Source organism: uncultured Planktomarina sp. (assembly GCA_943788425.1).
Lineage (GTDB): Bacteria > Pseudomonadota > Alphaproteobacteria > Rhodobacterales > Rhodobacteraceae > Planktomarina.
Genome location: CALSQF010000006.1, coordinates 286,466 through 342,055, shown reverse-complemented (window position 1 = coordinate 342,055; position 55,590 = coordinate 286,466). Strand labels below are relative to the sequence as shown.

The window sequence follows — 55,590 nt, the reverse complement described above, 5'->3', positions numbered from 1 at the left end:
TTTTTTTCTCTAGCGCCACTCAGAGCCAGGCGTATGCCGCGCTTGACTCTGGACGCAAAAGACGTGTAAACGGCAGCAAATTCCGGAAGTCATCGTCTTCCGGTCCTCAGGCTTTTGCCAGGATCGCCATCCGTCAGCGCGTTGCGCCCACGGGTGCTTTTTGGTTTGGGACTTTGGAAATTCTCGCGACCTGCCCCTTTGCAGGATCGTGTGCGGAGCGAAAGGGGCAGACCGATGTTTGAAAATCTATCCGAACGCCTTGGGGGTGTATTTGACCGGCTAACCAAGCAAGGTGCGCTGTCAGAAGAGGATGTGAAAACAGCGCTGCGAGAGGTGCGCGTTGCGCTCTTGGAAGCAGATGTCAGCCTACCCGTTGCCCGTGAGTTCATTAAGAAAGTTCAAAGTAAAGCCACCGGCTCGGCTGTCACAAAATCGGTCACACCAGGCCAGCAAGTGGTCAAGATCGTCCATGACGCTCTGATCGACACCCTGCGCGGTGAAGGCGAACCGGGCGATTTGAAAATCGACAACCCACCTGCCGCGATTTTGATGGTCGGTTTGCAAGGCTCGGGAAAAACCACAACCACCGGGAAACTGGCCAAGCGTTTGGTGGGTCGTGAGGGTAAAAAGGTTCTGATGGCCTCATTGGACATCTACCGTCCCGCCGCGATGGAACAGCTCGCAATCTTGGGTGCACAAGTGGGTGTTGATACCCTGCCGATCGTCGCTGGTGAAAGCGCTGTCCAAATTGCCAAACGTGCCAAGCAGCAGGCCACATTGGGCGGTTATGACGTCTATATGCTCGATACCGCCGGACGTCTGCAAATTGACGAAACGCTTATGCAGGAAGTTCAGGATGTGAGCAATGCGGTCGAGCCGCGCGAAACCCTGCTCGTCGTCGATGGTTTAACGGGTCAAGTGGCCGTGGAAGTGGCCGAAGAATTTGACGGCAAAATCGGAATCTCCGGCGTGGTTCTCACCCGTATGGATGGGGACGGTCGCGGTGGTGCGGCGCTATCAATGCGTGCGGTCACCGGCAAACCGATCAAATTTGTCGGCTCCGGCGAAAAAATGGATGCGTTGGAGACTTTCGAGCCCGAACGCATAGCTGGACGCATTCTAGGAATGGGCGATATTGTCGCTTTGGTTGAGAAGGCGCAAGAAACGCTAGAAGCCGAACAAGCCGAACGGATGATGCGGCGCCTTCAAAAAGGCATGTTTAATATGAACGATCTGCGCAGCCAGCTCGAGCAGATGCAAAAAATGGGTGGTATGCAAGGACTGATGGGCATGATGCCCGGCATGGCAAAAATGAAGGGCAAGATTGATCAAGCCGGCCTCGATGACGGCCTGTTGAAACGCCAAATTGCCTTGATCAATTCCATGACAAAAAAAGAGCGTGCCAATCCCGCTTTGCTCCAGGCCAGCCGTAAAAAGCGGATTGCAGCTGGGGCTGGGCTTGAAGTGAGTGATCTCAATAAATTGCTCAAACAGCATCGGCAGATGTCAGATATGATGAAGAAGATTGGTAAAAAAGGCGGTTTAGGCGCCCTCAAGGGTATGCTCGGCGGCCAAGGCGCCCCAAGTCAAGCAGAGCTGGCCGCAGCGCAAGAGCAAATCACGAGTGGCGCTATGGGCGGCTTGCCCAAAGGCATGAGCCTGCCCAAAGGGATGGGCGGATTGGGCGGCGGTTTGCCAGGTGGCCTAAGCGGATTGGGCAAGAAGAAATGAACCGTTCTAATAGAACACCCGGAGGCCTGTTATGACAGATGATGCAACACGCGCCGCAGAACTTCTGAGATCACATCGCGAAAGCATTGATCGTCTGGATGCAATCTTGGTTTACACGCTGGGCGAGCGTTTTGCTCACACCCAGGCCGTAGGGCAGCTCAAAGCCCAACATGCTCTACCACCATCGGATCCCGCCCGCGAGGCACAACAAATTACCCGTCTGCAAGATCTTGCGCAGCGCGCTGATCTCGACCCCGAATTCGCCAAGAAATTTTTGAGCTTTATTGTTCAAGAAGTCATCCAGAACCACAAAACTTATCAAGAATAGACCGCAATATCTGCTGCCTATTTGCCATTTTCAAGGAGATTAACAATGGCTATGAAAATCCGTTTGGCCCGTGGTGGGTCCAAAAAACGCCCTTTTTACCGTGTTGTCGCAGCTGACGCGCGCATGCCGCGCGATGGTCGCTTTATCGAAAAACTGGGCACATATAACCCACTTTTGCCGAAGGACAGCGAAGAGCGCGTCAAGTTAGACCTTGAGCGCATTCAGCACTGGATCGGTCAAGGCGCACAGCCAACAGACCGTGTATCTCGTATGCTGGAAGCTGCTGGCGTGATCCCGGCAAAAACACGTAACAACCCAATCAAAGCCAAGCCCGGCAAAAAAGCCATTGAGCGCGCTGAAGAAAAAGCTGCGAAGGCAGCCGCTCCAGTGGAAGAAGAGGCCCCAGCAGAAGAAGCTGAAGCGGAAGAATAATCTTCCACGCAGCACCACCTACGCTTTGAAAAATAATTAACCCCGCCTCTTTGGCGGGGTTTTCCATTTTAAGGTTTCGCATTAAGGGTAAAGCATGTTGTTGCGCCCTATTCGCTCTTTGATGCTGATCGGAACATGCTTTTTGGTTGGGTATTTTTACGCCCGCCATCAAGCCAGTGAGATGTGTATCGAGGATGGTGGCAAAATGAAAAACGGCTATTGTTTAGGAGTGACCCAATGACAGCTTTGATCTGTGTTGGCATGATTGCAGGTGCTTATGGAGTGCGCGGCGAATTGCGAGTGAAAAGCTATTGCGCCACTCCAAGCGATATTGAAAACTACGCACCTTTACTCGATGAATCCGGGACTCGCAGCTTTGAGCTGTCGTTGGTCGGCCAAATCAAAAACGGGTTTTCAGCCCGGATCATTGGGGTGGAGACCAAAGAACAAGCCGATATGCTGCGCAGCACACAGCTGTTCGCCCGCCGCGAAGATTTGCCGGCTTTGCCAGATGATGAATATTATTATTCAGATTTGATCGGCCTGCAGGTCTGCGACACCGGTGGGGTTGAAATTGGTCATGTGAAATCCGTGATGAACCACGGCGCCGATGATTTGCTTGAGGTGACAGTTCCCGGTGCGTCAGATACGGCCTTAATCCCCTTTACCAAGGCGATTGTGCCCACTGTAGATCTGGCGGCGCGGCGAATTGTTATTGACCCGCCTGAAGGGCTGCTATGACCGCGCCCAGCAAATCTCATGGGCGCAAGTCGATCCGTGCAACGCTCAAACCCCGGACCCTGGACGGCGAAACGCCAGATTTGGCCGGTGTCTGGCGTGCGGATGTGATCACACTTTTTCCTGATCTATTCCCTGGCGTTCTGGGCGCCTCCCTCACCGGGAAGGGTCTGAAAGAAGACAAGTGGCAATTGCACACCCATGATCTGCGCCCCTATGGCGAGGGCAAGCATCGCAATGTTGATGACACCCCAGCCGGCGGGGGCGCAGGTATGGTCATGCGTGCCGATGTATTGGGTCGCGCCTTGTCGGATATATTGCTGCGTCGCCCGCCCTGCCCAATCATCTACATGTCGCCCCGTGGCCGTCCCTTGACCCAAGCGCGCGCGCAAGCTCTGGCCGATGGGCCGGGCGCTGTGGTCCTATGTGGCCGGTTTGAAGGGATAGATCAAAGGGTGATTGATCACTTCAAAATCGAAGAAATCAGCATTGGGGACTATGTGCTCTCCGGTGGCGAGTTGGCGGCACAGGTGATGCTCGACGCCGCTGTCCGCCTCATTCCGGGCGTGTTGGGCAACCAGGCCAGCACAGAGCAAGAGAGCTTTTCCAACGGCCTGTTGGAACACCCGCAATACACCCGCCCGCCCGTTTGGGAGGGACGTGAAATTCCGCCTGTGTTGCTGTCTGGTGATCATGGCAAGGTGGCACAATGGCAGGCCGAACAATCCGAAGCCCTCACCCAAGACCGCCGGCCAGATCTTTGGGAAAAATATCGGAAATAAGGCGCGCTTGAGCGCCACAGTCCCAATCTATCCTCTTGCTTTGCCCGCAGTCTCGAAATATACGGCGCAGGTCTGGTCCAGAGATGGATTCGGGCGGCTGTGCTATTGCGTTTTCGATTATACGTGCACCCTTTCTTCGGGGCCTGCGGATCAACAAACCCATTCGTACAGCAACAAGCAACGACGACCTGATCTCTAGCGGGCACTGCGGTGGACCCGGAAGAAGACTGAGAGCTCTGAGGTGGTATCAAACTTCGTGGAACAACCACGAGCAACCAAAGGAGCGTCAGATGAATCTGATTGCACAGTTAGAGGCGGAACAAATTGCCGCCCTCGGGAAAGACATTCCCGATTTCAAAGCCGGTGACACCGTGCGTGTTGGTTTTAAAGTAACCGAGGGCACCAGAAGCCGGGTTCAGAACTACGAAGGCGTATGTATCGCACGCAACAATGGCGTCGGCATCGCAGGATCGTTCACTGTTCGTAAGATTTCGTTTGGTGAAGGCGTGGAACGTGTGTTCCCTCTGCATTCCACAAACATCGACAGCATCACCATTGTTCGCCGTGGTCGCGTACGTCGCGCCAAGCTGTATTACCTCCGGGATCGTCGTGGTAAATCCGCACGTATCGCAGAGCAAACCAACTATAAACCCAAGTCTTAAGGAGCGGGACCATGAAAAAAGATACCCATCCAGACTATCACTTCATCAATGTCAAAATGACCAATGGCGACATCGTACAAATGCGCTCCACCTATGGTGCAGATGGCGATCAGCTGTCTTTGGACATCGACCCCTCCGTGCATCCAGCTTGGACCGGTGGCGGCGCGCGCTTGATGGACACTGGCGGCCGTGTGTCAAAGTTCAAAAAGAAATACGAAGGTTTGGGCTTCTAAGCCATTCCCCTTCACGAATTCAAAAGGCCGGCTTCTTGGAGCCGGTCTTTTTTGTTGGCTTTGGTCCATAAATCAAAAAACATCGAAAGGGGCAGAGGTCTTGCGCAAGGTGCTTTCCTTGATCGCGTTGCGCGTCTATATCCGGGGCAAAATACACTAAATTTGTGAGGCATGAGATGGCGCATATTATTGTCGTGGGCAACGAAAAGGGTGGTTCCGGCAAGTCGACCACAACCATGCATCTGGCCACGGCTTTGGCGCGTATGGGTCACCGGGTGGGCGGTCTGGATTTGGACTTACGCCAGAAAACATTCGGCCAATATGTCACCAACCGTATCCGCTATGCAGCCCAAAGCGACATCACGCTCCAATCGCCCAATTACATTGACTTACCTGAAATTGCCGAAGCCGATCTTAACCCAGGTGAGAATCTGGCGGACCGCCGGCTTTCGGCCGCTGTCGAAGCGTTGGAGCCGCAGTCTGATTTCATTGTGATTGATTGTCCTGGCAGTCATACGCGCCTGTCTCAAATGGCCCATGCTATGGCCAATACCCTTATCACACCGCTTAATGACAGCTTCGTCGACTTTGATCTTCTGGCAAAAATTAAGAGTGATGGGATCACGGTAAAAGGCCCATCTGTCTATTCCGAAATGGTGTGGAGCGCGCGGCAACTGCGCGCCAAGGCCGGGTTGGCGCCCTTGGATTGGATCGTGGTGCGCAACCGCCTCGGCACGCAAAACATGATCAACAAACAAAAAATGGGAGATGCCATCGCGCTCCTCGCCAAGCGAATCGGGTTTCGCGTGGCGCCCGGATTTGGCGAAAGGGTGATCTTTCGCGAATTATTTCCCCGTGGTCTCACCCTGCTTGATCTCAAGGATGTGGGGATCAATCAGTTGAGCATATCCAATATCGCCGCAAGGCAAGAGCTGCGCGAATTGGTCAAGGCCCTAAACCTGCCCAATGTGTCGGTTGCTTTTTAAAGCAATTCCGCGCTGCTGGGCGGATCACAGCCTTCACGTCCACAGTTGATCGCAGCCGCTTTGGCAGCCCGGCTCAACAGATCTTGCAGCCCGTCCTGCGTCAGCTCTGACAAGGCGGTTTGCGTGAGCAGATCTGCACCGTTGAGGCCGCTTAATACCGTTCCCATGAAGGTATCCCCAGCGCCAACTGTATCGATCAATTTCCCCACCGGATGAGCCGGCACGATGACCCGGTGACCATTGCAATATCCAAGGGCGCCCTCCGCACCTTTGGTGATGATGGTCAGCTTAGCTGTGGCCTTGGCCAACAAGGCCTCGCAAGCCGCTTCAAATGACAACTCAGGATAAATCCACTCCAGGTCTTCATCACTGAGCTTGATGACATCCGAGTGCCACATCAAATACCAAAGGCGCGCAAGGTAGGACTCACGGTCCTCAATCAGCATTGAGCGCACATTGGGATCCAAAGTGGTGACGATACCCGCTTTGTGTTTCACAACAAAAAATTCAGCCCAAGCCTCCGCATCCGCCCCAGCGATGATTGACAAAGAGGTCAGGTGAAAAGCGCGGCCGTTTTTCGGGAAATGGGCGTTGAGCGAGGGTAAATCCACCTGCCGTTCAGCCGTATCGCCTCGGTAAAATTGATAACTGGGCTGGCCGTTGACCAAAGTTACCACCGCCAATGAAGAGGGTTTTTCCGATCGCGGGCTGAGCAGCGCCACCCCATCAGCCACCATTTTATCCGCCAGAAAATGCCCCAGATTATCCTGCGCTATGGGGGTAATGAAGCCCACGTCTTGCCCCTGCCGCGCCGTCGCGCGGGCCGTGTTATAACCAGAGCCGCCACGGGCACCCGCGAATGAGACCGCAGCATCGTCGCGCGATATCTCGATGAGATCAATTAAATTATCTCCCCCAACAACCAGCATAAGGCCCCCTTTGGAAAACGTTCGCGCCACCCTAGTGATAACCTGGGATGGCGCGAAAATATATTTTTGACTTTTACTAGTGTTTTTTTGCCATTGCGCAATGGGCGATCGCCCTTGCCCAGCCCAGATGTCTCGGTGCTTGAACTCTTACTCGGATTGGACCACTGTTTCACGGGCGCGTCTAATGCGTAGATTTGATCATTGCGAGACAGGTTATGAGTGAGCGTAGGACACAAATTGTCATTATCGGCGGCGGCCCTTCCGGGCTGCTTTTGTCGCAATTGCTGCATAAACGCGGCATTCAATCGGTGGTATTGGAGCGGAAATCTAAAGACTATGTACTCAGCCGTATTCGCGCGGGCGTCTTGGAACGCGGGCTGCTCGGGCTAATGGAGGAGGCCGGAATCGGTGGCCGTATGGCCAAGGAAGGCTTCGCCCATGACGGCACGCTCATCTCCTATGGCAATGAGATGTTTCGCATCGATTTTAAAGAGCTGACTGGGCATTCCGTCATGGTTTATGGGCAAACTGAGGTCACCCGAGATCTTTATGATGCGCGCGAAGCTATAGGCGGTCAGATTGAGTATAATGTGGAAGACGTAGAGATTCACGATCTTGAAAGCGACGCGGCCACTGTCACCTATCGCAAAGATGGGCAAACCCATAAGATCAGCTGTGATTTCGTGGCCGGCTGTGATGGGTATCACGGGGTTAGTCGCAAAACCATTCCGAGCGAGATCCGCAAAGAATATGAGAAAATCTACCCCTTTGGCTGGCTTGGAATTTTGTCGCGCACGCCTCCGGTCAGCCATGAGCTGATCTACGCAAACTCCGAACGTGGATTCGCACTTTGCTCTATGCGCAACGAAAACCTCAGCCGCTACTACATTCAATGCGACCTAACCGACCGACCAGAGGATTGGAGCGATGCGGCCTTTTGGGCCGAATTGAAGCGCCGGCTACCACCAGAGGTCGCGGAAAAAATGGTCACGGGTCCTTCGATAGAGAAAAGCATCGCACCTCTGCGGTCATTTGTCAGCGAGCCAATGCGTTGGGGCCGCTTGTTTCTCTGCGGCGATGCGGCCCATATCGTGCCGCCCACCGGCGCAAAAGGCCTCAATACAGCCGCCTCTGATGTGCATTATCTTTATAATGGCTTGCGGCAGTTTTACGAGACAGGCGATGCGGCGGGGATTGATGGCTACTCCGAGCTGGCCCTGGCCCGGGTTTGGAAGGCCGAACGCTTCAGCTGGTGGTTCTCATCGCTCATGCATCGCTATCCAGACCAAAGCGCCTTTGATTTTAAGATGCAGCTGGCAGAAATAGAATTCTTGCGCAGCAATCGTGCAGCGCAACAAGCTATGGCTGAAAACTATGTTGGCCTACCCTATTGATCGCGCCAGGTGACTAAAGATAATAATAGGTTACCTATAGCTTCAGACCGAGAGGGACTCTCAATGACCGATTTTGCGAAGACCCGACAGATGTTCGATATTCCACCTGGTGTGATCTATCTCAACGGAAATTCCCTTGGACCTATGCCAAAAGCGGCTCCCAATGCGATCAACAGCTTTTTAATGGATGAATGGCGCACGGAATTGGTCCGGGGCTGGAACACGAAAAACTGGTTCATGCAGAGCAATATGCTCGGTGATAGGTTGGGGCGTTTGATCGGTGCCCCTGCGGGCAGTACCGTGGTCGGAGACACGCTCTCGATAAGGGTCTTCCAAGCGGTCGCCGCGGCGCTCGCCTTGGCCCCCAAGCGCCGGGTGATCCTGTCAGACAGCGGCAACTTCCCCACAGATCTTTACATGGTTGAAGGGCTCATGGGTTTGCGTGATGTGGGCTACGAACTGCGCACCCCTGCACCTGAGGATGTGTTGGATCATATCACCGAAGAGGTGGCCACCGTCATGGTCACAGAGGTTGATTACCGCAGCGGCCGCAAACATGACATGCAGGCCATTATCAAAAAAGCACACAGCGTTGGTGCAACGGTGGTTTGGGACTTGGCCCATTCTATCGGTGCTATTCCTGTTGATATGTATGGCACAAATGCCGATTTTGCAGTCGGATGTACCTATAAATTCCTAAATTCTGGCCCCGGCGGGCCGGCGTTTATCTATGTCGCTCCCCACTTGATTGATCAGGTGGAGCCCGTGCTCTCAGGCTGGTTTGCGCATGAGGCACCTTTTGCTTTTGATCTTAACTTCCGTCCGATGCCAGGAAAAATTGATCGCATGCGGATCGGCACCCCTTCAATTGCGGCCTTCTCTTTGCTTGGGGCCGCATTGGATATTTGGGATGAGGTAGATATGTTGGATTTGCGGATCCGGTCAATTGAGCTTTCAGAGGCCCTGATTTCCGGCGTTGAAGCCAAATGCCCCGGCTTAACCCTCGCCAGCCCCCGCGATCCCGAGCAACGCGGCAGCCATGTGGCCTTTGAGTTTGAACATGGCTATGCCTGTATGCAAGCTCTGATTGCGCAAGGGGTCATCGGAGATTTTAGAGCGCCTAATATTATGCGCTTTGGCATCACACCCTTATTCACCAGCTTGGAAGATATCACCCAAGCAGTTGATATTTTGGCCAATATATTAACTGAAAAAACTTGGCAGAACCCAGAATTTCAAAATAAAGCCTTGGTGACCTAAAGCGGCCAGGCGCAGCGGTCGCTTGTTTTGGCCCAATTGGCCCCTCATAGGTTTATTGGAAGCACGAAAACCTCTTTCAGTTAAAATGAAAGAGGTTTCCAGAGCTTGGAATAGCAAGCCACGCGGTGTTCGGCCTGGGTTTGGTGGCAGAACTAAATGACCGCTACAGCGATCTCGTTACCCCAGGTTCTAGAATAACTAATAGCGGATAATTTTCCTGTTACATGTTAAATTCCCGATATTCGGGACTCGACCTCAGGCGGGCAAAGTATGGCCGCAAAATGGGTCAAATTTACCTTAGTAGGCATTTATTATGTGGAATAAGAATGTGATATAAATTAAATCTTTTTGCTTTTTTGTATGATGAAAATTTAATCATATGATTTTATTGCTTCGCGATTTTCACTTTATGATCACATTTGAACCCAATGAAAATTCCAAAGCTGGAGCCACTATATCAGATATTATATCATATAAATGAGATAATGATCTCTCTATATATATGGTACTTAAATTTTTATCAGATATTCTGTTATGTTGAGGAACTCCCTGAAAATGTGTATGATTATTTTATAAGCGAAGCAGGGTAGTGCAAATGACGAGTGCCGCGACAACGGTCGGATCTTCGGTTTATTTGAAGTTTAAATCCGACATTATCGCCGGCGCTCTAACGCCGGGGAAAAGCTGAAATTAGACACCTTAAAAATGCAGTACTCAGTTAGTGTTTAAACCTTAAGAGAAACACTTAACCGGCTGGCTAGTGATGGTTTTGTGGACGCGCCCAAGCAACGCGGTTTTTTGGTTCGTACAATGTTCAACGGGGACCTGATTGAGCTGTCCAATCTCCGCGTATTACTGCAATGCGCTGCTCTCAAAGCCTCCTTGGCTTTTGGTGATGAAAATTGGGAGGGCAATCTGGTATCTGCCCACCACAAATTGGCCATGATTGGCAAGAAAATTATAGCCGGCGAGGACGTTTGTCTAGAACGCCAACTGCACTATGATTGGGAGTTTCATTTTGCCTTGGTGCGGGCCTGCAACTCTCGGCATATGATCGCAGTCTTCCAAAATATTTACGAAAAATACATTGGCTACCAACTGGTGCTGCGCAACTATCGTTGGGCCAAAGCCCTCGAAGAACAGCAACTGATTTTTTGAAGCCGCACTCGCACGCGACTCCGAGACGGCGATAGACCTATTGAATTCACATTTGCGCAAAAGCCTCTCTTTCTCGCTCGCTGCGAATTAACGCGCTTCGCCATTGTGTTTTTGCCCACGCTTCCTATGTTGAAATACGAAGACATTGGAGACTAAAATGCCCTACACCCCTCCCAAAATTTGGACATGGGACGCCGAAAATGGCGGTAAATTTGGCAAAATCAACCGCCCAATTGCCGGACCCACCTTCGAGAAAGAATTGCCCCTTGGCCAGCATCCTTTGCAGCTATATTCTCAAGGCACGCCCAATGGCGTGAAAGTCACAGCAATGTTCGAAGAGCTGCTCGCACTTGGACATGAAGGTGCGGAATATGATGCCTGGCTGATCCCCATCGGTGAAGGTGCACAATTTGGCAGCGGCTTTGTTAGTCTCAATCCCAATTCCAAGATTCCAGCCATGCTGGATCAAGAAACCGGGCTTCGGATCTTCGAAAGTGGATCAATTTTAATGTATCTGGCCGAAAAATTTGGTGAATTTCTTCCCAAGGATATCGCCCAGCGTGCCGAGACCTTGAACTGGCTATTTTGGCTTCAAGGGTCTGCCCCGTACTTAGGCGGCGGTTTTGGTCATTTTTACGCCTATGCGCCAGAGAAATTCGAATATTCCATCAATCGCTTCTCAATGGAGGCAAAACGCCAGCTCGACGTGCTCGACCGCAACCTAGCAGAGCGGCAATTTTTGGCAGGAGACAGCTATACCATCGCAGATATTGCGACCGCGCCATGGTACGGTGCCTTGGTTAAAGGTCTGCTCTATGATGCGGCAGAGTTCCTGGACGTCACCAGCTACAAAAACGTCATGCGCTGGGCTGATGAGATCTTTGCCCGCCCTGCCTTTCAGCGCGGCCGCATGGTCAACCGCGCCCATGGGCCGGCAGCTGAACGCCTGGCGGAGCGCCACAGCGCAGGCGATTTTGACGACCTGCAGAAGGCATAAACACCGCACCCGTGCCAATTTGCGCACAACAGTGCGATCAAACTTGCTAATCTGAGCGACATGCCGGCATGATACGCGCAGCTTCATTGGAGAGATCTCATGTTCAAAACCGCATTAATCACAGGCGGCAACGGCAATCTGGGCCGTTTGGTGGCACAGCACTTGGAAGCCATAGGTACCAAGGTTGTAAGCTTTGACCTGCCCGGCAGCGAAGGCCCCCATTGTGAGCAACGGTATGCCGTCGTCTTGGGCGATATGCAAGATCAGAGTCTCTTGGAGGACACGCTCACGGCATACAAGCCCGACGTGGTGATCCACCTGGCGTCCATGCTTTCGGGCAGCTCAGAAGCCAATCCCCAATTGGCTTGGGAAGTGAATGCCACCAGTTCCATTCGCCTAATGCGCCTATGTTTAAACCAAAATATCGGACCTTTTTTCTTCGCCAGTACCACAGCAACCTATGGTCCTGACCTTGAGAGTCCCGTTGCATTGAACACGCCCCAATGGCCCGAAAACATTTATGGTGCAACTAAAGTCGCGGTTGAGCGCATGGGGGTGTACCTCAAATTGAAACAGGGGTTTGATTTTCGCTGTCTGAGGTTCCCTATGGTTTTATCCCCCTCAGCCCCAGCTGGTGCCATGACAGCCTATCCAAGCCACGCCATCGCCGCTGCGGCCAGAGGTGACAACTTCGTTATGCCAGTTGCCCCGGACACTGGCATGTCGACGCTTTATCTCAATGATGTTACACGCAGCATAATTGAAATTTGCTCTGCGCAGCGGGCTGCATTAACCCAACATGCCTACAATCTGCACAGCTACGTATTCACGGCTCAAGATCTGGTCGAGGCAATCCAGAGCCGTTTTCCTTATTTTACCTGCAACTTCACCCCGGACAGCCCGACCGATGACCTCGTCCGGCGCTGGCCTGATGTCTTTGATGATCGCGCCGCGCGGGCAGATTGGGGCTGGGAGCCGCATTATGACTTTGACGCCACTGTTGAGGCGCTGGTGCAATTCGCGAAGTCCCAAAGTTAAGGGCCCTGATATGAACACCTATGACACATTGTTAATCTCCAGACCTGCCAGCCATGTCATACAAATCACTTTGAATCGCCCTGATTTTGCCAATGCATTCAACACGCAAATGGCATTGGATCTGGTGGATATTTTTGAGTCTCTGTCCATGGACCCAAGCGAAACGCGCGCGATAATTCTCACCGGATCGGGCACCCACGCCTTTTGTGCGGGCGGGGATTTGAAAGAACGACATGGAATGAGCAACGCTGCATGGTCGAAGCAACACTTGATCTATGAGCGCATGGCCCGCGCGGTGATTACCTGCCCAATTCCCGTGATTGGGGCCATAAATGGTGCAGCTTACGGGGGCGGGTGCGAGTTGGCCGCAGCTGTCGATTTTGCCTATGTGGCCCATGGCGCGCGTTTTGCGCAGACCGAAGTTAAAATCGGCATCATTCCTGGCGCAGGCGGCACGCAGACCCTTGCGCGCGCAATCGGGGAGCGACGGGCCAAGGAATTGATCCTCACCGGTGAGGTCTTTACGGCCGAGCAGGCTCTAGACTGGGGTCTCGCCAATGCCATCTATCCGATTGAAGAGCTGCTCCCCGCAGCGCTCAAGACTGCCACCGCCATAGCGACCAACGCGCCAATTGCAGTGCGGCAAGCCAAGCTGGCGATTGGGCGTGGCGGCGGCTTGGGGCTGGCGGATGGGTTGGTTATGGAAATTGAAGCCTATAATCGCACCATTCCCACCGAAGACCGCCGCGAAGGAGTGGCGGCGTTTAATGAAAGACGCGCACCGGTGTTTCGCGGCCAGTGACCCCAAGCGGAGCACTGCTCAGCTGCCGGTGGAGGCCCTCCGTGTGGCTAAGATACGCATCAAAGCTGCATCGCGTTCTTGCTCCAATTGCGCAATGGATTTTCCCTGGGCCTCTACCTCGACCCCTTCGATCAGCGCAGCCCGCAGCTCTGGCGTCAGTTGCGGGGTGCCAAGCGTGCGCCAACGCCCCTCCTGACTGTCACCGAGATGCTCAAGGTAATGGGCCATGCCACCCGAGCCGCCGCCCAGATGGTAGGTCATATGTGCACCCATAACCGCCCAGCGCAGCCCCGGCCCATTCACCAGCGCAAGGTCCACCGCCTCCACATCTGCGATGCCTTCAGCGACAATGTGAACCGCTTCGCGCCAGAGTGCGGAGGCCAGCCGATTGGCCAAATGACCCACCGCCTCACGTTTCATCCGCACAGGCACCCGGCCAATGCGACGGTAAATCTCTTCGGCGCGGGCCAAAGTCGCGTCCACATTGCAAAATAGCTCAACCAAGGGCACGAGATGGGGCGGGTTATAGGGGTGCGCATTCAGCAGACGCTCCGGCCTGTCCATCTGCGCGCTAAGTTGTGACCACGGCAGACCAGACGCGCTGGAGGCAATCAGAGCGTCAGCCTCGGCGTGTAGTTCAAAACTGCGGTATAGATCGTGCTTCACATCCAAGCGCTCAGGTGCATTCTCTTGCACGAATATCGCGCGCGACAAGACCTCTGTAAGCTCGGAATTGACTGTCAAACGCCCTGGCCGATCTGCGCCATCACCCAATTGCCGCAATTGCGCTATGGGCGCTTTGAGCCGTTCCTGAAGCATATCGCGCGCTTCGGGATCACGATCCCAAGCTTGCACATCGAAGCCATAATGCAAAAACAATGCTGTCCAGCTGACGCCGATCAACCCGGTTCCAAGAATTGCGACTGGGCGCTCTGTATCGGGCATCAGAAGGATTTACCGCGGCGCCATACGAATCGCGCCATCCAAACGGATGACTTCGCCGTTCAACATTTGATTGTCGATAATATGTCCAACCAGATTGGCATATTCCGCCCCCTGACCCAAGCGCCGCGGGAAGGGCACCTGTGCGCCGAGCGCGTCTTGAACCTCTTGCGGCATTCCGTCCACCATGGGGGTGGCGAAAATGCCCGGCGCAATGGCGCATACGCGAATGCCTTTATCGGCCAAATCCCGCGCCATTGGCAGCGTCATCCCCACGATTCCACCCTTGGATGCGGAATAAGCAACCTGGCCAATTTGCCCATCATAGGCCGCCACGGAAGCTGTGTTGACAATCACACCCCGCGCCCCATCGGGCCCGCATGGATCTGCGGCCGCCATTAAACAGGCGGCTTGAGAGGCGCAGTTGAAACTGCCGATCAGATTAACTTGTACAGCTTTGGCAAATATCGCGGGATCATGCACTGCGCCGCGTGATACGGTTTTAATTGCCGGGGCAATTCCTGCGCAGTTAACCATTATGCGCGGCGTGCCGAGAGTTGCGAGCACAGCTTCAAACCCTGCGGCAACACTGGCAGGATCGGCCACGTCAGCATGTTGAAACAGTCCGCCAAGCTCCTGTGCGACGGCCTCACCGGCTTGAGTATTGAGATCAAAAACTACAACCCGTGCACCCATTTCGGAGAGCTTTCGCGCGGTGGCCGCGCCTAAACCAGAGGCACCGCCGGACACAACGGCAACAGCAGAATTTTCAAATATCATAAGCATTCCCCAAATGTGACCGTAGAATTACAGATAATCGTGGGGCCATGGTATTGCAACCAGCGGTGAGGTCAAACCGCATGATGAGTGTGAATCCTTAGGTGCCGGCGAGGCTGAACACCTTTCTCGCGCATTTTTTGCCGAATATGCGCAGGATTTTCACATCAAAAACCGTAAAACAGTCACAGATGGCAACTGCCAGCCGCACTTAGATACGGTCAAAAGCAAGCGACTCGGCGACGATATCAACCCGATCTTGCAAAGTATTAGGAAAAAGTCGGGCATAGCGTTCGGTCATAGAGATATTATAATGCCCCAGCAATTGCTGAACCTCGTAAATGCTGGCTCCGTTATTAATCAACAGGCTGGCATAAGTGTGGCGCAAATCATGCATCCGAACGGAGCTTAAGCCCGCACTGTCTCGCGCTGTAAAAAACGCGATGTGCAAGCTAGTGTAGAGTTGACCCGTGCGCGGGTTGGCAAAAACCCAGCTGTCTCGAGTGATCGGCAGGCCCAGAGCCTTCGAGCGCAATTTCATCTGTTCAAGAGCGGCCAGGGCTTTTTTGCTCAAAACCACTGTGCGGCTGCGGCCACTTTTACTGACGGCAACAAAAAGCTCGCCTTTTTGCAAATCAATACAGGTCCATTTGGCCCGGCGCAGCTCGCTCTTTCGAGCCCCAGTGAGCAAGAGCAGTTTAACGAAGGAATGCAAGAAGGGATGTGTACTGCGCTTACAGACGCTCAGCAAACTTTTGATTTCCGAATGAGCAAGGCAACGATATCTCTGCCTCCGACGCTCTGATCTCTTTGACAAATGCCGATTCCGGCATCCACTATGGTGACACAAAACATGCTGTTCAAAATGCATGGTCATCTGTTGGCTCCATGGACAAAGATGCATTCCGCGCAGCAGACGGCGAAATGGTGATCCGTGCCGACATGACCCTTGGTGGCGCAAAAATCAGCGTCTCTTTGGGTGACGACACAAATCTTGCCACTCCAGGTAACGAAACAGATTACATCTCGCTCGGCGTTACAGGCACTGCAGGCGCACTCACCTATGCACTGGCCACTCAAAACGCAAACACCGCTTGGCTGGACAATGACTACAACTCAGCAGCGTCACAGCAATCCAAAACCGGTGTGAGTGTGAGCACAACTTGGGGCAGTGCAACTGTTGCATTGGGTCATGCCACTAACGACAATGGCGGTTTAACCGGTGTTGAAGTCAGCTACCCAACGGGCGTGTTTACCACAACAGCGTCTTATGTTGCAGAAAGCGCAACTGGCGCGGAAAACAACTGGGATGTTAAAGTTGTCTATGCCGAAGGTGCAATGAGTCTGACTGTTGCGACGGACGAAAGCGATGACTGGAATGTTAACGTGTCCTACGAAATGGGCAACGGCATGAACCTCTTCATCGGTGCAGATGACGGCAGTGAAGATACATATGCTGGTCTGAGCTGTGACCTCGGAGGCGATGCACCGCTCTTGGCATCTTACGCAGATGACAGCAACAACGATGATAGCAACGACTAAGTTAGTGCAAAAGACTACAAAGAAGGCATGACCTTCCAGCGTCTTTCGCATTCTAAGTCGATTGAAATTGAAGTTACAGAAGGCGGCCCCAAGGGGTCACCTTTTTGTTTTTTGGGGGGTGATTTTTCGGCATGGATCCCTCGGAGCTCTGGAAACCTGAGACAAAGCAGCCTATGACTAACGGCGGGCACTCAATCTGGGTTTAGCCCATGAATATATAGACGAGGCAGATCCCATGAGCAGCTATTCCCCCGCCGAAATCGAAGCCAAATGGCAAGAGGCTTGGGCCGAAGCCGAGACCTTCAAAGCCGTGGCGACTGCCGATCGTCCGAAATACTATGTCCTGGAAATGTTTCCCTATCCATCGGGCCGCATTCACATGGGCCATGTACGCAATTACACCATGGGCGATGTGATTGCGCGCTACAAGCTGTCTACCGGACATAATGTTTTGCATCCAATGGGTTGGGACGCCTTTGGCATGCCAGCTGAAAATGCCGCGATGGCTATAGGTGGGCATCCAAAAGAATGGACCTATGACAACATCGCAACGATGCGCACACAGATGAAACCCTTGGGCCTGTCGATCGATTGGTCGCGCGAATTTGCCACCTGTGATCCTGAATATTACGGACAACAACAGGCCTTGTTTCTCGATATGCTTGCCAATGGATTGGTCTATCGCAAGAATGCGATGGTCAATTGGGATCCGGTCGATATGACAGTGCTGGCCAATGAGCAGGTGATTGATGGCAAAGGTTGGCGTTCCAATGCCGAGGTTGAACGCCGCGAGCTCACACAATGGTTCTTCAACATCTCATCCATGTCAGGTGAATTGCTGAGCGCCTTAGACGGGTTGGACAATTGGCCCGCCAAAGTCCGCTTGATGCAGGAAAATTGGATTGGCCAATCGCGCGGGTTGGAAATGACCTTCCCGCTGACCACACCGCAATATGGTCATGAGGGCGTGACCGTTTACACCACCCGTCCCGATACTTTGGTCGGTGCCTCGTTCATTGGCCTGGCCGCAAACCACCCGCTGACCCAAAGCCTGGCGGTGCACAACCCCGCCTTGGCAGAGTTCTGCGCCGAATGTAAGAAAATGGACACCACAGAAGCGGCGATGGAAAAGGCTGAAAAGAAAGGCTTTGATACCGGTATCACCGTGCAAAACCCACTTGGCGGCGCGCCATTGCCTGTTTGGGTCGCCAATTTTGTGATGATGGATTACGGTACGGGCGCAATTTTCGCCTGTCCCGCCCATGACCAGCGCGACCTCGATTTTGCGCGTAAATACGATCTGCCAGTGATTGATACCTTCTTTGCGCTCAACGAGGATACTCCCGTGTCAGATGTGGCTTTTGTACCGGCCAAAACTGAAACGGTTCGCTGGGTCGATCAACCTGCAGGCCTGCAAGAGGCCACGGGGCAAGAGGCGATTGACGCCACCATCGATTGGGCCGAAGCGCAGGGCCTTGGCATAGGCAAAACGCAGTATCGTCTGCGCGATTGGGGATTGAGCCGGCAGCGCTATTGGGGATGTCCGATACCAGTGGTGCATTGTGGCAGCTGCGGCGTGGTCCCGGAGAAGACGGAAAACCTACCGATCCGCCTGCCTGATGATGTGACATTTGACGTTCCTGGGAACCCGCTGGATCGCCACCCCACCTGGCGCAACTGCGCCTGCCCAGCTTGCGGCAAGGAGGCCCACCGCGAGACCGACACAATGGATACTTTTGTGGATTCCTCTTGGTATTATGCGCGCTTCACGGCCCCAAATGCCACCACACCGACGGATATGGCGGAGGCCAGCTATTGGATGAACGTCGATCAATATATCGGTGGTGTAGAACATGCGATTTTGCATCTGCTCTATTCGCGCTTCTTTGCCCGCGCGATGCAAATTTGTGGCCATTTGCCGCCGTCTGCGATTGAACCGTTTGACGCGCTGTTCACCCAAGGCATGGTCACCCATGCAATCTATAAATCAGAGGGCAAGGATGGCCGCCCTATCTATCACTACCCCGAAGAGGTGGCGCTGCGCGATGGCAAGGTCTTCTTGCTTGAGGGAGGCGCTGAGGTCACAATTGTGCCCTCAGCAAAGATGTCGAAATCGAAAAATAACGTTGTTGATCCAATCAGCATCATCAGCAGCTATGGCGCCGATACGGCGCGGTGGTTTGTTCTGTCCGATAGCCCGCCCGAGCGCGATGTCGAATGGACGGCCTCTGGTGCGGAAGCGGCGTTTAAGCATTTGAACCGCGTCTGGCAGCTTTGTGATAAAATCGCCAATATGGACAAAAATCAAATTGGCGATTGCGACAAAGAACTCCTGCGAACGCTGCATAAAACCATTGAGGACGTCACTTCGGGCGTGGAGAGTTTTGGTTTCAATGCAGCGATTGCCAAGCTCTATGGCTTTACCGCGACCTTGGCCAAATCCAAGGCTGGATATGCCGCGCAGCATGAGGCGATCATGACCTTGGCGCAATTGATGGCTCCGATGACGCCGCATTTGGCAGAGGATATTTGGGCTCATCAAGGCGGGCAGGGCCTGATTGCCGATGCTCCCTGGCCAAAAGCAGATCCGGCGCTTTTGGTTGAAGATGAGGTGACCTTACCGATCCAAATAAACGGCAAGCGCCGTGATGAAATCACTGTGGCCAAAGACATGGGCAAAGAAGAGTTGGAAGCCTTGGTATTGCAGAATAACGCTGTGATAAAAGCGCTAGATGGTGCTACACCTAAGAAGCTAATCATTGTACCCGGACGTATCGTAAATGTGGTTATCTAGCCGACGCGGATTTCTAAGTGCGGCCCTTGTCCTGGCGGGCTGTGGGCTAACGCCGGTCATGGATCCCAGTTCGCAACGGCTTTACAATCAGATACTGATCCAAGCGCCCGTTAATCGGGCAGAATATGAGCTGGTCCGAAATTTAGAAGCGCAGCTTGGAACCGCAAAGAGCGCACGTTTTGCTTTGCATTATGAGTTGAAAGTCACAGAGGACAATATCGTTGTCTCTGCGGCCCAAGAGATCAGCCGCTATAGCCTTGTCGGCGAGCTGGAATATTCCTTGCTGGACAAGGATGGCGCTTTTCTGGCACGCCAAACTGCAAAATCTTTTACAGGATATTCCGCTACAGGCACTACCGTGGCCACCCAGCGGGCCCAGAGAGACGCCTATGACCGCTTAATGGCCATTCTAGCAGGGCAAGTAGCCTCAGCACTTTTGACCTTGGACCTCCCATGAAGCTATCCACCCGCGACGCATTGGCAGCTTTTGCAAAGCCCGATCTCAACAAGACTGGGGTTTTGATCTATGGCGCCAATGCGATGCGCGTCGCGCTGAAGCGACAGCAATTGATCAAAAGGCTGATCGGCCCACAGGGCGAGGAAGAAATGCGCCTCACGCGCCTGCAAGGCGGCGAGTTACGACGCGACGGGGTCGCGCTGAATGATGCCATTAAAGCAGTCGGGTTTTTCCCCGGTACGCGGGTAGTCCTTGTAGAAGACGCCAATGAAAATTGCGCCGAAGCAATTCTGGCAGGGCTTCGCGATTGGCAGGTCGGTGATGCGCAGATGGTTATCATCGGTGGTGCCTTAAAGCCAACATCAAAGATCCGCAAAGCTTTTGAAGCCCATCCCAATGCCTGGTCCATCGCCATTTTTGATGAACCACCCACCCGCGCAGAAGTGGAAGCCGCATTGGCAAAAGTCGGCATGGGCGAGGTTGATGCCGCGGCCAGCACGGCCATTACAGATCTTTCCAAAGCCATAGACCCTGGTGATTTCAGTCAATTCTTGGAAAAATTGGCTCTATATTGCATGTCCCAAGCCGGACCCGTCACCCTGAGTGATGTTGAGGTGTGCGCGCCACAATCCACCGAAGCGGCGCTCGATGATGTCATTGGTTTGGTGGCGGATTTAAGAACAAATGAGATTGCCCCGGTGTTGCACCGCGTGATCGCTCAGGGCGGGACCGCCACCGGACTTTGCATTGCCGCCCTGCGCCATTTTCGCCTTCTGCACGCCGCAGCCTCTGATCCAGCTGGCGCACCGCAAGCCATGGCAAAGCTTCGGCCGCCGGTCTATGGGCCACGGCGAGATCGGATCCAACGGCAGGTCGGCACTTGGGGCCGGGACCGGCTTGAGCAGGTGATTTCGCTCTTGCTCGACACGGATTTGCAGCTCCGATCCGCAGGGCAAACCGCGCCACAGATGGCACAGGTTGAAAGATGTTTCGTCCGAATTTCAATGATGGGGAGAAGGTAGATGTATAAGGTATTGGGGTCGACAAAAAATCGAACTTTACGAGTAATTTGGACACTTGAGGAATTGGGCTTGCCCTATGAGCAAGTCAAAGGCGACCCCGGCTCAGCTGAGGTCAAAGCGATCAACCCCAGCGGCAAAGTGCCATCCCTGGTGGTCGATGGAAAGGTTCTTCCCGATAGCGTCGCGATCATGAGTTTTTTATCTGACCGTCACAACGCCCTAACCTTCTCAGCAGGGTCTATTGAACGTTTGCGTCTGGATGGACATATTCACTTCCTGCTGGAAGAATTTGACAGCCTGCTTTGGGTCGCGGCAAAAAACTCTTTCGTTAATCCACCTGAACACCGTTCTGCCGATGTGAAATCTGTTTTGAAATGGGAATTTGAGCGCAGTTTAAAACGGCTCGAACACCGGCTTGAGGGCGTGTTTCTCATGGGAGAGCATTTCACAATCGCTGATATTTTGGCTGTGCATTGCCTCAACTGGGCCTATACGGCAAAATTTCCTGACGCCAGCACTGTCTTGAAAGACTATGCCAAACGCTGCCGAGCGCGTCCGGCCTATGCAAGGGCTTTGGCGGAGAGATAATCGGCAGCCGCGCGCCCAGCCCAACGGCCAGTTGCAAGACAGGCGGTGATCAAATATCCGCCTGTCGGTGCATCCCAGTCCAACATTTCACCGGCGCAGAATACGCCTGGTATATCCTTGAGCATCAGTGCAGGTGTCAAAGCCTCCCAAGAGAGGCCACCCGCTGTCGAGATGGCCTCGTCTATAGGGCGTGATCCCGACAACGGCAGCGGCGCAGCCTTGATGGCAGCCACAAGCCCGTCGGTATCGCGGGGCATTGGCCGGGTTAGCTCAAACAGCAAGGCTCGTTTTGTGGCATCTAGCTTGACAGATTTCCGCAAGAAATTTCCGAGACTGTCCGTTGGCTTGCGATTTGAGATCATTGCCCGCAGCACCTGGATCGAAAGCTGTGGTGCAAAATCAATCTGGGCCAAAGGGGTCTGCCGCAACATCCGCCCAAGTGCATAGATTGCCCCACCTTCCACACCCGATTGAGTGATCACAAATTCGCCACGGCTTCGCTGGCCTGCGACGGTAAGCTCGACATTTTTGACTGGCTGACCAAAAAACGGTTGCATATGCGCCGACCAAGCCCGCTGCATGCCCACATTGGAAGCTTGCACAGGGACAATTGGCACGCCCGCCGCCGCGACAGCCCTCTGCCAAGCGCCATCAGACCCTAAACGCGCCCAACTCGTGCCACCAAGCGCAAGGATCAGCGCACTAGCCGTCACGGGAACCTTGCCCTTTGGCGTATCAAACAGATGCTGCGCATGTGAGGTCAGTGGACCGATCCATCGGTGGCGGCGTAGCAGCACAACACCCAGCGCATCTAGCCGAGCCAACCATGCGCGCAGAAGGGGAGACGCTTTCATGCGTGTTGGGAAAACCCGGCCCGTGCTGCCCGTGAAGACCTCCTGCCCAAGACCTTCGGCAAAGCCGATGACCTCAGCCGGTCCGAATTTAGACAGAATCGGTTTCAAGGAGGAGATGGCGTCAAAATACTGCAAAAACGCGTCTGGCTTCTCTGCCTTGGTTAGGTTGAGACCAGATTTTCCAGCCATTAAAAATTTTCGTGCCGGTGAGGGCATCGCTTCTGCCAATGCCACACGCATCCCAGCTTGCGCTGCTTGCTCAGCCGCCATCAACCCGGCTGGACCGGCGCCCACAACTAATATGTCAAACATCGCTGGAGACTGCGTTTGGGCATGATCCATATTAGGCGGAGCCTTGCGAAGTTACCAGTGATCTCATCATGTCATGTTTCGTGGCCTCTGATTTTCCGTCGATGTCGCCAGCCTTTCTAGCACGCAATCACGAAGTGACGAAAGACAGATCAAAGGCGCTGCAAGCCGACAGGTACAATAAAAAAGAGCGCCGCCGAAGCGCCGCTCTCTCTTTAACCAAAGTCGGTTTCGCTTAGAATGCGAAGTTCAGACCAACAGTTGTCAGGTCAGAAGCTGTACCGGCTTTGTCGTGCATTGCTGCGAAAGCAGATGCGCCACCACCGAGTGCATAATCAGCAATCACAGTTGTTGCGTCAGCTTCGTCGATTGCGAATGATGCAACCAAAGCGCCTGAAGTCATTTTAACTGAGAAATCCCACTCATCGCCAAAGCTATCGCTACCAGCTACAGTGCCTGGCTTGATTGATGTGTATCCCACAGTAATATTGTCCATTGCATATGAGAAACCGAGTTTTGACTCGTCTTCACCACCTGAAGCCAATGACTCGTCTTCAACAGAGGCTGTCAGCGTCAAGCCATTGCCCATTGCGTAAGATGCAGCGATCTTAGAAGCGTCGCCACCGTTGTCGTCATTGTCTGTACCAGTCAATGTAAGTGCTACGCCACCAACGTTGCCGCTGAGTGAGTAAGAGCTTGTGGAAGCACTTTCATCGGTTGTCGTTGCGACACTCCAGCCAGCAATGGTGCCGGAAAGCTTCACGTCATGTGTGCCATCAGTGTCATCAAACAAGTTGTCGATACCACCGTGGTCTACAGTCAATGTCCAACCAGCGTAGGAAACTGCAACGTCTGCGTCACCGACGGTGTTGCCTTGTGCTTCCAACTTATCGTCGTCGTTATAGTCGATTTTGTTACCAGCGCCCATGTCGAAGCCAACGGATACAGACACACCGTTGTCTGATTCAGCAGCAGCTTTGATGTCGAAGTCATAGTATGACTCAAAGAACATATCAACGCGTGTTGCGTCAGATGCGCCGTTGTCATCGATAAGTGCGACGCCGGCTGTGCCGGAGAAAGATACGTCAGCTTGGGCAACGCCAGCGGCGAGAACCAAAGAAGTAGTTGTAAGGAGGATGCGTTTCATGTTTTTCCCTCGAGTTGCTATCCAAAATAAAATACCAAGCCAAGGAATACCTTGGTTGAGCATTACGCCTTTAGTGACGTGGGAACCGCCCTTGGGTCAAGTGATCCACCCTGTCACAGCGCACCGAAACGCCAACATGATGCACAGATGTCACACTGCATCGATGGTTTTCGGCCAATGACATCCTACGAGTTCCCGTTTAAACTCTCGTTAATGTCAAACAAAGGTTAAAAAAATGTCACTGTTCCATGTTTCTACAGAAATTTTACAGGCACAGCAGGACGCGGGGCGCGCTCCGGGCTCGGTAGAGCTGATCGCCGTGTCAAAAGTTCAGCCCAATGATCGCGTTCTGGCTGTGCTGCAACAGGGTCACCGGGTCTTTGGCGAGAATCGCGTGCAGGAGGCAGAAAGTAAATGGCCCGAATTCCAAAAAACATTCCCCGATGCCAAGGTGCACCTGCTCGGGCCACTACAATCGAACAAAACCCGAGCCGCCATGCGCCTGTTTGATTGCCTCCATACTTTAGACCGCCCCAAATTGGCGACCGCTCTGGCGCGTTTGGCCCAAGAGCTGGGCCATTGCCCGGCCCTCTTCATTCAAGTCAACACCGGCTTGGAACCACAAAAGGCCGGCATTGCCCCCGATGCGGTGGATACGTTTGTAAAAGACTGCCGTGCGCTTGATCTGCCCGTCGTGGGCTTGATGTGCATCCCACCTGTTGAAGAAGAGGCCAGCATGCATTTCGCACTTTTAGCCAAGCTTGCGCGGCGCAACGGGTTGGAGGGGTTATCCATGGGCATGTCCAGTGATTTTGCCAAGGCGATCTCCTTTGGCGCCACCCATGTCCGAGTTGGCTCAGCGATCTTTGGTGCGCGGGTACAGGCCGTGCATGCTTAAACCGGATTAGATTAACGGACGATAAGCCGCGTGCCTGGCGCGACCCGGCTGGCCAGCCAACGGATGTCTGGCCGCGCCATCGCAATACAGCCCGCTGTAGGTGCACCTGGCCGACGCCATTGGTGCATAAAAATTGCAGAGCCTGCCCCCGGACGCGCCTTGGGCCAATTCCAATCGGTGATCAACACGATATCATAATGCGGGTCTGCACGGCGCATCTTTTCATGACTGGCCTGCAAAGGCGCGCGGCAAAGCTGATTATACGATCTGTGAGCTGGATCGTCACACCACAGATCGCCGAGGTAGATTGGAACCGCCCAAGGGGCAGGCGGTGCCACCCTGTCGGGGCGATACATCAGCGCAGCAATGCGCAGGACACCACGCGGGGTTGCCCCATCCCCTTCGATCTTATCATCGCGCACGCCTCCGCGCCCGCAGGTCACCGCCATGGCGCGACCAAGATAATGCAGGCGACCCGAGGCATAGACCATATCCAAAGCGCTCATAGCAAATGCCCAGATTTTTCCGCCTTGGTCTGGAGATAGCCGTGGTTCTGCGCTGTGCCGCCAACAACCAACGGCACGCGTTCGCTAACCATAAGACCTTGGTCCTGCAAGCGGGCAACTTTATTGGGGTTATTGGTCATCAAACGTATGGATAAAAAACCCAGGCTTTTAAGCAGCTCTGCGCCGATCTGAAAATCCCGCTCATCATCTTCGAACCCTAAGCGATGGTTGGCCTCTACCGTATCAAAGCCTTGGCTCTGCAGCGCATAGGCCCGCATTTTATTCGCCAGGCCAATACCGCGACCTTCTTGATTAAGATACAGTAGGATCCCGGCACCTTCCTGCCCCATCTGCGCCAAAGCACCTTTTAGCTGTGGACCGCAGTCACATTTCAAGGATCCCAGAATATCCCCAGTGAAACATGCTGAATGCAAGCGCGTTAAGACCGGCGCCGCCCGATCGGGCGTCCCGATCTCAACTGCGTAATGTTCATCCCCCCCGCCATCCGGGCGAAACACATGCAAACGACCCGCCTGACTAACTTCCAGTGGAAGCTGCGCAGAGACCACATGCGCAAAGCCAGGCTCCAACAAGATATCAACTGGCAAATGTGTTAAACTGCTGAGCGGCTCTAAGCTGTGCACCGTGATCGCCATGGGCAAAAGATGCGCCGCTTTCAAAAGCGCCACAGAAAGACGTTGCCCATCCACGGATCCGCCGCGCAGGGTCTGGAATGGACCCTTCATCGGATAGCTCAGGTCAAGTATTGGATCGGCCACCGCTTGGCACCAACGTGCATCGACTGACCGCGGCACAGAAATGCGCGCCACATCCCCATCGTATGCATTGATCTTGAGCGTATCGGCCCGCCACTTTGACAAAACGGCTTGCACCTCGCCCAAACTGCGCAACGCATGCAGCCTGTCTTGTGTCAGTGTCTCAGCCGCACAGACCACAAGCGGCTGAGGCATATCAATGACCACAGGCAGGCCCATGCGAAGATCGGTCAAGGCGCGAGCGCGCAGCTCGACAGGAGAAGGTGATAGAGTCATAGAGCCTTCGATAGCCCCTTTTAGAGGTGAATTGAAACAATTCCTTCATTTGTGACACAAGGTCGTGAGATCTCTGGTGAAAATCTTGCAATAAAGCGCCCCAGCGCGCAGGTATGGGCTATCTTATGAAACTGAGAGGTAGAATGGCACAGCTTAATAAAATTCTTTTAGTCGACGACGATGAAGATCTGAGAGAGGCTTTAAGCGAACAGCTTCTTATGACCGAATATTTTGATGTCTATGAGTGCAGCAGCGGTGCGGAAGCTTTGGAAAAGATTAAGCAACAAAGTTATGATCTCATGGTGCTGGACGTAGGTCTGCCAGATACAGATGGGCGTGAGTTGTGCCGCTTGATCCGCAAGCAGGGCGTCAAATGCCCCATTTTGATGCTCACCGGCCATGATACAGATTCCGACACAATATTGGGTCTGGCTGCAGGTGCCAATGACTACATCACCAAGCCCTTCAAGTTCCCCATGCTTTTGACCCGCCTACGCGCACAGCTGCGCCAGCATGAGCAATCCGAGGATGCGATCTTCTCCCTTGGACCTTATAAGTTCAAGCCATCAATCAAGATATTGGTCACAGCTGATGACAAAAAGATTCGCCTGACCGAAAAAGAAACAAATATATTAAAATTTTTGTACCGCGCCACCGAACATGTGGTGCCGCGCGATATTCTTTTACATGAAGTTTGGGGCTATAATGCCGGTGTCACGACTCATACGCTGGAAACACATATTTATCGCCTTCGGCAGAAAATTGAACCCGACCCCGGCAAAGCCAGCATCTTAATCACTGAAAACGGCGGCTATCGCTTGTCACTTTAGCCACCTGCAACCCCTGACGCCAGGGCATTACCGCAAGGCGTCTCTCTTCCCTCAGCCTCAACTCGGGCCCCGCACCCGAGTTTTTTTGGGGGGGGCGCCCGATCGCGGATATGACCAGAGCTGTGCTCAGGCAAATCCAATGGATACCTGCCCAAAGGGGCCAAAATCAGCGACGAATTCATCCTGTGGCCGCGCTTCAATCGGGCGAATAAACGAACCAGACAGAACAATATCACCCGCTCGAATTTTTTGCCCATAGGCTTCAAGACGTTCGGACAACCAAACGATGCCCATAACCGGATCGTTTAAAACGCCGGCGCCAAGACCTGTCTCCTCAACCTCGTCATTGCGGCTGCAAATCGCGCCAGCCCAGCGCAAATCAAACGTTCTGGGATCATGTTGCGCGCGACCCAAAACGATGCCAGCATTCGCCGCATTGTCGGAGATCGTATCATAAATTTTACGGGTATGCCCTGTGTGCGCATCAACGCGCTCAATCCGCGTATCGAGGATTTCCAGCGAGGGGCACACATAATCCGTTGCTGCCAGCACCTCATCGCGCCCTGCCGCGCCGTCTAAATCTGTTTTCATCACAAAGGCGATTTCCGCCTCAATGCGCGGCTGGATAAACCGTCCAGCAGGCACAGTCGCACCATCTTCAAAATACATATCATCAAATAAAATCCCGCTGTCCGGGATATCAATATTCAAAGCATATTGCATAGCCTTGGAGGTCAGACCAATTTTCCAGCCTATCACCCGCCGGCCATCGGCAATCTTAAGCTTGACCAAGGCTTTTTGCACCGCATAGGCATCATCCATCGTCATCCCAGGATGGGGGCGGGTCAACAGTCCGATCTGTTTATGGCTTTTTTCAGCCTCAAATAAGGCCTGCGCCGCGCGGGAGATCTCTGCGGGGGTCATGTCTCATCCTCAACAGAATTGCGTAAGGTCCCGAGGCCATCAGCGTGAACTTCAACCATATCACTGGGTTTGAGATAGATTGGCGGATCAAACCGCGCGCCGGCACCCGTCGGCGTTCCCGTGACAATGATATCACCCGGCATCAAGGTGGTGAACGTGGAGATATATTCAATTTGGCGGCGGATGGGAAAAATCATGCGGCTGGTGCGATCATCTTGACGCAACTCCCCGTTTACTCGGGTGGTGATGCGAACATCGTCCAGCTGCGCAGCCTCCGTAAAAGGCACCAACCACGGGCCCATAGCACCAGATTTGTCCCAATTCTTACCCTGGGTGACGTTGAATTTCGCGTGGCGCACCCAATCTCGGATCGTCCCCTCATTGCAAAGGGTCATAGCGGCAATGTGATCATATGCATGGGCTTGAGAAATGCGCCGCCCTGCCTTGCCGATGACAATGGCAATTTCGCCCTCATAATCGAGTTGATGCGACTCTGGGGGCCGGATCAAGGCCTGTTCATGCCCCACAAATCCACGGGCAAACCTTGGAAATAGCGACATATTCGCAGGCGCTTGGCTGCCATCTTTGTATTCCGCATTGCGATCTGGAAAATTGACCCCGACGCAAATAATCTTCTCACCGCCCGCCACGGGCATCTCATAGGTGAAGCTGCCAAAACCATGGGTGACCGAGGCCCCCTCAGCCGCTTCAGCCAGCTGCGGCAAGGCCTGCGCGCAGATCACCTCGGTTAAATTCGCCCATTGTGGGAAGTTTGCTGACAGGGCAATAAAGCCAGCGTCGGTCACAGCGCCATATAGTTCCTCTCCCGCCGCGCGAATGGATGCAAACTTCATGGGTTTTCTCCTTTGAAAGACGGCGCATTGATCCGCGCATGAATGCTGTTTTTTTTCAAGCTGAAGGGTTTGGAGATCGTCACAATTTCCAACGACAGTGCAAAATGTGGCTCCGCCAGCAGCGGAGCAAAAACGGCCTCTGCACGCGCCATCAAAAACGCACCAACCTCTGATTTGGTCGCATCACTGCGCCCCTCTCCCATGCGTAGAACCATATCAACAAAGGCGTTCTTGGGATGTCCATCAGCGACGAAATAGTGCGGCATCGGATGCGCCCGCACCCTTATGCCCGCCATAGGAAACACGCCCGTTTCTTGCATGGCCACACTCATGACCGAACAAAGCTCTGACATATCAACGTCTTGATCTAAATTCTGGGAATATTGAACGGTCAGATGTGGCATGGTTTGTCCTTAGCACTACTGTCGAAATCATCGCAACCTTACAGAAAATGACAAGTGAGGAGTGCGCATAGATCCACAATTTCTGCATTTTAAAGCAGCGACCATAGATTTTTTTACACAGCGGAGCCTCTCAATTTACTTAATATGTGAATAATTCATAGATGAGTGGTAAATGCCGAAATTCCTGGACAGCCTGCCGATGATCCTCAGCCGCTCTCTAGACCGGGTGATGCCAAGCTATCGGTGTCTGTTTCAAGCGAATGATCTGACGGACCAGCAGTGGCGAGTTCTGCGCGCACTTTGGGAAAAACAGCATCTCACCTCAGCACAGATCTCGCAGATCACCCTTTTGCCCCCACCCTCATTGGTCGGAATTCTAGATCGGCTCGAGAAGAAAAACCTCATCGGGCGCCTGCGCTCTACAGAAGATCGCCGCCATGTGCATATCATCCCCACCCAAAAGGGGCGCGCCTTGATGGAGCATATGATGCCCATGGTAGAGCGCATTCATGACGATTTCATGCAGCGCGTGACAGAGTCTGAATGGGCCGAGTTTAATCGAATTTTAGACAAGTTATCAGACCCCGCAGAGAAACTGAATTTGGCATGAGAAACGCTGGAATCAGAACTGGAGCGCAGTATCTCGAGGGGCTGCGCGATGACCGTGAAATTTGGACGCGTGGAGCGCGGGTTCAAGATGTGACCGCTGAACCAGGCATGGCCGGAGGCGCGGCCTCTTTGGCGGGTTTTTTGGATCGGCAATATGAACCGGCCTACCGCGATATCGTGACCTATGAAGACGGCCAGGGCATTCGCTGCGCCGTTTCCCACTTGGTGCCCAAGTCTAAGGACGATGTGGTGCGGCGCGGCCGCGCGTTCTATGAATGGGCCACATGATCCAATGGCATGTTTGGCTGTACTCCCGATTATAAAAACGCCTCCGTTATGGCCTTTGCTCACGCCCCAGGTTTTCTAGCGCAGGGCAGCAAGGGACAAGCGGATTTCGTTCAAAATATTACCCAGTTTTATGATGAGGTCCGGCTCAATGATCGCGTTCTGACCCATACTTTGGTGAACCCATCTGTCTCACATGCACAGGCCACTAGCGGCAAATTCGACGAAGAGGTTGCACTGCATGTCGTCAAAGAAACCGATGTGGGGATCATCGTGAAAGGCGCAAGGCTATTGGCGACTTTGGGGCCATTATCTGACGAAATTGAGGTCTTCCCCTCAACGCTTTTACGAGCCGATGACAGCAATATTCCCTTTGCCTTCGCCTTTGCCATTCCCATCGCCACCCCGGGTCTCAAGATGATTTGTCGAGACAGCTATGACCATTGAAAATCACATTTCGATGCCCCTCTGTCCTCTCGCTATGAGGAGATGGATGCGGTGGTCATTTTTGACAATGTCTTGGTCCCCTGGGAGCGGGTTTTCATGTATGGCGAACCAAACCTATGCAACCAAGCCTTCGCCCAAACCAATGCGGTGGTGCATATGGCGCATCAAGTGGCCTGTGGAAAGCTGGCCAAGGCAGAATTCATGGTCGGCGTCATGTGCGCCATTGCCAAGGCGACGGGTCGCGACAAGGATTTGGCCACAAAGGGTATGATTGCCGAAGTGATGTTGATGGCCGAAACCGTGCGCGCCTTGCTCTTTTCGGCGGAACAACAGGCCCATGAGGATCAATGGGGCAATTTCATTCCCCTGCGCGGCCCTTTGGACGTCTCGCGCAATCTCTTTCCCAAAATGTACCCGCGGATGGTGGAGATCCTGCAACTCCTCGGTTCCTCCTCCCTCATGGCGACGCCAACCGAGGCAGATTTCAGCAATGCCATGGCAGGAGATGTGGAGAAATATTTCCAACTGACCCATATGGACAGCCGCGATCGCGTGGCCCTGTATCGCCTGGCCCATGACATTGCCGTGTCCGGCTTCGGCAATCGCCAAGCGCTGTATGAGCGCTTCTTCTTCGGTCCGCCGCAAATCATGAACTCTGTCTATTTTGACAGCTATGATAGGGACAGCAAAATTGCCCGCGTCGAGGATCTTTTAGCGCAGGCCTAAAGCCTGAGGCCCGGCGCCGATTGTCTCTCTCATAGGGAGGTCATTTCCCCGCATGGGGCGTGGTGACTGTGCATCCTCAAAGGCATAACAGGACGCGATGCGCCTATATCAACTGGATGTGCTAGCGGCGTCGATGCGCAAACCCGAGCTTTGGTCAAACAGGTGCAGAATATCGCTTTGCGCCGTAAACCACATGGTTTCACCTTTTACGGCTGCCGGCGGATGCTCCATTTTCACTATGAAGGCCTCTCCAGAGGCACCCACCAAGTGAACCAAAGCATATTCGCCCAATTGCTCCACGAGATCCAATGTCCCCCCAACAATCGCCTTAGCCTCAGTACAGGCCGTCAGATGCTCTGGACGAATGCCAATATGCGCGCCACTGGCCGCTGCTGGCAAAGACTTTTTACCGTTTTTGGCCAAATCTGCTTCCGTGAAAAAATTCATCTTCGGACTGCCGATAAACTGCGCCACAAAAGCATTCGCAGGGTTGCGATAAAGATCAATGGGAGAGCCAATTTGCTCAACCCGCCCGGCCCGCATGACGACAATTTTGTCGGCGAGCGTCATAGCCTCGACCTGGTCATGGGTGACATAGATCATGGTAGACTTTAAACGCTCGTGCAAACGGGCAATTTCCAAGCGCGTTTGCACGCGCAAAGCGGCATCGAGATTGGACAAGGGCTCGTCAAACAAAAACACCTCGGGATCCCGAACAATGGCCCGGCCAATCGCCACACGCTGACGCTGCCCACCCGATAGGTTGCGTGGGTTGCGGTCCAGATAATCCGTGATCTGGAGCACTTCCGCAGCTTCACGCACCCGGCGATCAATCTCCTTCGGCGGCGTTTTCGCCTGCTTCAGACCAAAAGCCATATTGTTAAAAACAGTCATATGCGGATAGAGCGCATAGGATTGGAACACCATTGCCACGCCGCGCTTGGCCGGCGCCACGTCATTTACAACGTTGTCACCAATGGAAATTTCACCGGCGGTGGCTTCTTCCAAACCTGCGATCATCCGCAGCAACGTCGACTTGCCACAGCCTGACGGTCCAACGAAAACAACAAATTCGCCTTCTTCAACATCCAAGTCCACCCCATGCATGACCTGAAGATCACCATAAGATTTTTTGACGTCACGAATTTTTAAACTGGCCATTTTTTTTCCATTTCTGTGATTGAAGCAATCAAAGCTGTTATAAATTCTGGGTGGTCCTGCGGCAGGGTGCCCCAAAGCGAAGCGGATTGGGCAAAACGATCGACTTGACCGTCCTGCAACAGCTCGCGCAGGTTGTACCAATATGGCTCCCCATATGCGATCGGCAGAGTGCCAGCCTCGATATGCTTACAAAAGACATACCAGCTCGCAATTGCGCGCAGACCAGCCTGCGGCATAATTCCCTGTTTCAGGCATCCCGCAAGGGTTGGATGAATGAAGATTGGAAACTTCAGATATCCATCCGCACAAATCCGCTCAACCGTATCCCCAATGGATTCATTTTTGAACCGCGTGATGATTTGATCTAGATAGAGGTTTTTGTCGAACGGCAGCTCGTCAACCAAAGCAGGCAAGACTTCACTGCGTTCAAATTCTTCAAAATGAGCAAAGAGCTGGGGATCGGCCATGGCCTGATCAAAAGTGTGATGCCCGGCCAAAGCCCCCAAATACGCCAAACAGGTATGACCCCCATTGAGAATGCGAATTTTTGCTTCCTCGTAGGGGTCAACATTCTTTGTGAAAGTCACACCCACCTTCGTGAGATCAGGTCGCGCAGCGGCGAAATGATCGTCTACCACCCATTGCGTGAAATCTTCCGCCATCACCGGAGAGAAGGGACCAGGACCAAAAAGGGCGTCCACTTCGCTTTGCAAAGCCTTCGTACTGCGCGGTGTGATCCGGTCCACCATGGAACAAGGAAACGTAACGCAGTTGCGCACCCATTCACCAAGATCCCCGGCACCAATCAAATCGAGATAGGCAAAAAGATTGCTCTGCAGCATTTTGCCATTTCGCCGAATGTTATCGCAGCACAAAATCGAAATTCCGCCCAAGCCCGCCGCTTTTCTCCGAGCCAAAGCGCGTGTCAAATAGGCATAAACAGTGCGCGGTGCACCGCCGTCAAGCTCTGCAACTATGCTGGGATCTTCAGGGTTTAGCGTCCCGGTTTCGCCCATATAATAACCGCTTTCGGTCACGGTTATCGTCACCATATGCACCGAAGGACTCGCCACGAGCGCTTCGGCTTGCTCAGCGTCATCCGCCCAGTCAGAGAATTTCACATGCGACCGCACGCGGCGGAAATTTACATCCCCGCAGCTGGACATGGATTTCAGCACATAGCCATGACTTGCCTCGTTAAATTGGGCAAAATTATGTGATTCCGCAGCCCGTAGATTGACCGCTGCAATACCCCAGCGCAGATCGTCTGTTTGATCCATGTAATCATCGACATAAAGCGCCTGATGCGCTCTATGGAAGGCACCAAAGCCCAAATGCACGATGCCGATGTCGCAAGCGGAACGATCATAGCGAGTCTCAAATAAGGCAGGAGAAGACATTCGGTTCATGAGACAACTCCTAAATTGGGGGCCAGATCAGCTTGAGCAGTTTGCCGATATTCCGTGGGGGTCATTTGCTTCATCTTTAAGAAATGGCGATTGAAATTAGCCAGGTTTTGAAATCCAACATCGAAGCAAATCGACGAGACCTGCGCATCGGTGGCGTAGAGCATACCGCAGGCTTGTCCAATTCTGATGCGGGTCACAAATTCAACAAATTTGTGACCTGTGGTCGCTTGAAAGTTGCGCGAAAACGCTGCGGGAGACATGCGTGCAATTGCAGCCGCGCGCTCAACAGATATATCTTCAGCGAAGTTATTCACCACAAAATCAATAGCTTCTCCGATACGCGCCTGCTTACCATTGCCATCCGTTTGAACCATCTTGCTGACAGAAAGCACCTTCTTTTCAGCATGTTCATTCACCCGCACCATGAGGCGCAAAAACGCCACAATCCGATCTGGCCCACGGGCATCACGAATTGCTTCCATATGGCCACGTGCAAACGTTGGGTTAAACCCAACAAACTCAATGCCAGATTGCGATAGGGTCAACATGCGCTGCATATCGGCAAATTCAGGAAAAGCCGTTTTCAACGCATCAAAGCTGGATTGATTAAACTGAACCAACATATCGCGGATCTTAACTTCACGCGTCCAGACATCATCCGTCACCCAATTATGTGGCAAATTCGGGCCGGTAAGATAGAACGCGCCCGGTCCGAAATCGCCAATATAATCACCGACAAAGGCCTTGCCTCGAGTTTCTGCGATGAAATGCAGCTCATATTCTTCGTGACTGTGCCAGCGGCACAAATCTGTCGGCAAACCGTGCTCCAGATAGCGGATGCTCCTCGTGGATCTGTCAACGAACTCAATTTCCGGCTGGATAATCGACATGGCTTACCCCAGCCCACCGTTACGGTCTGTAGCCAGCGCCGATATGATGGCCAAATCACAAAGCATTATTTAACCGCCCCAAAGGTAAGACCTTGGACCAATTGTTTTTGGCAAAACCACCCTAAAACAACGATTGGACCAACAGCGGCCGTCGATACCGCCGAAAGGCGACCAAAGAACAAGCCCTCAGGCGCACGGTTGCCCTCAATGAGTTTTGACAAAGTCGCCGCGTCAATAGTGGTAAGTCGTACGGTCCAATAGGCCTCATTCCAGCAAAAAATAAACGTCAACAGAGCGGTTGAGGCAATGCCGCCCCAAGCCAGAGGAATCAAAATGTCCTTGATCTCGCCCCAGGTGCTCACCCCATCCATTTTGCCTGCTTCGATGATATCTTTTGGAATTTCCTTAAAATAGGTGAACAGCATCCAGATTACGATTGGCAGGTTAATCAAGCAAAGCACCACAATAACCAGAAAATGTGTGTCAAACAGACCAAGTATATTTTTGGTCAAAAACGTCATTGGATACAGAACCGCAGCCGCGGGGAGCATTTTGGTCGACAGCATCCAGACCAAAATATCCTTAGTGTGGCGGCTTGGATCGAACGCCATCGCATAGGCCGCCGGCACGCCAACAGCCAGCGCAAAAGCAGTCGCAAATGTGGCCGTGATGACCGAATTGATCGCAAAGCGCCAATAGTCATAGTTTTCGGTCATATTGGCGTAGTTTTCCAAGGTTGGCGTGAAGAAAAATAGATGTTCTGGCTTTACCGCATCGGCATCGGTCTTAAAGCTGGTGAAAACCAACCAGAAAATCGGAAAGAAAAAGATCAGGGCAATAGTCCAAGCCAAGGCCGGCCAAAGAATTCTGCTCAAGGGAGTGGTTTGTGCAACTGCAGCCATGGTCTATATCCTAATCCATCAAGCTTTTGCCAACCATGCGCAACAAGAATATTGCGATGATATTGGCAAGAATTACGGCGAAAATGCCCGTGGCACTCGCAGCACCAATATTGTTCGATGTGAATTCACCGATCAAATATGGCAAGTTTTTGTTCCCGTTCCCGCGGCTAACAATCTCAATCTCCGCATAGAGCGACAGATGAAAAATTGATTGTATCATCACCACAATGGCAATTGGACGGGCCAAATGCGGAACGGTGAGATTGATGAACTGTGACCAGGCGCTGGCACCATCGAGCATGGCCGCCTCTTTTTGCGATTCATCTTCAGACTGCAAGGAGGTCATGAAAATAAGAACCGCAAAGGGCGTCCACTGCCATGTGACCATCATTATCACAGCATAAGCAGAGGTCTGGCTGGCGCGGAAAGAGATTGGCTTTAGCTCTGGCCACATCGAGAAAAATTGCCCAATGACCGGAAACTCTCGCAGACCAGCAACCAAATCGTTGATTCCGGCAACCGCGAGGCCATTGAGACCCAAGACTGGATCCAAGATCATATTGATCCAGAGCACCGCGTTCACAGCGGGCATGACGAAAAACGGCGAGATCAACAAGACCCGCACAATGCCCCGACCAGGGAAGCTGCGGTTTACCAATACGGCGATCAACAACCCGAAGATAACGGTGAAGATCAAAATACTGACAACGATGAAAACACTATTTTGTATTGCGAACCAAAAATCTTTGGCATCAAGCACATACTTATAGTTTCCCAAGCCACGCCAATTCTCGATGGAAGGGGTGGTCCATTCTGGCCGACGCAGGCTATTCAGAACGTAACGAATGAACGAAAAAAACAGTGTCATTCCCAATGGTACCAGCATCCACAACAGCAGCATTATAACTGCGGGGGCTTGCAACAATCTTGGAAGCGTGCGGTTAGCCATGGGAGGGTTATCCTTGGATATGGGGATTGGTTTTAATACTTTGGTAGAGTGGAAATGTCAGGGGAGGCGGCATGCTGGGCACACCGCCTCCCCTTTCATCGGAAGGAACCGATTAGTAGCCCGCTTCATCCATGATGGATACAGCAGCCGCTTGAGCCGCAGCCAAAGCGTCTTCTACTGATTTAGCACCAGACAATGCAGCAGCCATTTCTTGACCGAATGCAGAACCGATTTCTGGGAACTCAGGGATCGCAACAAACTGAACACCTACATATGGCTTCAGGTCAGTCGCTTCTGGAGCTGCAGAGTCGATAGCGGCCATTTCAGCGGCAGCAAAGCCTGCAACAGCTTTGAACTCAGGTATGTCATATGTAGATGCACGCTGACCTGTTGGAACAGAACCCCAACCAAAGTCTGGGTGGTTGCCAACTGCCTGAACATAGTCTTTGGAAGTTGCCCACTCGATGAAGTCACGCGCTGCGTCTGCATTTGGAGAACCTGCAGGAATTGCCATTGCCCAAGCCCAAAGCCAGTTCGCTCCCACTGGGTTACCAGCGTTTGGTGACTGTGCATAAGCGACATTCGGGTTCTCTAGGAAAGAGGCCGCGATAGTCGCGTCGATCCACAGACCGCATTTATCTTGGTTGTACAGCGCCAAGATTTCATTGAAGGAATTACCTTCGGAGCCTGGAGGGCCGTAGTTCGCCAACAGATCAACGTAGAAGCTTACAGCTTCATTCCAAGCCGCTGAATCCAGCTGTGGCTTCATGTTTTCATCGAACCAACGCGCACCAAATGAGTTGGCAACAGTCGTGATGAAAGCCCCGTTATCGCCCCAGCCTGGCTTGCCACGTAAACATGCGCCGTAAACGCCATTGTCTGGATCGTGCATCGCCATTGCGGCGCCTTTTACATTGGCCCAGCTATCATTGTCGCGGATTTTCACACCAGCGGCATCAGCCAAATCTTTACGGTACATAACCATGGAAGATTCGCCATAGAACGGCGCTGCGTAGAGCGTGCCGTTGTGGGACAGACCAGCACGCATGGCAGGCAAGATATCGTCTACGTCATACTCGGCGCTAAAGTTCAGCGGCTCGATCCAACCAGCAGCCCCCCAGATTGGAGCTTCTTGCATGCCGATGTTGATGATGTCGTACTGACCGCCACCAGTGGCTGTGTCAGAAGTAACCTGCTCGCGCAGAACGCCCTCTTCCAGAGCAACCCAGTTCAGGTTTACGCCGGTTTCGGCAGTATATGCTTCAGCAACTTTTTGCATGTTGATCATGTGACCGTTGTTGACGATCGCAATTGTAAGATCTTGGGCAGAGACCGCGGTGGCCCCTGTTGTCGCAACTGCAACAGCAGCAACTGTGTTAAATAGAGATTTCATGTTTTCCTCCCTGAAATCGCGGTTGGTCGTTCAACCAGTCTTCAATGCTTGAGCTATTAATAATCCAGCCACAAATATTATTGCCACAAAGAGTGATACTTTTTTAACGCTTTAAAAAAATATCTCGGTAATTTTCGTTGATTTTGTATATGAAAGGGGCCGTCTGCGTCAATCATATCCTGTCAGGCACATTGATCGACGAAGGGTAGCCCCCACGGCGCTATTTTAAATACAAGGCCTCTTATTAAGAAAGAGATCGCAACATAGCACGACATCGGTGCGAGCTGTAACATCAAAATCAAATGCAATGTTAAGCGTCTTAGCCCTCAGCAGGGCTGTCTTCTGCAAGCGACGCTTTTGCCGGCGCAGTTCTTAAGATCGCATAGCCAAACAGGCCCGAAACCACAGAGCCAAGCAATACCCCCAAGCGAACAGCATTCATCTTGTCATCCGCACCGAAGGCCAGAGATCCAATGAAAAGGCTCATCGTAAAACCCACTCCCGTCAGCGCGGCAATGCCATAGATGTGCCTCCAGGTGACACCCTGTGGCAAGCGCGCAAAGCCAGTTTTGACTGCAAGAACTGTCGCGCCCATGACTCCAATCTGTTTTCCAATGAACAGTCCAGCGGCAATACCCAAGGTCAAAGGTTGTGCAAAATCGGCCCAGGTCAGACCCGTGAGTGTGACGCCCGCATTGGCAAATGCAAAAATCGGCAAAATCATATAGGCAACCCAAGGGTGCAGGGCATGCTCAAGATGGTGCAGCAGAGAGTGATCGCCGTCCTCGCGCTTCATCGGTACGGTGAGGGCGATCATCACTCCGGCCAGGGTCGCATGCACGCCGGACTTCAAAACAAAAACCCACATCAAGACGCCAATCAAAACATAGGGCGCCGCGCGCTTCACCCCCGCTCGGTTCAAACCGACGGCAATAGCCAACCCAATCAGCGCAAGCGTCAGCGCATTGGTGGACAGTTCTGAGGTATAGAATACAGCAATAATGACAATTGCGCCAAGGTCATCAATGATGGCTACGGCCAAGAGAAAAACCTTCAACGCCAAAGGCGCACGGCTGCCGACCAAAGCCAAAATTCCAAGTGCAAAAGCAATATCTGTTGCCGTTGGAATAGCCCAGCCAACAAGGGTTTCCGGGGATCCAGAGTTGATAAAATAATAAACCAAACCAGGCACGGCCATTCCGCCGAGTGCAGCTATAACGGGCAGGGCAGCCTTATCAAAGCTCGACAGCTCACCGGCGAGGACTTCACGCTTGATCTCTAGCCCGACCAAGAAGAAGAAAATCGCCATCAACCCGTCATTGATCCATAATAGTGCCGGTTTTGATATCTCAAAACTGGCGATCCCAATCCGAACATTGGTGTCCAATATTCCAGAATAGATCGAAGCAAGGTTGGTATTGGCAAAGAGCATGGCCAAAATCGCCATAGCCATCAGCACCAATCCGGCGCTGGCTTCCAGCTTAAGGAATTCCTGAATACGGGATAGGGCTCTGGTCATTTCTGGCGCTCCTTTTAGCTTGATCTTTGCATATGAGATATGGCCCCCAAAGATCAAGGGCTAGGCGTAGATTATTCCCACGCTTTCGCCAAACCATGCTCGGGATCAAAACAGCATTAAGACAGCGCCCATGAGTGTACATCCGATCACAGCATAGCCGCCATTAATAACCGTCAGTTGAAAAGGCTTGCCTGCAATTTCATTGTTCATCATCATCCATGGCACAATCAAAAACGCCCCAATGCCAAACCCTGCAATCGCACCTGAAGGAATTGAGGTCAGGCCACTGGCCGCGAGCACATGGCGCATCATCCCTGCGACCACAATCGCCAAGATGGCACTCAGAATATAGGGGCGTGGGTTTGAAGAATTCAACGGTTTGCCATCTGCATCTCGCGCCACACCAGGGGCGGTCATCCATGGGTCAGACAAAACCATGTACCAAACGGCACCAAAAATAAATTACGCGGACGCAGCCGCCAATACACTGAAAATTTCTTTAATATATCTTCGTATTACAATAATCCTATGTTAAAAACATTAAATTATAAGTAAAGGGTCGCGACATCCCGCGTCTCACTGCTGCGACAGCTCCAAAATAATCCCCCACTCTTCAGCACGAACCGGTTGCACCGAAAGCCGTGTGTATTTCACCAAGGCCATATCCGCCAATCGAGGATCTGCTTTACAAATGTTCAGGGTGACAGGTTTGGTCAATGATCTGATAGCGCGGATATCGACACACTCCCACCGCGGATCTTCGGTTGTGCTGTCTTGATGCGACAACGCGCAGACCTCCACAATGCCCATAATCGCCTTCTCACTTTGCGAATGGTAGAAGAACGCCTGATCGCCCAGTTGCATCGCGCGCATATTATTGCGTGCCTGATAATTACGCACGCCGTCCCATTCTTCTCCGGCAGCCCCTTTCCCCTGTTGATCTGCCCAAGACCAGGTGGCTGGTTCTGATTTGAACAACCAATAGGCCATTAGCCGATGACTTTCTTCCACTGGCTCAAGGTCACGCTTTCGAACAATCCAGCTTTATTATAGGGATCGTTCTCAGCCCAAGCCTGTGCTGCGGCCATAGTTTCAACTTCCAAAACAATCAGAGAGCCGCACATTTGCTCTGCGTCGTCCAAAAACGGTCCCGCCATTTCAACAATGCCAGTCTCCTTGATATAGGCCAAATGCGCGTCACGCGTTTCCACACGCAGGTGTAAATGTCCTGGTTTATCGCGGGTGATAACAGCAATACGCATCATATTTCCTTTCTGAGGGGCCGCGCCATGAGCGCTGCCAAAGCTTGCGAAACAGTTATCGTACCCGAACACAGGCCCGCAACCGCTTTTGTGATCGGCATGTCGATATCAAGCCGCTCCATGATCGGCAAAAGGGCCAAGGCCGTGGCCCTGCCTTCTACCGTGACGGTGTTATCAAAAGCCTGGCCCTGACCAAGAGCCAGGCCAAATTGATAGTTTCGTGATTTTTCTGATGTGCAGGTGAGGCAAAGGTCGCCAAAGCCAGACAAACCCGCCAAAGTTTCTGGCTGCGCGCCAAGTTTGACCGCATAGCGCATAATTTCGGCCTGCCCCCGGGTGATTAGCGCCGCTCGTGCGCTCTGCCCAAGCCCTGCTCCAATAGTGGCACCACAGGCGATGGCAATGACATTTTTCAACGCCCCACCAAGCTCAGCCCCAAGAGGATCCCCCGAGGTATAAAGCCGTAAGGTTTCAGTGGATAAAGCAGCTTGCCACGCACTGACATCCTCTTGCGCCTCAGCGGCAAGGGTCAAAGCTGTTGGCAAACCCCCGGCAATATCTACGGCAAAGCTTGGACCCGTGAGCACGCCCGAAGGGCCCGCCTTATAAACCGATCGCAGCACCGAGTAGCCCCCGAGACCGGTTGTCAAATCCACCCCCTTGCTGCACCCGATTAAAGGTTGCCCGGCAAACAGCGGCGTGAGCGCGCTCAAGGCCGCATGGGTCGCTTGCAATGGAATAGCACTCAATATGAAATCCGCGCCCTGCAAAGCTGTTTTGGCTTCGGCGGTCACCGTGATATTTTCTACTAAGGTCACATTTGGCAACCGAGACGATTTTCGGCTCTGCGCCATCTCACGAAGTGCGACCCCATCCCGGCCCCAGAGGTGAACGTCATGGCGATCCGACAGGGCAACCGCCAGTGCCGTGCCAAAGGCACCAGCCCCCAGAATGCACACAGTCATGACACAACCTTTGATTTGATCATTCTTCGGCCCCTGTTGCGCAAATTTGCCCCAAGGCCTAACATCCTTGCAGTTCCTGCTCAATCCTACGGTGGATGATTGCCCAATATATTGCTCACACGGCCCCAAGCCCAGGCACGTCATCTTGCGGATGAGCTGATCGCGCAGGGTGTGCAGCCAGATCAAATCATCATTGACCCAATCTTGAAAATTGCACCGATCGAAGCACACTGCGACATCACAGCCAGCACGGGGTTGATCATCACCTCCGCCAACGCCCTGTCATATTTGCCCGCCGCACTGCGCGGGTCGCAATTGCCTTGCTATTGCGTTGGACACGCCACCAGCCAAGCTGCGCGCGCTCTTGGGTTGAAGGCACACCATTTGGCCGATACCGCCAAAGCCCTATGCGACGCCCTGCCAACAAGGAGCCACAAGGGACCGCTGCTACATCTGCGCGGCACCCATACCACCCTCGACATGGCGAAGCATTTTCGCAGCACGTCCTTGCGGGTTGAAAACCTCGTGGTCTATGAGCAAATCGCGCTTCCATTACAGACAGAAACCCATGAAAAATTGAGTCAATCCTCACCCGTTATTCTGCCAATTTTCTCAGCCCGCAGCGCCAGACTTCTGGGGAAACTTGCATTGGATTGGCACCGACACAGGGCTGTGGCGTTGAGCCCCGCCATCGCGGCGCTGTGCCGTGAGGCCGGCTTTGGTCAGATCACCACAGCCGCCCATCCAAACCGCCAAGCCATGATGGCAGTAATAACACCGCTCATGGGTGTGAAGAGTGGTTGAGAGATTTTGCCCGGGCGGATAGGTTTGAAAACAGGGCGAGAGACAAAAGGTACAAATCGTGTCAGATAAAGATCCCACAGACGCAACCAAGCAGCCCATTGAGGATGCTGAGCTGGTGGAGCATTCAGAACCTGCATCCGTTCCGCCAGAGCCTTCGGCCGCACCTAACACCTCCAGTAACCTGAATTTTGAGGGCATATTGCCCTTTTTGGTCGGTGGGGTCTTAGCCGGCGGAATAGGCTTTAGCGCCGCTGTCCTGCCCGCTTATCTCAACCCATCAGATCCTCTGGCGCCCATCCTGTCTGCGCAAGACACTCTGTCGGAGCAACTGGCGCAGCAGGGGGCACGGATTACACAAATCGAAGCCAAGCCCGTGCCGAAAGATCACACAGACACAATTTTTGCGATGACAGAGGCCATTGAAGCGCTGCGCAGTGACATCGACCAAAGGCAAGCTTCGATTGAAGCACAGCTGCAAGCGCTGGCAGGTCGACTGGTGGAGGTGGAAAAGCAGCCGTTAACGCAAAACGTCTCTCCCCAAGCAATCGAAGCCTATGAAAGCGAACTGGCGCAATTGCGCAGCGATCTGGCAGAGGTGGCTCAATCAGCAAGCGCACAGATAGAGCAAACGAAAACCAAAGCAGAAGAGCTGCAAAAAACTACCAACACCCAGGCGCGGGTCGGCACCATTACCGCAGCGCTCAATGCCATCAGAGCCGCGGCCGAAAATGGCGCCGGCTATCAAGCTGCCCTCTCTGATTTGATCGCCACGACAGATCTTGATCTGCCCAAAGCCCTACAGGCCCATGCCAAAAATGGCGTGAATCAATTGGGAGACTTGCAAGATGAATTTACCCAAGCCGCGCGGGCCGCTTTGAAGGCGATACGCCTGGCCGAAGGGCCTCAGACAGGGGAGAACCGCCTGCTCGCCTTTCTGAAAGCCCAATTTGGGGTCCGGTCTTTGGAGCCGCAAGCGGGCACATCAGCAGAGGCTGTGCTGTCGCGCGCGCAAGCGGCAGTCACCGAAGGGGATCTGAAGGCGGCTCTTTCAGAGCTGTCGACCCTGCCGCCACTTGGCCAAGATCACCTCCAAGATTGGATCGTCGCGGCGCAGAACCGCCTGGCCGTGCAAGATGCGCTTGCAGAATTGTCAGCCGCCCTAAGCGGCAATTGAGGAAAATAAAATGCTTTGGTCCCTCATAAAAATCTTAAGTTTTGTGGCCATGGTGATGCTGATCAGCTTTGGCGCGGGCCGGTTGATGGAAGCGAAAGGCGGCGTCACAATTCAATATTCTGGCTTTGAATTGTCTTTCGGTGCGCTGCAAGCTGCCCTACTAGTTCTGGGTTTGCTGATAAGCCTTTGGCTTTTTCTCAAACTCTTGGGTTTATTGATTGCGCTTCTGCGGTTCATCAATGGCGATGAAACCGCGCTGTCGCGCTATTTCGATCGCAATCGTGAGCGCCGCGGATTTGAGGCGCTTTCCGATGGGTTAATGGCTCTGGCCAGTGGTGAAGGCCGCGACGCAATGGCGAAGGCAAAAAAAGCCGATCGCCTACTGAACCGCCCAGACCTGACCAATTTGATCGTGGCACAGGCCGCCGTAGCCAATGGGGATCGACAGACCGCTAAGGCAACCTACAAAAAATTGCTAAAAGACCATAAAACCCGTTTTGTTGGCACCTATGGTTTGCTGCAACAACATTTGCAGGATGGCGACACAGAATTGGCGCTGAAATTGGCGGAACATGCCTTTGCGCTCAAGCCGAAGCATGGCGAAACGCAGGATGTCTTACTCAAGCTGCAAGCGAGCCAAAAAGATTGGCATGGGGTACGGGCAACCCTGACGGCCAAGTTGAAACATGGGACTTTGCCAAAAGATGTGCACAAACGCCGCGATGCGGTTTTTGCCCTCTCCCAAGCCCGTGATTTGCGTGCTGAAGGCAAGTTGCAAAAGGCACAAAGCTACGCGGTTGAAGCCAACAAGCTTGCGCCCAGCTTGGTGCCCGCAGCCCTAATGGCCGCCGAAGGGCATCGGGAACAAAACAATGGGAAGCAAGCGAGCCGCATTCTGCGCGCAGCCTGGCAATTGGCGCCGCATCCAGAACTCGCTTCCGGTTTTGCCGCCCTTGCCCCAGATGAGGAGCCCACGGCCCGCCTCAAGCGATTTGAACAATTCACCAAGGGCACAGACTCGCACCCGGAAACAAAAATGCTAATGGCTGAACTTTATGTGGCCCTGGCTGATTTTGAGGCGGCCCGGCGGGCGCTTGGAGAACTTGCAAAGACGGATCCAACCATGCGCGCGCTGACCATTCTCGCCGCCATCGAGCGCGGCGACGGCGCCGATGACCAATCTGTACGCCAGCTCTTGACCCAAGCCATTTCCGCCCAGCGCGACCCACAATGGATTTGTGAAAATTGTGGACATGTAGATCATGATTGGGAGCCTGTCTGTCTCAATTGTGAAGCCATCGACAGCATTGCTTGGAAACGCCCACCAATGTCGGAGGCAGTAAGCCCCGATATGCTACCTTTGATCGTCGGTCATATGGCTCAGGGCGCTACCAATCTCCCGCCGCTCTTGAAGCCGGAGGATCTAGGCCAACCAGATCAGAAAGCCGCAAAAGAATTTACCGATCGTGCGCCGCTTAAAGAATAAGCTCGTTGCAGTATAAGCGATGCAAGACTTCCAACACCGCAGCCACCTGCTCGCCTTTCAGTGAATAGTATATGGTTTGTTTGTCGCGCCGGGTATTCACCAACTCCGAATCGCGCAGCTTGCGCAAATGGTGCGACATGGCCGGCTGTGACAGGCTGGCATTGATCGCCAATTCCTGAACACTTTTCTCCCCGCCCAGCATGGTGCAAAGGATCCGAAGCCTTGCAGGATGCGACAGCATCTCCATTAACCGCGCAGCCTCAAAGATTTGAGGCTCCAACTGTTCAAAATCTAGATCTGTCACATCAATGTTTCGCATGGGCGGAAATCCTATGCAAAAATCTCCCTTCATACAAGGTTTTTTGGGGTTTGGATGACATTAGCAACTTCAGGTTGATACCGGTGGCCAGCTGTGGGCTTGCCCGTCTCAGCCAGCTTTATTTACTGAGGCGCTGCCGAAATCCAACAAGGGAACTATGCAAGCGGCAATGGTGGCAGCGTCCTCTTCATGCGCCAGATGCCCAAGATCGGACAGAACGCGGTAATCTGCATTCGGCAGCAAGGCTGCAGCCCTTTGAGATGTTGCGCAGGGCACAGCAAGATCATTGGAAGAGGCGATCAAATGTGTCTCAGTTTGCAGGTTCGGCAGCCGCGCCAAGAGCGGTTCAAGATCCCATTGGGCCATCATTTGCATGGTGGCGCCAATATGAGAGCGGCTACGCATCAACTCTTTGTAGAATTTTAAATCCGCCTCAACGAGATCTGAACCCGTGCCTTTGAGAATACGATCGACTGTGTCTTCATGACCGGCAATTTTACTCAGGACACTGCTTGAGAACGGCAAGTTCGCGATGGCCTTTGCTAAGAGTGGAAACAAAACTCCTGCCACACCGCGGAAGTGATCAAGCGCAGCATTGATCCCGATAACTTTGCAGCCAAACGTCGCAAGCTCCGCAAGGCGCAGGGCAATTGCTGCGCCGGCAGAGTGGCCAATAATGACCTTGGGCTCGATATTAAGCGCGGTCAAACAGCTCGTTAAGTCTTCGGCCATATGATCCAACCCGCAACGTTGCTGCGCGCCCAGCCGTGTAAAACCCTGCCCGGGCAAATCCACCATAATTACCCGGTATTTGTCTGTTAAAAACGGCACAAGACGTTGCCAACTGTGGGTTGTGCTGCCAGCTCCATGAATAAGCAATATCACCGGGCCAGTTCCGATATCTTGAATATGCCACAGATGCGGTTTTTGCAGCGTAAACTGAGAATATTGCGCAAAGGGCCAATAATGCTTTGATTGCTGCCAGTTCATCACGATTGCGCCAAAGCTGAAGCGACGGCACCGGACACCGATTTTGCATCTGAGCGGGGCAAAGCAATGTAGTTGGCCCGCATTTTGCCAGCCAGGGCTTGCAGCGTTTTTTCTGGCCGGATTGTAGTGTCGATCACCAAGGCCGGGATCTGCGCCTCAGCAATTTTTCCAGCCAACATCAATGCGTCCATCGCTGCTTGGACCCGGTCATTGGATCCATCAAGGGCAACATTGGCACGCCCATCGGTGAGCAAAACCAAAGTTGGAGTCAGACCATTGCGCCGTTCTTGCAACGCAAGGTTAAACGCCGCCGCCAATCCAGCAGCCAAAGGTGTGGCCCCTCCACCGGGGAGCGCGGCCAGCCGCTTTTTGGTTTGCACCAGTGATCTTGTGGGCGGCAATAATGCCTCGGATTCTGCTCCGCGGAATGCGTAAAGTGCAACATGATCCCTTCGGGCATAGGCCTCGCCAAGCAGCAGTTCGACCGCGCCTTTAGCCTCAGCCAAACGCGCAACAGCCGCGGAGCCTGACGCATCTACTGTGAAAATAAGCAGGCGATCTGATTGAATTTCATAGCGTTTATGACGCAAATCAGATGCCTTAAAAATCGGCCCTATGGCCTTAGGGTTTGAGCTCTTGCGCAGAGTTTGCCAAGGAATTGCGGCCCTTAAGGTGGCCACGAGGTCAACCCGGGCTCCACTGTTTTTTGGGCCGAGCCTCGCCGGAAGGGGGCGCCCGCGATGATTTCCTTTGCGGCGTGTGCCAGATCCTGAGCCAGACGCGGGTTGCTTTACCGTGCTTTGCAACTGAGCCAACACACCATCCGGCAGGACAGCCTTCACAGCTTCGATCATTAGATCATTGGGCGGTATAGCTTGCGTTGGATCTTGGGGCGCCTCAGGTGGGTTTGCCTCATCAGGTTGCACTTGGGGTTCCGGATCCTGCGGCAAGCGCGTGGCTCGATGTGGGTAGACCAGCATCACAGCCACTTTTAAATCTTCTTCCGTCACCGCATCGCGGGCGTGAAGGGAAGCATGAGCCTGCGCTGCATATACCAGAAGCAGCGGCGCACGCAGGCTTGAAATGCCAAGTGATGCGGCCAAGATAACGGCCGCCTCCCTCAATTCAGCGGGCAATGTCACGCCAAGGACCTCAGCGCGGATTTTTTCCAATGAGCTGGGCAATGTGATGGATGATAAATCCTGCAAGGCCACGTCCTCAAGAATGACATGAAAGGCCAGGCGATCTGTCAGCGCAGCTGGAAGGCAATCCCCCTCCTCCGCACCTTCATCTAAGGCGATCAAACCATGCCCAAGACCCGCCTCCAAAGCTTGACAAATCCGCGCGGAAAATTGGGGTGGGCAGCGCTCAGCCATAGGAAGAACGAACAAGGACGACGGACAGTCAAAGATACTTTTGCGTGTCACCAATCGGCGTGACGCCAAGGAGGCGGTCAAATCAATATCGCCGTTGAGAACCTCAAGCGTCATGTGGTGCTGCAACTTAACCGTGGGGATATCGAGCGATTGAACAGCGGCAAGCATTACGGCCTGAGCTGGGCCGGCGCGGGCGCGAATGACCAAACCCCCAAGCCTTTGGGGATCTATGGCCAGGAGCGTAATCGCCAGCTGCGCCCTCTCCCAACGGGTCATATCATTCGCCTAGAATTTCTGAGATTTTCCGCGCAACGCGACTGCTTGATCCAGAGTCGTCCAAAGGATCCCGGCGCAATCTATGACGCAGGGCCAGCACAGCGGTCTTACGGATATGATCGTCAGTCACGGCCGCATCACCAGCAAATGCTGCAAAGGCCCGGGCAGCTTTCAAGAGTGTTAACTCCCCACGCAACCCATCCGAACCCAGAGCGATGCAAAGCTCAGCGACGCGGCGCAGGGCGCTATCGGGAGTTTGCAAATCTGCCAAAGCTGCGCGCGCGGCAACAATGCGCGCCCGCAAGGTGGCATCTTCTGACTGCCAATGCGCGATAAAGGCCTCATGATCGTTCTCATAGGCGTCGCGCCGCTTTATGACTTCAATTCTTTCATCAATATCTGTGGAGGATAGCACATCGACCGACAGTCCAAAGCGATCCATCAATTGTGGTCGCAATTCACCTTCTTCCGGGTTGCCAGATCCAACCAGTACAAAACGCGCAGCGTGGCGGATGGAAAGTCCTTCGCGTTCCACGACATTTTCACCCGATTGCGCCACGTCCAGCAAAAGATCCACAATGTGATCTTCAAGAAGATTCACCTCATCTATATAAAGATATCCCCGGTTCGCCTGCGCAAATAGGCCAGGCTGAAAGGCTTTCTCACCCTTGGTTAAGGCTTTTTCGATATCGAGCGCCCCGGTGACACGATCCTCTGACGCGCCCAAAGGAAGATCCACAACGGGCGTGGCAATGCTTTGGACACTGGCATCGGACACATCGCACCATGCAGGGCAGTCTTTAACGTCAGCACTGTTCACCGGACAGGCTTTCACAGCGATGATCGGCGGCAACAACCCAGCCAAAGCCCGCACCGCAGTGGATTTGCCGGTGCCACGTTCCCCAAAGACGAGCACCCCCGCAATCGACGGATCAATGGCGGTTAGCACCATGGCCAGTTTCATATCATCCTGTCCGACAATGGCTGAGAAAGGAAAAGGCTGCTTCATGAGATATCCAGTTGTTTTAGAGGGGAGTCGCCCTCCCAAGTGCCGGTGTCCGCGATAAGGGTAAATCGGGCATAGAGTTCTTCTTTGAACCATCCCTCCATACGCACCGCTTGAATGGCCCGTGCATGATGCCCCTTGCGCGCAAAATTGTTCATATGTTCGATACTGGGCCATATGGAGAAGGTCACCTGTTGGAGCCAAGGCACTTCACCAATACCGATCTTGAAAACAACATTCGGATCTTGGCCGATCACCTGCGAAATATTGGGAACACGCCGCCAAAATCGGACGAGGTTTCGCGGTCGCAACGTGGCGCGGGTCATCACCGCAAGCGGGCCATTCTGACTTTGATTCGTCGTTGAAAATGGCGTTGCGCCCGACCATTTGCCCCGTACTGTCTCCGCTTCCATAAACACGGTCCAATGTTCGATGGCCTGCTGACGGTAGCGCGCGAAGATAGTACTTTCTTGCAAGCTGTGCTCCGCGGTTTGCCGATCCGGCCAAGTTGCCAGCACGGCGTAGACAGACACATTGGGTTTGGGGGTAAAGCCCTCATCGGAGCCTGATCCAAATAATTTCCAAAATCCAATACCCGGAATGCGCGACATTTGCCCTCTGGCCAAACCCATCATGGCGAAGGCCCAAAGTCGGGAGCGAACGGACCCAAAACGAAAGAAACTGATTGTGACGATTTGCGTCATGCCCTGTGCACCTGGTAAATGTGTCAGATTATGTTGACACATTATCCTTGCATTGGGAAGCTCATAAGACCTATGGTTGTAAATAATTATAGACAGATGGCGGGCGAAAAATTTATGACCAACCCTGATCACAGCACCCAAGACAACCGCGCGGTTGTGATTGGCGCCGGCCTGGGTGGGTTGGCGGCAGCGATGCGGCTAGGCGCAAAGGGCTATGCGGTCACTGTATTGGATAAGCTCGATCGGGTGGGCGGCCGTGGCTCCTCAATCACACAAGACGGTCACCGATTTGATTTAGGGCCAACAATTGTGACCATGCCGAAGGTGTTTGAGTCCCTATGGGCCGCCTGTGGTCGAGATTTTCACGCAGATGTGGATCTACGGCCCCTCGAACCATTTTATGAGATTCGCTGGCCAGATGGCTCATATTTTCGTGCCAGCGGCGATGACGAGGCGATGCAATCGGAAGTCCAGAGGCTGAATCCTGCGGATCTGTCCGGTTACAAACGCTTTTTGAAAGACTCGCAAAAACGCTATGTGGTTGGCTATGAAGGCATGGTGGCAGAACCCATGCACCGGCTTTGGGAAACCCTAAAAGTCTTGCCGACATTTGCCATGTTGCGGGCAGATCGTTCAATTTATGCCCTGGCTGCCTGGCGGGTCAAAGACGAGCGGCTCAGAATGGCCCTCTCCTTTCATCCCTTGTTCATTGGAGGCGATCCGATGCATGTCACATCCATCTATGCCTTGGTGGCGCATTTGGAAAAAACTTACGGCGTGCATTACGCGATGGGCGGGGTGCAACAGATTGCTAATGCCATGGCCACAGTTGTACGTGCCCAGGGTGGGCAGATCCACCAAGAGGCCGTAGCAGATGAAATTCTTGTTGAAAACGGGGCGGCGAAAGCGGTTACTCTCACCGACGGCCAAAGATTCGATGCACCATTGATTGTCAGCAATGCCGATGCCGGTCACACTTATGATCACCTCTTGCGCAACCACAGGCGTCGACGTTGGACGACACCGAAACTTGCACGCAAGCGCTGGTCGATGGGCTTGTTCGTTTGGTACTTTGGAACTCGGGGAACCGCCGGGAAATGGACCGATGTCGGGCACCATACAATTGCCAACGGACCTCGCTACAAGGGCCTGTTACACGACATCTTTATCAAAGGTCGCTTGTCCGACGATATGAGCCTTTATATCCATCGGCCATCTGTAACCGACCCAAGCGTTGCGCCCGCTGGCGATGATACATTCTATGTATTGTCACCCGTTCCACATTTGGGCTGGAAGAAAAAAGTCGATTGGCAAAAGGAAATGCCAACATATCGCGCCAAAGTTGCAGCTGAGGTGGAGAAATTGATGCCAGGGTTCGAGACCTGCATCTCAACTGAAACAATTTTCACCCCCGAAACCTTTAAGGATCGCTACCTCAGCCCCCATGGCGCGGGGTTTTCGATTGAGCCGCGCATCCTACAAAGCGCTTGGTTCCGACCCCATAATGTGAGCGAAGAGGCTCGCGGCCTCTATCTTGTCGGCGCAGGAACCCATCCCGGCGCCGGGTTGCCCGGCGTCATCTCCAGCGCTGAAGTCTTGTCGAAACTTGTGGCCGATGCTCCGGTTGCACAGGGCAAAGCACGGATGGCAGCTGAATGATTCGCCCTGATGATCTGCACCATTGCCGCAATGTGATCCGTACCGGGTCACTCTCTTTTCATGCCGCATCGAAATTGTTGCCCGCCTCTGTTCGAGATCCTGCCTTGGCGCTCTATGCCTTTTGCCGATTGGCCGATGACGAGGTGGATGAAGGGCAGAACAAGACCCACGCCGTGATTGAATTGCAGGAGCGGTTGGCACTGGTCTATGCGGGACGGCCACGCAATGCCCCAGAGGACCGAGCCTTCGCTTCAGTGGTTGAGGATTTCGAAATGCCGGCTGCTCTGCCCGAAGCTTTGTTAGAGGGTCTGGCATGGGACGCAATGGAGCGCCGCTATGCCAGCCCGTCTGACCTACGCGGCTATTGCGCCCGCGTGGCCTCTGCTGTGGGTGCGATGATGTGTGTCTTGATGCGGGTGCGCGATGCGGACGCTTTGGCACGGGCCTGCGATTTGGGTGTAGCGATGCAGCTGACAAATATCGCACGGGATGTGGGCGAGGATGCCCGCGCGGGACGTATTTACCTGCCATTTGAGTGGATCCATGCTGAAGGACTTGATCCACAGCAAGTTTTAAGCGCGACTCAGGCAACGCCAGAGCTGCGCCGAATGGTGAAGAAGCTTCTATCCGAGGCCCATGCGCTCTATGTGAGATCTGAAGCCGGCGTTGCTGCCTTACCGCTGAATGCCCGCACTGGCATCTATGCCGCGCGTTATATTTATGCCGCCATTGGCCAGGCTGTGACCCGCAATAATTATGATTCCATCACCCACCGCGGTCGGACAAGCAAAGCGCAAAAATTAGCGCTTCTGGCAAAATCATCGCTCCGAACAACCGCAGGTTTGGTCATGCCAACCTCCCCCGTGCTCTACGCGCGGCCACTGCCAGAGGTTCAGTTTTTGGTTGATGCCGTGGCCATCAATGAACGCCATGCGATGTCATGGGGCCAAGGGCATACTGGGGCATTTATGGCCGCCATGGCCGAACTCAAGCGCAAAGAACGTAGCCAGACCAACGGCGCTATGCTTGCAAAATAATTAGAATTTCCAACGCGCCCGACGCGGCACACGGCACGCCAGCATAGATTTGACGACCGGAGATGCAAAGCGGTTGAGATCAAGCGATTCATGCACCCCCTGCACTCGCTCACCGTGCAACATGGTTTCGACGACAGACCGTGAATAAAACGGCGCATCAAGCATGGATTTGATCTGTTTTGGTCGATAACCCGGATCTGCACGGGTGGTGCGAGGCAGTGCCCAGAGCGTTCGGTTGAAGCACGCAGATCCGGGGGCTGGAACCTGTGCGGCCTGTCCTTCAGGGGTAAAGCCGATGGCTGCATTTAAGCGCGTGCCATCGCGACGCTCGGCATCATAAAAGCAAGTTGCCCCGGATCGGGTCGGATAGCGGGCCCAAGTCCAAGAGCTGAAATCTTCCTCGAGAGCTCGTGTGCCAAAATTACTGTCAAAATAACCATGCCCATCAAACTGCCAGCCCTTCGCCTCTAGATCCACGGAAATACGGGCAATTGGAGCGAAGGGACGCCAAACATGGGCACCATCAGCTGTAAGCGGCAATTCAATGTCTGTAAGGGCCGGCGGGGTTAAGGTGATCCGTCCCCGCATTCTGGAAATGATAGGCAATGAAGATATCTCATCCACATCAATCAACAATTGCGTTCCGGTCCAATGCAGAGACGACGGACCTACGGTGAGCGTATCTGAAGTTTGCCGCAACGCTGTGCGTCCGCGGTCCGTCATGGCGAAGCGGCCACCTCGACCATAGGTGGCAACATTGATGCAGCAATGATTGCCGGGATCCCCACGGCCCGACCAAGCATACCACGGCGAGAAGACCGAACCAATAAAGCCGATTACAGAAACCGCACGCTGACCATCATCACTGACCCCATCAATATACCACCAAGCATACCCACCGGGAGGCACCTCTATGTCAAAGTGAGGTCGTTCAAGATCGCCGCGGCCGCATGCTTGGCGGAGAGTGTCGCCATCGGCACCCCCGCCCCCGGATGCGCTCCTCCGCCCACCAGATAGAGCCCCTTGGTTTTGGTTCTGGCGGTTGGGCGCGCGAAGGCCGCCATCATGCCATGCGGGGATCGCCCGTAAAGGGATCCGTCCGAGCCCGGAAACATCTGCGCGAAATCCTCGGCCATCGTCAGCGTGTCGGCCGGTGGGCGCGGTGTGAATCTCAGCCCGTGACGCGTGAGGTGATCTAGAAATATTGTCTGACATTGTTCGCGAACCTTCTGTGAGGGGACCACCGGTTGAGCGCTGGGCGGATGGTTTAGGATAATTTCAAATCGCTCTTGCCCGATGGGCGTTTGGGATCCAAACCTATCCTGGGCACAGATGTAGAGCGTAGGATCATGTTGGGGGGTGCCCTGCGCCAATGGCCCATACTCCTGATCTGGATCTGCTGCGAAAAGCACGTTATGCGCGGCAAGCGGCAGGCCTTCGACTTGTGCCGCAAAGCTCATGACATGGGCCGAAAGACTACGCGGCATCGTAGCCTGGGTGGTGGTGGCGGTGCTGGCCTCTGGCCCCAAATAACCGCGGGTCAGGGCATTTGGATCTCCGTTGAACAAAACCGCATCACAGGAAATGAAACGGCCATTGCATTCAAGTTGATATCTACCGCTTTCTGTGCGCTCAAATTTTGTGACAAAACTTTCATAATGAAATTCAGCGCCCAAATTCTGAGCGCAGGCCTCCATGCCAAAGGCCAATTGTCTCATACCTCCTTTCACATGCCAAACGCCCAGGCTTTCAACATGCCAGATCAAAGCAAGTAGCGCAGGCGAGGCCTGCGGCAGGCCACCGATATAAGTAGCATAACGAGCAAAGAGTTGTGCCAGTCGCGGATCGGAAAACCGATGCGCAAGGGACTGGGCCAGAGACCGCAGAGGATCCATCCTCATAAAGGTTCCAGGAGATTTCAAAATCACCGGGATCATCCTCCACAAAGCCGGCGTTGCGGCTTGCATCATCGGATCATTGAGCTGCTCAAACAGGTGCTGGGCGTCGCGCGAAAATCTGTGAAACTCAGCCGCCGCCGCCGCCCCAAAACTGTGCCGCACATTTTCCAAACTGGCTTGCGGATCGCGCATGAGATCCAAGCGTGTGCCATCACGCCAAAAATGTCGGGCCAAGATGTCTTCTTGTGTCAATGTGGCGTAATCTGCCAATTGGCAGCCAACGTCACGAAATAGCACCTCAAAAACCGGTTTCATCGTTAAAACAGTTGGGCCAGCATCGATCATACCTGGGGCGGAGGGCAAGCTGCGCATTTTGCCGCCAGGAGTCGCCTGACCTTCCAGAACTGTCACCTTTACCCCGCCATGGGCCAGTCGCATTGCGGCCGCGAGGCCACCGATGCCAGCTCCGATAATGGCGACATGCTTCATCTCACAGGCCTCCTTCACAGCTTTCGATTGACAGATCCGCTTGATGTGTCCATTCTAGTTTACATTAGATATGTCATCAAGAGATTACATTTTTGAATGGCTTTTCAATGTGAGGACGAGATCATGGGGTTTAAAACCCGAATTGAAACGGCGATATCTGACGCCGTAAACTTGGGGCAAACCGCCCCGTCCCCTGCTAAACTTGCCTCTGCATTGCATTATGCGGTCAGCCCCGGTGGCGCGCGTATTCGCCCAACCATCTTGATGAGTGTCGCCACCGCCTGCGGCGATGATCGTCCCGAATTGACCAATGCGGCCGCAGCTGCCTTAGAATGTATCCACTGCGCCTCTTTGGTGCATGATGATCTGCCATGCTTTGACAATGCCGAAACCCGGCGGGGCAAACCCTCCCTCCATCGCGCCTATGGCGAGCCACTTGCGATTTTGGCTGGCGACAGTCTCATTGTCATGGCTTTTCAAATTCT

The 55,590-nt window shown here is 53.5% G+C and carries 59 protein-coding genes and 1 pseudogene (1 of these 60 running past the window's edge); 31 read left to right on the top strand and 29 right to left on the bottom strand.

Features of this window, described 5'->3' with window-relative positions:
- Positions 1 to 234: 234 nt before the first annotated feature.
- The 9 genes from ffh to ABLW18_RS07360 all read left to right on the top strand — a co-directional run bounded on the left by ffh (position 235) and on the right by ABLW18_RS07360 (position 5,892).
- Positions 235 to 1,731, top strand: a complete 1,497-nt coding sequence (ffh, locus tag ABLW18_RS07400; protein ID WP_347824186.1) for a signal recognition particle protein — start codon at positions 235 to 237, stop codon at positions 1,729 to 1,731.
- Positions 1,732 to 1,762: 31 nt separating this feature from the next.
- Positions 1,763 to 2,059: a chorismate mutase gene (locus ABLW18_RS07395; protein WP_347824185.1), complete on the top strand. Its 297-nt coding sequence runs from the start codon at positions 1,763 to 1,765 to the stop codon at positions 2,057 to 2,059.
- 45 nt (positions 2,060 to 2,104) lie between these two features.
- A complete protein-coding gene (gene rpsP, locus ABLW18_RS07390; protein WP_347824184.1) occupies positions 2,105 to 2,491 on the top strand; it encodes a 30S ribosomal protein S16 in 387 nt (128 codons plus the stop codon).
- A 94-nt stretch (positions 2,492 to 2,585) separates the two neighbouring features.
- Positions 2,586 to 2,732 (top strand): hypothetical protein, encoded by a 147-nt coding sequence (locus ABLW18_RS07385; RefSeq protein WP_347824183.1) that lies wholly within the window; start codon positions 2,586 to 2,588, stop codon positions 2,730 to 2,732.
- Entirely contained in the window at positions 2,729 to 3,232 is a 504-nt protein-coding gene (gene rimM / locus ABLW18_RS07380) for a ribosome maturation factor RimM (RefSeq protein WP_347824182.1), read from the top strand. Before ABLW18_RS07385 ends, rimM begins: the two co-directional genes overlap by 4 nt.
- Positions 3,229 to 4,011 (top strand): tRNA (guanosine(37)-N1)-methyltransferase TrmD, encoded by a 783-nt coding sequence (trmD, locus tag ABLW18_RS07375; protein ID WP_347824181.1) that lies wholly within the window; start codon positions 3,229 to 3,231, stop codon positions 4,009 to 4,011. Before rimM ends, trmD begins: the two co-directional genes overlap by 4 nt.
- A 290-nt stretch (positions 4,012 to 4,301) precedes the next feature.
- Positions 4,302 to 4,673, top strand: a complete 372-nt coding sequence (rplS, locus tag ABLW18_RS07370) for a 50S ribosomal protein L19 (protein WP_347824180.1) — start codon at positions 4,302 to 4,304, stop codon at positions 4,671 to 4,673.
- 11 nt (positions 4,674 to 4,684) lie between these two features.
- A complete protein-coding gene (rpmE, locus tag ABLW18_RS07365; protein WP_044050955.1) occupies positions 4,685 to 4,906 on the top strand; it encodes a 50S ribosomal protein L31 in 222 nt (73 codons plus the stop codon).
- Positions 4,907 to 5,082: 176 nt separating this feature from the next.
- Positions 5,083 to 5,892 carry a division plane positioning ATPase MipZ gene (locus tag ABLW18_RS07360; RefSeq protein WP_347824179.1) on the top strand — a complete coding sequence of 270 codons (810 nt, stop codon included), beginning with the start codon at positions 5,083 to 5,085 and terminating at the stop codon, positions 5,890 to 5,892.
- Here ABLW18_RS07360 and ABLW18_RS07355 read toward each other — a convergent pair.
- Positions 5,889 to 6,821 (bottom strand): carbohydrate kinase, encoded by a 933-nt coding sequence (locus tag ABLW18_RS07355; protein WP_347824178.1) that lies wholly within the window; start codon positions 6,819 to 6,821, stop codon positions 5,889 to 5,891. The genes ABLW18_RS07360 and ABLW18_RS07355 overlap by 4 nt on opposite strands.
- 215 nt (positions 6,822 to 7,036) lie before the next feature.
- On the opposite strand from ABLW18_RS07355, the gene pobA reads away from it, so the two are divergent.
- The 6 genes from pobA (at position 7,037) to ABLW18_RS07325 (ending at position 13,470) form a co-directional block, all read left to right on the top strand.
- A complete protein-coding gene (gene pobA / locus ABLW18_RS07350) occupies positions 7,037 to 8,215 on the top strand; it encodes a 4-hydroxybenzoate 3-monooxygenase (RefSeq protein ID WP_347824177.1) in 1,179 nt (392 codons plus the stop codon).
- Positions 8,216 to 8,278: 63 nt separating this feature from the next.
- Positions 8,279 to 9,475: a kynureninase gene (kynU, locus tag ABLW18_RS07345; protein WP_347824176.1), complete on the top strand. Its 1,197-nt coding sequence runs from the start codon at positions 8,279 to 8,281 to the stop codon at positions 9,473 to 9,475.
- A gap of 810 nt (positions 9,476 to 10,285) precedes the next feature.
- Positions 10,286 to 10,633, top strand: a complete 348-nt coding sequence (locus ABLW18_RS07340; RefSeq protein ID WP_347824175.1) for an FCD domain-containing protein — start codon at positions 10,286 to 10,288, stop codon at positions 10,631 to 10,633.
- A gap of 157 nt (positions 10,634 to 10,790) precedes the next feature.
- On the top strand, positions 10,791 to 11,630 hold the full coding sequence (gene yghU, locus ABLW18_RS07335; protein ID WP_347824174.1) for a glutathione-dependent disulfide-bond oxidoreductase: 840 nt from the start codon (positions 10,791 to 10,793) through the stop codon (positions 11,628 to 11,630).
- Between the two features lie 99 nt (positions 11,631 to 11,729).
- On the top strand, positions 11,730 to 12,668 hold the full coding sequence (locus tag ABLW18_RS07330; RefSeq protein WP_347824173.1) for an NAD-dependent epimerase/dehydratase family protein: 939 nt from the start codon (positions 11,730 to 11,732) through the stop codon (positions 12,666 to 12,668).
- A gap of 10 nt (positions 12,669 to 12,678) precedes the next feature.
- Positions 12,679 to 13,470: an enoyl-CoA hydratase-related protein gene (locus ABLW18_RS07325; protein WP_347824172.1), complete on the top strand. Its 792-nt coding sequence runs from the start codon at positions 12,679 to 12,681 to the stop codon at positions 13,468 to 13,470.
- Between the two features lie 18 nt (positions 13,471 to 13,488).
- Here ABLW18_RS07325 and ABLW18_RS07320 read toward each other — a convergent pair whose 3' ends face one another.
- The 3 genes from ABLW18_RS07320 to ABLW18_RS07310 form a co-directional block, all read right to left on the bottom strand.
- Entirely contained in the window at positions 13,489 to 14,415 is a 927-nt protein-coding gene (locus ABLW18_RS07320) for a 3-hydroxyacyl-CoA dehydrogenase NAD-binding domain-containing protein (protein WP_347824171.1), read from the bottom strand.
- 9 nt (positions 14,416 to 14,424) lie between these two features.
- A complete protein-coding gene (locus ABLW18_RS07315; protein WP_347824170.1) occupies positions 14,425 to 15,192 on the bottom strand; it encodes an SDR family NAD(P)-dependent oxidoreductase in 768 nt (255 codons plus the stop codon).
- A gap of 208 nt (positions 15,193 to 15,400) precedes the next feature.
- Positions 15,401 to 16,060: a site-specific integrase gene (locus tag ABLW18_RS07310; RefSeq protein WP_347824364.1), complete on the bottom strand. Its 660-nt coding sequence runs from the start codon at positions 16,058 to 16,060 to the stop codon at positions 15,401 to 15,403.
- A gap of 17 nt (positions 16,061 to 16,077) precedes the next feature.
- On the opposite strand from ABLW18_RS07310, the gene ABLW18_RS07305 reads away from it, so the two are divergent.
- The 5 genes from ABLW18_RS07305 (at position 16,078) to ABLW18_RS07285 (ending at position 21,592) form a co-directional block, all read left to right on the top strand.
- Positions 16,078 to 16,731, top strand: a complete 654-nt coding sequence (locus ABLW18_RS07305) for a hypothetical protein (RefSeq protein ID WP_347824169.1) — start codon at positions 16,078 to 16,080, stop codon at positions 16,729 to 16,731.
- 235 nt (positions 16,732 to 16,966) lie between these two features.
- On the top strand, positions 16,967 to 19,525 hold the full coding sequence (leuS, locus tag ABLW18_RS07300) for a leucine--tRNA ligase (protein ID WP_347824168.1): 2,559 nt from the start codon (positions 16,967 to 16,969) through the stop codon (positions 19,523 to 19,525).
- Entirely contained in the window at positions 19,512 to 19,982 is a 471-nt protein-coding gene (lptE, locus tag ABLW18_RS07295) for an LPS assembly lipoprotein LptE (RefSeq protein WP_347824167.1), read from the top strand. Before leuS ends, lptE begins: the two co-directional genes overlap by 14 nt.
- On the top strand, positions 19,979 to 21,004 hold the full coding sequence (holA, locus tag ABLW18_RS07290; RefSeq protein WP_347824166.1) for a DNA polymerase III subunit delta: 1,026 nt from the start codon (positions 19,979 to 19,981) through the stop codon (positions 21,002 to 21,004). The genes lptE and holA overlap by 4 nt, the downstream gene beginning before the upstream one ends.
- The gene (locus tag ABLW18_RS07285; RefSeq protein ID WP_347824165.1) at positions 21,005 to 21,592 is read left to right on the top strand and encodes a glutathione S-transferase family protein; all 588 of its coding nucleotides are present in this window, start codon (positions 21,005 to 21,007) and stop codon (positions 21,590 to 21,592) included.
- Here the strand turns inward: ABLW18_RS07285 and ABLW18_RS07280 are convergent.
- On the bottom strand, positions 21,565 to 22,788 hold the full coding sequence (locus ABLW18_RS07280) for a TIGR03862 family flavoprotein (RefSeq protein ID WP_347824164.1): 1,224 nt from the start codon (positions 22,786 to 22,788) through the stop codon (positions 21,565 to 21,567). The genes ABLW18_RS07285 and ABLW18_RS07280 overlap by 28 nt on opposite strands.
- Positions 22,789 to 22,990: 202 nt before the next feature.
- Positions 22,991 to 23,965, bottom strand: a complete 975-nt coding sequence (locus tag ABLW18_RS07275; RefSeq protein ID WP_347824163.1) for a porin — start codon at positions 23,963 to 23,965, stop codon at positions 22,991 to 22,993.
- A gap of 172 nt (positions 23,966 to 24,137) precedes the next feature.
- Between ABLW18_RS07275 and ABLW18_RS07270 the strand changes: the two genes are divergently transcribed.
- The gene (locus tag ABLW18_RS07270) at positions 24,138 to 24,800 is read left to right on the top strand and encodes a YggS family pyridoxal phosphate-dependent enzyme (protein ID WP_347824162.1); all 663 of its coding nucleotides are present in this window, start codon (positions 24,138 to 24,140) and stop codon (positions 24,798 to 24,800) included.
- Between the two features lie 11 nt (positions 24,801 to 24,811).
- Here ABLW18_RS07270 and ABLW18_RS07265 read toward each other — a convergent pair whose 3' ends face one another.
- A complete protein-coding gene (locus ABLW18_RS07265; RefSeq protein ID WP_347824161.1) occupies positions 24,812 to 25,306 on the bottom strand; it encodes a L,D-transpeptidase family protein in 495 nt (164 codons plus the stop codon).
- A complete protein-coding gene (ribA, locus tag ABLW18_RS07260; protein WP_347824160.1) occupies positions 25,303 to 26,358 on the bottom strand; it encodes a GTP cyclohydrolase II in 1,056 nt (351 codons plus the stop codon). Before ribA ends, ABLW18_RS07265 begins: the two co-directional genes overlap by 4 nt.
- A 143-nt stretch (positions 26,359 to 26,501) precedes the next feature.
- On the opposite strand from ribA, the gene ABLW18_RS07255 reads away from it, so the two are divergent.
- On the top strand, positions 26,502 to 27,188 hold the full coding sequence (locus ABLW18_RS07255; protein WP_347824159.1) for a response regulator transcription factor: 687 nt from the start codon (positions 26,502 to 26,504) through the stop codon (positions 27,186 to 27,188).
- Between the two features lie 126 nt (positions 27,189 to 27,314).
- Here the strand turns inward: ABLW18_RS07255 and hpaH are convergent, their stop codons facing one another.
- From hpaH to ABLW18_RS07240, 3 genes are read right to left on the bottom strand one after another with little or no spacing between them, the layout of a single operon-like run.
- Positions 27,315 to 28,112, bottom strand: coding sequence for a 2-oxo-hept-4-ene-1,7-dioate hydratase (hpaH, locus tag ABLW18_RS07250; RefSeq protein ID WP_347824158.1), 798 nt, complete (start codon positions 28,110 to 28,112; stop codon positions 27,315 to 27,317).
- Positions 28,109 to 28,966, bottom strand: a complete 858-nt coding sequence (locus ABLW18_RS07245) for a fumarylacetoacetate hydrolase family protein (RefSeq protein ID WP_347824157.1) — start codon at positions 28,964 to 28,966, stop codon at positions 28,109 to 28,111. Before ABLW18_RS07245 ends, hpaH begins: the two co-directional genes overlap by 4 nt.
- Positions 28,963 to 29,370: a 5-carboxymethyl-2-hydroxymuconate Delta-isomerase gene (locus ABLW18_RS07240; protein ID WP_347824156.1), complete on the bottom strand. Its 408-nt coding sequence runs from the start codon at positions 29,368 to 29,370 to the stop codon at positions 28,963 to 28,965. The genes ABLW18_RS07245 and ABLW18_RS07240 overlap by 4 nt, the downstream gene beginning before the upstream one ends.
- Before the next feature lie 172 nt (positions 29,371 to 29,542).
- On the opposite strand from ABLW18_RS07240, the gene ABLW18_RS07235 reads away from it, so the two are divergent.
- From ABLW18_RS07235 to ABLW18_RS07225, 3 genes and pseudogenes are all read left to right on the top strand, one after another.
- A complete protein-coding gene (locus ABLW18_RS07235) occupies positions 29,543 to 29,980 on the top strand; it encodes a MarR family transcriptional regulator (RefSeq protein ID WP_347824155.1) in 438 nt (145 codons plus the stop codon).
- Positions 29,977 to 30,798 (top strand): annotated as a pseudogene (locus ABLW18_RS07230) (4-hydroxyphenylacetate 3-hydroxylase N-terminal domain-containing protein); the annotation flags it as partial. The gene ABLW18_RS07235 and the pseudogene ABLW18_RS07230, both read left to right, overlap by 4 nt.
- Before the next feature lie 9 nt (positions 30,799 to 30,807).
- Positions 30,808 to 31,437, top strand: a complete 630-nt coding sequence (locus ABLW18_RS07225; protein ID WP_347824363.1) for a 4-hydroxyphenylacetate 3-hydroxylase C-terminal domain-containing protein — start codon at positions 30,808 to 30,810, stop codon at positions 31,435 to 31,437.
- 108 nt (positions 31,438 to 31,545) lie between these two features.
- On the opposite strand, the gene ugpC is transcribed toward ABLW18_RS07225, so the two are convergent.
- From ugpC to ABLW18_RS07170, 11 genes are all read right to left on the bottom strand, one after another.
- Positions 31,546 to 32,598, bottom strand: a complete 1,053-nt coding sequence (ugpC, locus tag ABLW18_RS07220; protein WP_347824154.1) for a sn-glycerol-3-phosphate ABC transporter ATP-binding protein UgpC — start codon at positions 32,596 to 32,598, stop codon at positions 31,546 to 31,548.
- On the bottom strand, positions 32,586 to 34,007 hold the full coding sequence (locus ABLW18_RS07215; protein WP_347824153.1) for a mannitol dehydrogenase family protein: 1,422 nt from the start codon (positions 34,005 to 34,007) through the stop codon (positions 32,586 to 32,588). Before ABLW18_RS07215 ends, ugpC begins: the two co-directional genes overlap by 13 nt.
- Positions 34,004 to 34,897 carry a helix-turn-helix domain-containing protein gene (locus tag ABLW18_RS07210; RefSeq protein ID WP_347824152.1) on the bottom strand — a complete coding sequence of 298 codons (894 nt, stop codon included), beginning with the start codon at positions 34,895 to 34,897 and terminating at the stop codon, positions 34,004 to 34,006. The genes ABLW18_RS07215 and ABLW18_RS07210 overlap by 4 nt, the downstream gene beginning before the upstream one ends.
- 65 nt (positions 34,898 to 34,962) lie before the next feature.
- Entirely contained in the window at positions 34,963 to 35,799 is an 837-nt protein-coding gene (locus ABLW18_RS07205; protein ID WP_347824151.1) for a carbohydrate ABC transporter permease, read from the bottom strand.
- 10 nt (positions 35,800 to 35,809) lie between these two features.
- Positions 35,810 to 36,748: a sugar ABC transporter permease gene (locus ABLW18_RS07200; protein ID WP_347824150.1), complete on the bottom strand. Its 939-nt coding sequence runs from the start codon at positions 36,746 to 36,748 to the stop codon at positions 35,810 to 35,812.
- 112 nt (positions 36,749 to 36,860) lie between these two features.
- Entirely contained in the window at positions 36,861 to 38,141 is a 1,281-nt protein-coding gene (locus ABLW18_RS07195) for a sugar ABC transporter substrate-binding protein (RefSeq protein ID WP_347824149.1), read from the bottom strand.
- A gap of 319 nt (positions 38,142 to 38,460) precedes the next feature.
- A complete protein-coding gene (nhaA, locus tag ABLW18_RS07190; protein ID WP_347824148.1) occupies positions 38,461 to 39,660 on the bottom strand; it encodes a Na+/H+ antiporter NhaA in 1,200 nt (399 codons plus the stop codon).
- 105 nt (positions 39,661 to 39,765) lie between these two features.
- Complete coding sequence (locus ABLW18_RS07185; protein ID WP_347824362.1) at positions 39,766 to 40,119, bottom strand: DUF1761 domain-containing protein; 354 nt, start codon at positions 40,117 to 40,119, stop codon at positions 39,766 to 39,768.
- Between the two features lie 117 nt (positions 40,120 to 40,236).
- Positions 40,237 to 40,650, bottom strand: a complete 414-nt coding sequence (locus ABLW18_RS07180) for an EVE domain-containing protein (RefSeq protein ID WP_347824147.1) — start codon at positions 40,648 to 40,650, stop codon at positions 40,237 to 40,239.
- Complete coding sequence (locus ABLW18_RS07175; RefSeq protein WP_347824146.1) at positions 40,650 to 40,922, bottom strand: YciI family protein; 273 nt, start codon at positions 40,920 to 40,922, stop codon at positions 40,650 to 40,652. Before ABLW18_RS07175 ends, ABLW18_RS07180 begins: the two co-directional genes overlap by 1 nt.
- Positions 40,922 to 41,887: an NAD(P)H-dependent glycerol-3-phosphate dehydrogenase gene (locus tag ABLW18_RS07170; RefSeq protein WP_347824145.1), complete on the bottom strand. Its 966-nt coding sequence runs from the start codon at positions 41,885 to 41,887 to the stop codon at positions 40,922 to 40,924. Before ABLW18_RS07170 ends, ABLW18_RS07175 begins: the two co-directional genes overlap by 1 nt.
- Positions 41,888 to 41,986: 99 nt before the next feature.
- On the opposite strand from ABLW18_RS07170, the gene ABLW18_RS07165 reads away from it, so the two are divergent.
- From ABLW18_RS07165 to ABLW18_RS07155, 3 genes are read left to right on the top strand one after another with little or no spacing between them, the layout of a single operon-like run.
- The gene (locus ABLW18_RS07165) at positions 41,987 to 42,691 is read left to right on the top strand and encodes a uroporphyrinogen-III synthase (protein WP_347824144.1); all 705 of its coding nucleotides are present in this window, start codon (positions 41,987 to 41,989) and stop codon (positions 42,689 to 42,691) included.
- Between the two features lie 58 nt (positions 42,692 to 42,749).
- The gene (locus tag ABLW18_RS07160) at positions 42,750 to 43,865 is read left to right on the top strand and encodes a hypothetical protein (protein ID WP_347824143.1); all 1,116 of its coding nucleotides are present in this window, start codon (positions 42,750 to 42,752) and stop codon (positions 43,863 to 43,865) included.
- 10 nt (positions 43,866 to 43,875) lie between these two features.
- Positions 43,876 to 45,351 carry a heme biosynthesis HemY N-terminal domain-containing protein gene (locus ABLW18_RS07155; protein WP_347824142.1) on the top strand — a complete coding sequence of 492 codons (1,476 nt, stop codon included), beginning with the start codon at positions 43,876 to 43,878 and terminating at the stop codon, positions 45,349 to 45,351.
- Here the strand turns inward: ABLW18_RS07155 and ABLW18_RS07150 are convergent.
- The 5 genes from ABLW18_RS07150 to crtA form a co-directional block, all read right to left on the bottom strand.
- Positions 45,341 to 45,670 (bottom strand): metalloregulator ArsR/SmtB family transcription factor, encoded by a 330-nt coding sequence (locus ABLW18_RS07150; RefSeq protein WP_347824141.1) that lies wholly within the window; start codon positions 45,668 to 45,670, stop codon positions 45,341 to 45,343. The two genes, ABLW18_RS07155 and ABLW18_RS07150, sit on opposite strands and share 11 nt — an antisense overlap.
- Before the next feature lie 108 nt (positions 45,671 to 45,778).
- Positions 45,779 to 46,660, bottom strand: coding sequence for an alpha/beta fold hydrolase BchO (gene bchO / locus ABLW18_RS07145; protein ID WP_347824140.1), 882 nt, complete (start codon positions 46,658 to 46,660; stop codon positions 45,779 to 45,781).
- Positions 46,660 to 48,312, bottom strand: a complete 1,653-nt coding sequence (gene bchD / locus ABLW18_RS07140) for a magnesium chelatase ATPase subunit D (RefSeq protein WP_347824139.1) — start codon at positions 48,310 to 48,312, stop codon at positions 46,660 to 46,662. Before bchD ends, bchO begins: the two co-directional genes overlap by 1 nt.
- Position 48,313: 1 nt before the next feature.
- A complete protein-coding gene (bchI, locus tag ABLW18_RS07135) occupies positions 48,314 to 49,321 on the bottom strand; it encodes a magnesium chelatase ATPase subunit I (RefSeq protein ID WP_347824138.1) in 1,008 nt (335 codons plus the stop codon).
- A complete protein-coding gene (gene crtA / locus ABLW18_RS07130) occupies positions 49,318 to 50,022 on the bottom strand; it encodes a spheroidene monooxygenase (RefSeq protein WP_347824137.1) in 705 nt (234 codons plus the stop codon). Before crtA ends, bchI begins: the two co-directional genes overlap by 4 nt.
- Positions 50,023 to 50,136: 114 nt before the next feature.
- On the opposite strand from crtA, the gene ABLW18_RS07125 reads away from it, so the two are divergent.
- Both ABLW18_RS07125 and crtB read left to right on the top strand, forming a co-directional pair.
- Entirely contained in the window at positions 50,137 to 51,681 is a 1,545-nt protein-coding gene (locus ABLW18_RS07125) for a phytoene desaturase (RefSeq protein ID WP_347824136.1), read from the top strand.
- Positions 51,678 to 52,718, top strand: coding sequence for a 15-cis-phytoene synthase (crtB, locus tag ABLW18_RS07120; RefSeq protein WP_347824135.1), 1,041 nt, complete (start codon positions 51,678 to 51,680; stop codon positions 52,716 to 52,718). The genes ABLW18_RS07125 and crtB overlap by 4 nt, the downstream gene beginning before the upstream one ends.
- Here crtB and crtC read toward each other — a convergent pair whose 3' ends face one another.
- Both crtC and crtD read right to left on the bottom strand, forming a co-directional pair.
- A complete protein-coding gene (gene crtC / locus ABLW18_RS07115; protein WP_347824134.1) occupies positions 52,719 to 53,627 on the bottom strand; it encodes a carotenoid 1,2-hydratase in 909 nt (302 codons plus the stop codon).
- A gap of 2 nt (positions 53,628 to 53,629) precedes the next feature.
- Positions 53,630 to 55,105, bottom strand: a complete 1,476-nt coding sequence (gene crtD, locus ABLW18_RS07110; RefSeq protein WP_347824133.1) for a 1-hydroxycarotenoid 3,4-desaturase CrtD — start codon at positions 55,103 to 55,105, stop codon at positions 53,630 to 53,632.
- Positions 55,106 to 55,228: 123 nt separating this feature from the next.
- Between crtD and ABLW18_RS07105 the strand changes: the two genes are divergently transcribed.
- On the top strand, positions 55,229 to 55,590 hold the start of the coding sequence (locus tag ABLW18_RS07105) for a polyprenyl synthetase family protein (protein WP_347824132.1). Its footprint extends 526 nt past the window's final position; the window shows 362 of its 888 coding nt (coding positions 1-362); its start codon is at positions 55,229 to 55,231; the stop codon falls past the right edge of the window.

Excerpts from the sequence above, each read along its gene's own strand:
- ffh (WP_347824186.1), top strand. The coding sequence starts at position 235 with ATGTTTGAAAATCTATCCGAACGCCTTGGGGGTGTATTTGACCGGCTA.
- ABLW18_RS07395 (WP_347824185.1), top strand. The coding sequence starts at position 1,763 with ATGACAGATGATGCAACACGCGCCGCAGAACTTCTGAGATCACATCGC.
- rpsP (WP_347824184.1), top strand. The coding sequence starts at position 2,105 with ATGGCTATGAAAATCCGTTTGGCCCGTGGTGGGTCCAAAAAACGCCCT.
- ABLW18_RS07385 (WP_347824183.1), top strand. The coding sequence starts at position 2,586 with ATGTTGTTGCGCCCTATTCGCTCTTTGATGCTGATCGGAACATGCTTT.
- rimM (WP_347824182.1), top strand. The coding sequence starts at position 2,729 with ATGACAGCTTTGATCTGTGTTGGCATGATTGCAGGTGCTTATGGAGTG.
- trmD (WP_347824181.1), top strand. The coding sequence starts at position 3,229 with ATGACCGCGCCCAGCAAATCTCATGGGCGCAAGTCGATCCGTGCAACG.
- rplS (WP_347824180.1), top strand. The coding sequence starts at position 4,302 with ATGAATCTGATTGCACAGTTAGAGGCGGAACAAATTGCCGCCCTCGGG.
- rpmE (WP_044050955.1), top strand. The coding sequence starts at position 4,685 with ATGAAAAAAGATACCCATCCAGACTATCACTTCATCAATGTCAAAATG.
- ABLW18_RS07360 (WP_347824179.1), top strand. The coding sequence starts at position 5,083 with ATGGCGCATATTATTGTCGTGGGCAACGAAAAGGGTGGTTCCGGCAAG.
- ABLW18_RS07355 (WP_347824178.1), bottom strand. The coding sequence starts at position 6,821 with ATGCTGGTTGTTGGGGGAGATAATTTAATTGATCTCATCGAGATATCG.
- pobA (WP_347824177.1), top strand. The coding sequence starts at position 7,037 with ATGAGTGAGCGTAGGACACAAATTGTCATTATCGGCGGCGGCCCTTCC.
- kynU (WP_347824176.1), top strand. The coding sequence starts at position 8,279 with ATGACCGATTTTGCGAAGACCCGACAGATGTTCGATATTCCACCTGGT.
- ABLW18_RS07340 (WP_347824175.1), top strand. The coding sequence starts at position 10,286 with ATGTTCAACGGGGACCTGATTGAGCTGTCCAATCTCCGCGTATTACTG.
- yghU (WP_347824174.1), top strand. The coding sequence starts at position 10,791 with ATGCCCTACACCCCTCCCAAAATTTGGACATGGGACGCCGAAAATGGC.
- ABLW18_RS07330 (WP_347824173.1), top strand. The coding sequence starts at position 11,730 with ATGTTCAAAACCGCATTAATCACAGGCGGCAACGGCAATCTGGGCCGT.
- ABLW18_RS07325 (WP_347824172.1), top strand. The coding sequence starts at position 12,679 with ATGAACACCTATGACACATTGTTAATCTCCAGACCTGCCAGCCATGTC.
- ABLW18_RS07320 (WP_347824171.1), bottom strand. The coding sequence starts at position 14,415 with ATGCCCGATACAGAGCGCCCAGTCGCAATTCTTGGAACCGGGTTGATC.
- ABLW18_RS07315 (WP_347824170.1), bottom strand. The coding sequence starts at position 15,192 with ATGATATTTGAAAATTCTGCTGTTGCCGTTGTGTCCGGCGGTGCCTCT.
- ABLW18_RS07310 (WP_347824364.1), bottom strand. The coding sequence starts at position 16,060 with ATGCATTTTGAACAGCATGTTTTGTGTCACCATAGTGGATGCCGGAAT.
- ABLW18_RS07305 (WP_347824169.1), top strand. The coding sequence starts at position 16,078 with ATGGACAAAGATGCATTCCGCGCAGCAGACGGCGAAATGGTGATCCGT.
- leuS (WP_347824168.1), top strand. The coding sequence starts at position 16,967 with ATGAGCAGCTATTCCCCCGCCGAAATCGAAGCCAAATGGCAAGAGGCT.
- lptE (WP_347824167.1), top strand. The coding sequence starts at position 19,512 with ATGTGGTTATCTAGCCGACGCGGATTTCTAAGTGCGGCCCTTGTCCTG.
- holA (WP_347824166.1), top strand. The coding sequence starts at position 19,979 with ATGAAGCTATCCACCCGCGACGCATTGGCAGCTTTTGCAAAGCCCGAT.
- ABLW18_RS07285 (WP_347824165.1), top strand. The coding sequence starts at position 21,005 with ATGTATAAGGTATTGGGGTCGACAAAAAATCGAACTTTACGAGTAATT.
- ABLW18_RS07280 (WP_347824164.1), bottom strand. The coding sequence starts at position 22,788 with ATGGATCATGCCCAAACGCAGTCTCCAGCGATGTTTGACATATTAGTT.
- ABLW18_RS07275 (WP_347824163.1), bottom strand. The coding sequence starts at position 23,965 with ATGCTCAACCAAGGTATTCCTTGGCTTGGTATTTTATTTTGGATAGCA.
- ABLW18_RS07270 (WP_347824162.1), top strand. The coding sequence starts at position 24,138 with ATGTCACTGTTCCATGTTTCTACAGAAATTTTACAGGCACAGCAGGAC.
- ABLW18_RS07265 (WP_347824161.1), bottom strand. The coding sequence starts at position 25,306 with ATGAGCGCTTTGGATATGGTCTATGCCTCGGGTCGCCTGCATTATCTT.
- ribA (WP_347824160.1), bottom strand. The coding sequence starts at position 26,358 with ATGACTCTATCACCTTCTCCTGTCGAGCTGCGCGCTCGCGCCTTGACC.
- ABLW18_RS07255 (WP_347824159.1), top strand. The coding sequence starts at position 26,502 with ATGGCACAGCTTAATAAAATTCTTTTAGTCGACGACGATGAAGATCTG.
- hpaH (WP_347824158.1), bottom strand. The coding sequence starts at position 28,112 with ATGACCCCCGCAGAGATCTCCCGCGCGGCGCAGGCCTTATTTGAGGCT.
- ABLW18_RS07245 (WP_347824157.1), bottom strand. The coding sequence starts at position 28,966 with ATGAAGTTTGCATCCATTCGCGCGGCGGGAGAGGAACTATATGGCGCT.
- ABLW18_RS07240 (WP_347824156.1), bottom strand. The coding sequence starts at position 29,370 with ATGCCACATCTGACCGTTCAATATTCCCAGAATTTAGATCAAGACGTT.
- ABLW18_RS07235 (WP_347824155.1), top strand. The coding sequence starts at position 29,543 with ATGCCGAAATTCCTGGACAGCCTGCCGATGATCCTCAGCCGCTCTCTA.
- ABLW18_RS07225 (WP_347824363.1), top strand. The coding sequence starts at position 30,808 with ATGTATGGCGAACCAAACCTATGCAACCAAGCCTTCGCCCAAACCAAT.
- ugpC (WP_347824154.1), bottom strand. The coding sequence starts at position 32,598 with ATGGCCAGTTTAAAAATTCGTGACGTCAAAAAATCTTATGGTGATCTT.
- ABLW18_RS07215 (WP_347824153.1), bottom strand. The coding sequence starts at position 34,007 with ATGAACCGAATGTCTTCTCCTGCCTTATTTGAGACTCGCTATGATCGT.
- ABLW18_RS07210 (WP_347824152.1), bottom strand. The coding sequence starts at position 34,897 with ATGTCGATTATCCAGCCGGAAATTGAGTTCGTTGACAGATCCACGAGG.
- ABLW18_RS07205 (WP_347824151.1), bottom strand. The coding sequence starts at position 35,799 with ATGGCTGCAGTTGCACAAACCACTCCCTTGAGCAGAATTCTTTGGCCG.
- ABLW18_RS07200 (WP_347824150.1), bottom strand. The coding sequence starts at position 36,748 with ATGGCTAACCGCACGCTTCCAAGATTGTTGCAAGCCCCCGCAGTTATA.
- ABLW18_RS07195 (WP_347824149.1), bottom strand. The coding sequence starts at position 38,141 with ATGAAATCTCTATTTAACACAGTTGCTGCTGTTGCAGTTGCGACAACA.
- nhaA (WP_347824148.1), bottom strand. The coding sequence starts at position 39,660 with ATGACCAGAGCCCTATCCCGTATTCAGGAATTCCTTAAGCTGGAAGCC.
- ABLW18_RS07180 (WP_347824147.1), bottom strand. The coding sequence starts at position 40,650 with ATGGCCTATTGGTTGTTCAAATCAGAACCAGCCACCTGGTCTTGGGCA.
- ABLW18_RS07175 (WP_347824146.1), bottom strand. The coding sequence starts at position 40,922 with ATGCGTATTGCTGTTATCACCCGCGATAAACCAGGACATTTACACCTG.
- ABLW18_RS07170 (WP_347824145.1), bottom strand. The coding sequence starts at position 41,887 with ATGACTGTGTGCATTCTGGGGGCTGGTGCCTTTGGCACGGCACTGGCG.
- ABLW18_RS07155 (WP_347824142.1), top strand. The coding sequence starts at position 43,876 with ATGCTTTGGTCCCTCATAAAAATCTTAAGTTTTGTGGCCATGGTGATG.
- ABLW18_RS07150 (WP_347824141.1), bottom strand. The coding sequence starts at position 45,670 with ATGCGAAACATTGATGTGACAGATCTAGATTTTGAACAGTTGGAGCCT.
- bchO (WP_347824140.1), bottom strand. The coding sequence starts at position 46,660 with ATGAACTGGCAGCAATCAAAGCATTATTGGCCCTTTGCGCAATATTCT.
- bchD (WP_347824139.1), bottom strand. The coding sequence starts at position 48,312 with ATGACCCGTTGGGAGAGGGCGCAGCTGGCGATTACGCTCCTGGCCATA.
- bchI (WP_347824138.1), bottom strand. The coding sequence starts at position 49,321 with ATGAAGCAGCCTTTTCCTTTCTCAGCCATTGTCGGACAGGATGATATG.
- crtA (WP_347824137.1), bottom strand. The coding sequence starts at position 50,022 with ATGACGCAAATCGTCACAATCAGTTTCTTTCGTTTTGGGTCCGTTCGC.
- ABLW18_RS07125 (WP_347824136.1), top strand. The coding sequence starts at position 50,137 with ATGACCAACCCTGATCACAGCACCCAAGACAACCGCGCGGTTGTGATT.
- crtB (WP_347824135.1), top strand. The coding sequence starts at position 51,678 with ATGATTCGCCCTGATGATCTGCACCATTGCCGCAATGTGATCCGTACC.
- crtD (WP_347824133.1), bottom strand. The coding sequence starts at position 55,105 with ATGAAGCATGTCGCCATTATCGGAGCTGGCATCGGTGGCCTCGCGGCC.